Annotated in this window: 52 protein-coding genes and 2 pseudogenes (2 of these 54 only partly in view); 24 read left to right on the top strand and 30 right to left on the bottom strand. The window is 61.5% G+C overall.

What is annotated here, in order from left to right; genetic code table 11:
* The 9 genes from argS to PSH80_RS01740 all read left to right on the top strand — a co-directional run.
* On the top strand, positions 1 to 862 hold the 3' portion of the coding sequence (gene argS, locus PSH80_RS01780; RefSeq protein ID WP_120734391.1) for an arginine--tRNA ligase. The gene continues 875 nt to the left of window position 1, outside the view; the window shows 862 of its 1,737 coding nt (coding positions 876–1,737); the start codon falls outside the window, past its left edge; it ends in the stop codon at positions 860 to 862.
* 1 nt (position 863) lies between these two features.
* The gene (locus PSH80_RS01775; RefSeq protein ID WP_029296044.1) at positions 864 to 1,565 is read left to right on the top strand and encodes an SPOR domain-containing protein; all 702 of its coding nucleotides are present in this window, start codon (positions 864 to 866) and stop codon (positions 1,563 to 1,565) included.
* 255 nt (positions 1,566 to 1,820) lie between these two features.
* Positions 1,821 to 2,351 carry an ATP-dependent protease subunit HslV gene (gene hslV, locus PSH80_RS01770; RefSeq protein ID WP_017738857.1) on the top strand — a complete coding sequence of 177 codons (531 nt, stop codon included), beginning with the start codon at positions 1,821 to 1,823 and terminating at the stop codon, positions 2,349 to 2,351.
* Positions 2,352 to 2,389: 38 nt separating this feature from the next.
* A complete protein-coding gene (gene hslU, locus PSH80_RS01765; RefSeq protein ID WP_057437226.1) occupies positions 2,390 to 3,727 on the top strand; it encodes an ATP-dependent protease ATPase subunit HslU in 1,338 nt (445 codons plus the stop codon).
* Positions 3,728 to 3,889: 162 nt separating this feature from the next.
* Complete coding sequence (locus PSH80_RS01760) at positions 3,890 to 4,267, top strand: DUF971 domain-containing protein (RefSeq protein WP_305418939.1); 378 nt, start codon at positions 3,890 to 3,892, stop codon at positions 4,265 to 4,267.
* A gap of 250 nt (positions 4,268 to 4,517) precedes the next feature.
* Entirely contained in the window at positions 4,518 to 6,197 is a 1,680-nt protein-coding gene (gene phaC / locus PSH80_RS01755; RefSeq protein ID WP_057958071.1) for a class II poly(R)-hydroxyalkanoic acid synthase, read from the top strand.
* A gap of 156 nt (positions 6,198 to 6,353) precedes the next feature.
* The gene (gene phaZ, locus PSH80_RS01750; RefSeq protein WP_057437223.1) at positions 6,354 to 7,211 is read left to right on the top strand and encodes a poly(3-hydroxyalkanoate) depolymerase; all 858 of its coding nucleotides are present in this window, start codon (positions 6,354 to 6,356) and stop codon (positions 7,209 to 7,211) included.
* A gap of 102 nt (positions 7,212 to 7,313) precedes the next feature.
* Positions 7,314 to 8,996, top strand: coding sequence for a class II poly(R)-hydroxyalkanoic acid synthase (gene phaC, locus PSH80_RS01745; RefSeq protein WP_200659334.1), 1,683 nt, complete (start codon positions 7,314 to 7,316; stop codon positions 8,994 to 8,996).
* A gap of 27 nt (positions 8,997 to 9,023) precedes the next feature.
* A complete protein-coding gene (locus PSH80_RS01740) occupies positions 9,024 to 9,650 on the top strand; it encodes a TetR/AcrR family transcriptional regulator (protein ID WP_120731324.1) in 627 nt (208 codons plus the stop codon).
* A 98-nt stretch (positions 9,651 to 9,748) separates the two neighbouring features.
* Here the strand turns inward: PSH80_RS01740 and PSH80_RS01735 are convergent, their stop codons facing one another.
* The gene (locus tag PSH80_RS01735) at positions 9,749 to 10,108 is read right to left on the bottom strand and encodes a hypothetical protein (RefSeq protein ID WP_120731322.1); all 360 of its coding nucleotides are present in this window, start codon (positions 10,106 to 10,108) and stop codon (positions 9,749 to 9,751) included.
* A 42-nt stretch (positions 10,109 to 10,150) separates the two neighbouring features.
* Between PSH80_RS01735 and PSH80_RS01730 the strand changes: the two genes are divergently transcribed.
* Positions 10,151 to 11,047 (top strand): LysR family transcriptional regulator, encoded by an 897-nt coding sequence (locus PSH80_RS01730; protein ID WP_370693714.1) that lies wholly within the window; start codon positions 10,151 to 10,153, stop codon positions 11,045 to 11,047.
* 82 nt (positions 11,048 to 11,129) lie between these two features.
* Here PSH80_RS01730 and PSH80_RS01725 read toward each other — a convergent pair whose 3' ends face one another.
* From PSH80_RS01725 to PSH80_RS01715, 3 genes are all read right to left on the bottom strand, one after another.
* Positions 11,130 to 12,083: a phasin family protein gene (locus PSH80_RS01725; RefSeq protein WP_305418930.1), complete on the bottom strand. Its 954-nt coding sequence runs from the start codon at positions 12,081 to 12,083 to the stop codon at positions 11,130 to 11,132.
* An 11-nt stretch (positions 12,084 to 12,094) separates the two neighbouring features.
* Positions 12,095 to 12,517: a phasin family protein gene (locus tag PSH80_RS01720; RefSeq protein ID WP_057437211.1), complete on the bottom strand. Its 423-nt coding sequence runs from the start codon at positions 12,515 to 12,517 to the stop codon at positions 12,095 to 12,097.
* A gap of 138 nt (positions 12,518 to 12,655) precedes the next feature.
* On the bottom strand, positions 12,656 to 12,931 hold the full coding sequence (locus PSH80_RS01715) for a polyhydroxyalkanoic acid system family protein (protein WP_038445377.1): 276 nt from the start codon (positions 12,929 to 12,931) through the stop codon (positions 12,656 to 12,658).
* 155 nt (positions 12,932 to 13,086) lie between these two features.
* Between PSH80_RS01715 and ubiE the strand changes: the two genes are divergently transcribed.
* From ubiE to PSH80_RS01660, 12 genes and pseudogenes are all read left to right on the top strand, one after another.
* A complete protein-coding gene (gene ubiE / locus PSH80_RS01710) occupies positions 13,087 to 13,857 on the top strand; it encodes a bifunctional demethylmenaquinone methyltransferase/2-methoxy-6-polyprenyl-1,4-benzoquinol methylase UbiE (RefSeq protein WP_003209306.1) in 771 nt (256 codons plus the stop codon).
* Positions 13,857 to 14,480, top strand: a complete 624-nt coding sequence (locus PSH80_RS01705) for an SCP2 domain-containing protein (protein WP_057437209.1) — start codon at positions 13,857 to 13,859, stop codon at positions 14,478 to 14,480. The genes ubiE and PSH80_RS01705 overlap by 1 nt, the downstream gene beginning before the upstream one ends.
* Positions 14,477 to 16,081, top strand: coding sequence for a ubiquinone biosynthesis regulatory protein kinase UbiB (gene ubiB / locus PSH80_RS01700; RefSeq protein ID WP_057958067.1), 1,605 nt, complete (start codon positions 14,477 to 14,479; stop codon positions 16,079 to 16,081). Before PSH80_RS01705 ends, ubiB begins: the two co-directional genes overlap by 4 nt.
* A 64-nt stretch (positions 16,082 to 16,145) precedes the next feature.
* The gene (gene hisI / locus PSH80_RS01695) at positions 16,146 to 16,538 is read left to right on the top strand and encodes a phosphoribosyl-AMP cyclohydrolase (protein ID WP_029296001.1); all 393 of its coding nucleotides are present in this window, start codon (positions 16,146 to 16,148) and stop codon (positions 16,536 to 16,538) included.
* Between the two features lie 2 nt (positions 16,539 to 16,540).
* Positions 16,541 to 16,873, top strand: coding sequence for a phosphoribosyl-ATP diphosphatase (locus tag PSH80_RS01690; RefSeq protein WP_024072933.1), 333 nt, complete (start codon positions 16,541 to 16,543; stop codon positions 16,871 to 16,873).
* Positions 16,874 to 16,900: 27 nt separating this feature from the next.
* Positions 16,901 to 17,179, top strand: coding sequence for a twin-arginine translocase TatA/TatE family subunit (locus PSH80_RS01685; protein ID WP_038445371.1), 279 nt, complete (start codon positions 16,901 to 16,903; stop codon positions 17,177 to 17,179).
* Positions 17,180 to 17,189: 10 nt separating this feature from the next.
* Positions 17,190 to 17,597, top strand: a complete 408-nt coding sequence (gene tatB / locus PSH80_RS01680) for a Sec-independent protein translocase protein TatB (protein WP_057958066.1) — start codon at positions 17,190 to 17,192, stop codon at positions 17,595 to 17,597.
* Positions 17,594 to 18,385 carry a twin-arginine translocase subunit TatC gene (tatC, locus tag PSH80_RS01675; RefSeq protein WP_057958065.1) on the top strand — a complete coding sequence of 264 codons (792 nt, stop codon included), beginning with the start codon at positions 17,594 to 17,596 and terminating at the stop codon, positions 18,383 to 18,385. Before tatB ends, tatC begins: the two co-directional genes overlap by 4 nt.
* Positions 18,382 to 19,089, top strand: a complete 708-nt coding sequence (locus PSH80_RS01670; protein ID WP_120731318.1) for a 16S rRNA (uracil(1498)-N(3))-methyltransferase — start codon at positions 18,382 to 18,384, stop codon at positions 19,087 to 19,089. Before tatC ends, PSH80_RS01670 begins: the two co-directional genes overlap by 4 nt.
* Before the next feature lie 119 nt (positions 19,090 to 19,208).
* Positions 19,209 to 20,222: pseudogene (locus PSH80_RS27235) on the top strand (methyl-accepting chemotaxis protein); the annotation flags it as partial.
* Between the two features lie 30 nt (positions 20,223 to 20,252).
* Positions 20,253 to 21,125, top strand: a complete 873-nt coding sequence (locus PSH80_RS27230) for a methyl-accepting chemotaxis protein (protein ID WP_370693728.1) — start codon at positions 20,253 to 20,255, stop codon at positions 21,123 to 21,125.
* Between the two features lie 186 nt (positions 21,126 to 21,311).
* Positions 21,312 to 23,219, top strand: coding sequence for a methyl-accepting chemotaxis protein (locus PSH80_RS01660; protein WP_057437200.1), 1,908 nt, complete (start codon positions 21,312 to 21,314; stop codon positions 23,217 to 23,219).
* 15 nt (positions 23,220 to 23,234) lie between these two features.
* Here PSH80_RS01660 and PSH80_RS01655 read toward each other — a convergent pair whose 3' ends face one another.
* From PSH80_RS01655 to hutC, 21 genes and pseudogenes are all read right to left on the bottom strand, one after another.
* Positions 23,235 to 23,969, bottom strand: a complete 735-nt coding sequence (locus PSH80_RS01655; protein ID WP_057958061.1) for an amino acid ABC transporter ATP-binding protein — start codon at positions 23,967 to 23,969, stop codon at positions 23,235 to 23,237.
* Positions 23,962 to 24,921 (bottom strand): amino acid ABC transporter permease, encoded by a 960-nt coding sequence (locus PSH80_RS01650; protein ID WP_057958060.1) that lies wholly within the window; start codon positions 24,919 to 24,921, stop codon positions 23,962 to 23,964. Before PSH80_RS01650 ends, PSH80_RS01655 begins: the two co-directional genes overlap by 8 nt.
* A gap of 123 nt (positions 24,922 to 25,044) precedes the next feature.
* Entirely contained in the window at positions 25,045 to 25,842 is a 798-nt protein-coding gene (locus tag PSH80_RS01645) for a transporter substrate-binding domain-containing protein (RefSeq protein ID WP_057958059.1), read from the bottom strand.
* 221 nt (positions 25,843 to 26,063) lie between these two features.
* Positions 26,064 to 26,861, bottom strand: a complete 798-nt coding sequence (locus tag PSH80_RS01640) for a transporter substrate-binding domain-containing protein (RefSeq protein WP_057958058.1) — start codon at positions 26,859 to 26,861, stop codon at positions 26,064 to 26,066.
* A 229-nt stretch (positions 26,862 to 27,090) separates the two neighbouring features.
* Positions 27,091 to 29,661 carry a glucans biosynthesis glucosyltransferase MdoH gene (mdoH, locus tag PSH80_RS01635; RefSeq protein WP_057437190.1) on the bottom strand — a complete coding sequence of 857 codons (2,571 nt, stop codon included), beginning with the start codon at positions 29,659 to 29,661 and terminating at the stop codon, positions 27,091 to 27,093.
* A complete protein-coding gene (locus tag PSH80_RS01630) occupies positions 29,654 to 31,381 on the bottom strand; it encodes a glucan biosynthesis protein G (protein ID WP_057958074.1) in 1,728 nt (575 codons plus the stop codon). The genes mdoH and PSH80_RS01630 overlap by 8 nt, the downstream gene beginning before the upstream one ends.
* Positions 31,382 to 31,647: 266 nt before the next feature.
* Positions 31,648 to 32,085, bottom strand: a complete 438-nt coding sequence (gene dtd / locus PSH80_RS01625; protein WP_057958057.1) for a D-aminoacyl-tRNA deacylase — start codon at positions 32,083 to 32,085, stop codon at positions 31,648 to 31,650.
* Complete coding sequence (pip, locus tag PSH80_RS01620; RefSeq protein ID WP_220172651.1) at positions 32,082 to 33,053, bottom strand: prolyl aminopeptidase; 972 nt, start codon at positions 33,051 to 33,053, stop codon at positions 32,082 to 32,084. Before pip ends, dtd begins: the two co-directional genes overlap by 4 nt.
* A 716-nt stretch (positions 33,054 to 33,769) precedes the next feature.
* Entirely contained in the window at positions 33,770 to 34,246 is a 477-nt protein-coding gene (locus PSH80_RS01615; RefSeq protein WP_128593012.1) for a hypothetical protein, read from the bottom strand.
* 98 nt (positions 34,247 to 34,344) lie between these two features.
* On the bottom strand, positions 34,345 to 35,160 hold the full coding sequence (gene hutG / locus PSH80_RS01610; protein ID WP_057958054.1) for an N-formylglutamate deformylase: 816 nt from the start codon (positions 35,158 to 35,160) through the stop codon (positions 34,345 to 34,347).
* A gap of 29 nt (positions 35,161 to 35,189) precedes the next feature.
* The gene (gene hutI, locus PSH80_RS01605) at positions 35,190 to 36,395 is read right to left on the bottom strand and encodes an imidazolonepropionase (protein WP_305418916.1); all 1,206 of its coding nucleotides are present in this window, start codon (positions 36,393 to 36,395) and stop codon (positions 35,190 to 35,192) included.
* A gap of 15 nt (positions 36,396 to 36,410) precedes the next feature.
* Complete coding sequence (locus PSH80_RS01600; RefSeq protein WP_057437175.1) at positions 36,411 to 37,820, bottom strand: amino acid permease; 1,410 nt, start codon at positions 37,818 to 37,820, stop codon at positions 36,411 to 36,413.
* 92 nt (positions 37,821 to 37,912) lie between these two features.
* Positions 37,913 to 39,451, bottom strand: coding sequence for a histidine ammonia-lyase (hutH, locus tag PSH80_RS01595; RefSeq protein ID WP_115127187.1), 1,539 nt, complete (start codon positions 39,449 to 39,451; stop codon positions 37,913 to 37,915).
* A gap of 19 nt (positions 39,452 to 39,470) precedes the next feature.
* Positions 39,471 to 40,994 (bottom strand): histidine ammonia-lyase, encoded by a 1,524-nt coding sequence (hutH, locus tag PSH80_RS01590; protein ID WP_305418914.1) that lies wholly within the window; start codon positions 40,992 to 40,994, stop codon positions 39,471 to 39,473.
* 135 nt (positions 40,995 to 41,129) lie between these two features.
* Positions 41,130 to 41,954 (bottom strand): glycine betaine/L-proline ABC transporter ATP-binding protein, encoded by an 825-nt coding sequence (locus PSH80_RS01585; RefSeq protein ID WP_115127186.1) that lies wholly within the window; start codon positions 41,952 to 41,954, stop codon positions 41,130 to 41,132.
* Complete coding sequence (locus PSH80_RS01580) at positions 41,951 to 42,802, bottom strand: proline/glycine betaine ABC transporter permease (RefSeq protein WP_057958051.1); 852 nt, start codon at positions 42,800 to 42,802, stop codon at positions 41,951 to 41,953. The genes PSH80_RS01585 and PSH80_RS01580 overlap by 4 nt, the downstream gene beginning before the upstream one ends.
* Before the next feature lie 72 nt (positions 42,803 to 42,874).
* Complete coding sequence (locus tag PSH80_RS01575; protein ID WP_057437168.1) at positions 42,875 to 43,843, bottom strand: ABC transporter substrate-binding protein; 969 nt, start codon at positions 43,841 to 43,843, stop codon at positions 42,875 to 42,877.
* Between the two features lie 68 nt (positions 43,844 to 43,911).
* A pseudogene (locus PSH80_RS01570) lies at positions 43,912 to 45,383 on the bottom strand (cytosine permease).
* Positions 45,384 to 45,558: 175 nt separating this feature from the next.
* The gene (hutU, locus tag PSH80_RS01565) at positions 45,559 to 47,244 is read right to left on the bottom strand and encodes a urocanate hydratase (protein WP_216312174.1); all 1,686 of its coding nucleotides are present in this window, start codon (positions 47,242 to 47,244) and stop codon (positions 45,559 to 45,561) included.
* 392 nt (positions 47,245 to 47,636) lie between these two features.
* Positions 47,637 to 48,197, bottom strand: a complete 561-nt coding sequence (locus PSH80_RS01560) for a HutD family protein (RefSeq protein ID WP_057958049.1) — start codon at positions 48,195 to 48,197, stop codon at positions 47,637 to 47,639.
* On the bottom strand, positions 48,194 to 48,973 hold the full coding sequence (hutC, locus tag PSH80_RS01555; RefSeq protein ID WP_305418909.1) for a histidine utilization repressor: 780 nt from the start codon (positions 48,971 to 48,973) through the stop codon (positions 48,194 to 48,196). The genes PSH80_RS01560 and hutC overlap by 4 nt, the downstream gene beginning before the upstream one ends.
* A gap of 78 nt (positions 48,974 to 49,051) precedes the next feature.
* On the opposite strand from hutC, the gene PSH80_RS01550 reads away from it, so the two are divergent.
* A complete protein-coding gene (locus PSH80_RS01550) occupies positions 49,052 to 50,416 on the top strand; it encodes a formimidoylglutamate deiminase (RefSeq protein WP_305418907.1) in 1,365 nt (454 codons plus the stop codon).
* 338 nt (positions 50,417 to 50,754) lie between these two features.
* The gene (locus PSH80_RS01545) at positions 50,755 to 51,063 is read left to right on the top strand and encodes a hypothetical protein (RefSeq protein ID WP_057958046.1); all 309 of its coding nucleotides are present in this window, start codon (positions 50,755 to 50,757) and stop codon (positions 51,061 to 51,063) included.
* 48 nt (positions 51,064 to 51,111) lie between these two features.
* Here the strand turns inward: PSH80_RS01545 and PSH80_RS01540 are convergent, their stop codons facing one another.
* The 5 genes from PSH80_RS01540 to PSH80_RS01520 all read right to left on the bottom strand — a co-directional run.
* Entirely contained in the window at positions 51,112 to 51,681 is a 570-nt protein-coding gene (locus PSH80_RS01540; protein ID WP_032862264.1) for a lipocalin family protein, read from the bottom strand.
* Positions 51,682 to 51,711: 30 nt separating this feature from the next.
* A complete protein-coding gene (locus tag PSH80_RS01535; protein ID WP_038445326.1) occupies positions 51,712 to 51,966 on the bottom strand; it encodes a lipoprotein in 255 nt (84 codons plus the stop codon).
* 237 nt (positions 51,967 to 52,203) lie between these two features.
* Positions 52,204 to 53,214 carry a class 1 fructose-bisphosphatase gene (locus PSH80_RS01530; protein ID WP_186625116.1) on the bottom strand — a complete coding sequence of 337 codons (1,011 nt, stop codon included), beginning with the start codon at positions 53,212 to 53,214 and terminating at the stop codon, positions 52,204 to 52,206.
* Between the two features lie 111 nt (positions 53,215 to 53,325).
* Positions 53,326 to 54,663, bottom strand: coding sequence for a DUF3999 domain-containing protein (locus PSH80_RS01525; protein ID WP_128593036.1), 1,338 nt, complete (start codon positions 54,661 to 54,663; stop codon positions 53,326 to 53,328).
* Positions 54,663 to 57,671 carry the 3' portion of a DUF2339 domain-containing protein gene (locus tag PSH80_RS01520; protein WP_169989251.1) on the bottom strand. It continues 63 nt past the right edge of the window, so the window shows 3,009 of its 3,072 coding nt (coding positions 64–3,072); its start codon lies off the right edge, out of view — the gene reads right to left on this strand; its stop codon occupies positions 54,663 to 54,665. Before PSH80_RS01520 ends, PSH80_RS01525 begins: the two co-directional genes overlap by 1 nt.

Raw genomic sequence — 57,671 nt, 5'->3', positions numbered from 1 at the left:
AGAATTCAAGACCGCCGACGGCGAACCGCTGCCGGTGATCATCGTCAAGGCCGACGGCGGCTATCTGTACGCCACCACCGACCTGGCGGCCGTGCGCTACCGCAGCGGCGTGCTGAAAGCCGATCGCGCGCTGTACTTCGTCGACCAGCGCCAGGCCCTGCACTTCCAGCAAGTGTTCGAGGTGGCGCGCCGCGCCGGTTTCGTCACCCACCCGATGCACATGGAGCACATGGGCTTCGGCACCATGAACGGCGCCGATGGCCGCCCGTTCAAGACCCGCGACGGCGGCACCGTGAAGCTGATCGACCTGCTGAACGAAGCCCAGGAGCGTGCCTACAACCTGGTGAAGGAAAAGAACCCGGAACTGGCCGAAGCCGACCTGCGCAATATCGCCAAGGTAGTGGGTATTGGCGCGGTGAAATACGCCGACCTGTCCAAGCACCGCACCAGCGACTACAGCTTCAACTTCGAGCTGATGCTCAACTTTGAAGGCAACACCGCGCCGTACCTGCTGTATGCCTACACCCGTGTGGCGGGCGTGTTCCGCAAGCTGGGCAAGGATTTCAGCGAAGTCGAAGGGCAGATCGTGCTGGACGCGCCCCACGAGCAGGAACTGGCGGCCAAACTGGCGCAGTTCGGCGAAGTGCTCAACAGCGTGGGCGAGAAAGGTACGCCACACATTCTGTGCACCTACCTGTATGAAGTCGCCGGGTTGTTCTCCAGCTTCTACGAGAACTGCCCGATCCTGAGCGCCGACGACGAAACGCAAAAGCAAAGCCGCCTGCGCCTCGCCGCACTGGCTGGACGGACCCTCAAGCAAGGCCTGGAACTGTTGGGCCTGGAAACTCTGGAGCGTATGTAAGTTGGCAGCCAAGAAAAAACCTGCACCCAAGCGCGGCGCCAGCCGCTACCAGGCACCGGCAAAACAACCGATCCCGGGCTGGATGTGGCTGGCCATCGGCCTGTCGGTCGGTGCGTTTATCGTGTTCCTGATGAAGCTGGAGCCGGGCCAGGGCGAAGACGTGAAGCGGGTCAAGCAGGAGCAGCAGAAGGCCAGCAAGATCGCCGAAGCGAACAAGACACCGCCGAGCCCGACCGCGCCGGTGAAGCCGAAGTACGACTTCTACACGTTGCTGCCGGAATCGGAAGTGATCGTTCCGCAAGACGCCGTGCCGGAGAAAACCCTGCCGACCCCGCAAGTACCGACCACCCCGGTGACCCCGGCAGAAGCGGCGAAGATCGACACCGCACGGGCCCAGGCCGCACTGGCCGGGATTACCCCGCCACCGGCACCACCGGTCGCCACCACCAAGGCGGCGCCGGTGACCAAGTTCTTCCTGCAAGCGGGCTCGTTCCCCAAGCAGGCGGATGCGGACCGGGTGCGGGCGCAGATTATCCTGCTGGGGCAGACGGTAACGGTGGAATCCGGAACGGTGAAGGAAGCGACCTGGTATCGCGTGCTGGTGGGGCCGTTCAGCAACCGTGAACAGCTGACCGTGGCGCAGAAACAACTGGCGGGCGCGGGCTTTAGCAACCTGTTGTTACAACAACGCCAGAGCCGCTGAGCCACAGCCAACACGGATCAACTGTGGGAGCTGGCTTGCCGGCGATGACGGTGCATCAGTCAATATTTTCAGTGACGAGTGCACCGCTATCGCAGGCAAGCCAGTTCCCACATTGGTTTTATAGGGCTCTCGAGCCTGTGCCTGTGCGCTAGACACCACTCATCCGCGCACCCTTCCTACGGTTGAAATCTCCCCCGCCACCCCCATATGAGTTCCATCAGGGCATTTTCGCCCCGCAGCGTGGAGACTCTCCCCTTGACCACCATCGTTTCAGTTCGTCGCCACGGCAAAGTCGTCATGGGCGGCGACGGCCAGGTTTCCCTTGGCAATACCGTGATGAAAGGCAACGCGAAAAAAGTGCGTCGCCTGTACCACGGCCAGGTCCTTGCCGGTTTTGCAGGGGCCACCGCTGACGCCTTTACCCTGTTCGAGCGTTTTGAAGGCCAACTGGAAAAACACCAGGGCCATCTGGTGCGTGCCGCCGTCGAACTGGCCAAGGAGTGGCGCACCGACCGCTCCCTCAGCCGCCTCGAAGCCATGCTCGCCGTCGCCAACAAAGACGCGTCCCTGATCATCACCGGCAACGGTGACGTGGTTGAGCCCGAAAACGGCCTGATCGCCATGGGTTCCGGCGGGGGCTATGCCCAGGCCGCAGCCAGTGCTCTGCTGAAAAAAACCGACCTGTCGGCCCGGGAAATCGTCGAGACCGCCTTGGGTATCGCCGGCGATATCTGCGTGTTCACCAACCACAACCTGACCATTGAGGAGCAGGACCTCGCGGAATAAGCCGTCGGCTTTTTCCTGCTTGAGGACCACACACCACTATGTCCATGACTCCCCGCGAAATCGTCCATGAACTCAATCGCCATATCATCGGCCAGGACGATGCCAAGCGCGCCGTTGCCATCGCCCTGCGTAACCGCTGGCGCCGAATGCAACTGCCCGAAGAATTGCGCGTTGAAGTAACCCCCAAGAACATCCTGATGATCGGCCCGACCGGTGTCGGCAAGACCGAAATCGCCCGGCGCCTGGCCAAGCTGGCCAACGCACCGTTCATCAAGGTCGAAGCCACCAAGTTCACCGAAGTCGGCTACGTGGGCCGTGACGTCGAGTCGATCATCCGTGATCTGGCCGACGCCGCCCTGAAACTGTTGCGCGAACAGGAAATGACCAAGGTCAGCCATCGCGCCGAAGACGCTGCCGAAGAGCGCATCCTCGACGCCCTGCTGCCACCGGCACGCGCGGGCTTCAATGAAGACGCCGCTCCTGCCTCCGATTCCAACACGCGCCAGCTGTTCCGCAAGCGCCTGCGTGAAGGCCAGTTGGACGACAAGGAAATCGAGATCGAAGTCGCCGAAAGCGCTGGCGTCGATATCTCGGCGCCGCCTGGCATGGAAGAAATGACCAGCCAGTTGCAGAACCTGTTCGCCAACATGGGCAAGGGCAAGAAGAAAAGCCGCAAGCTCAAGGTCAAGGACGCGCTCAAGCTGGTGCGTGACGAAGAAGCCGGGCGCCTGGTCAACGAGGAAGAACTCAAGGCCAAGGCCCTGGAAGCCGTCGAGCAGCACGGCATCGTGTTTATCGACGAGATCGACAAGGTGGCCAAGCGCGGCAATTCCGGCGGCGTTGATGTCTCCCGCGAAGGCGTACAGCGCGACCTGCTGCCGCTGATCGAAGGCTGCACGGTGAATACCAAGCTGGGCATGGTCAAGACTGACCATATCCTGTTTATCGCATCCGGCGCGTTCCACCTGAGCAAGCCAAGCGACCTGGTGCCGGAGCTGCAAGGCCGCCTGCCGATTCGCGTGGAACTCAAGGCGCTGACCCCGGGCGACTTCGAACGCATCCTCAGCGAGCCACACGCTTCGCTGACCGAGCAATACCGCGAGCTGCTGAAAACCGAAGGCCTGGGGATCGAGTTCCTGCCAGACGGTATCAAGCGTTTGGCGGAAATTGCCTGGCAGGTCAACGAGAAGACCGAGAATATCGGTGCCCGTCGCCTGCACACCCTGCTTGAGCGCCTGCTGGAGGAAGTATCCTTCAGCGCCGGCGACATGGCGGGCGCGCAGAATGGCGTGGCGATCAGGATCGACGCCGACTACGTCAACAGCCACCTGGGCGAGTTGGCGCAGAACGAAGACCTGTCTCGTTATATCCTGTAAGGCTTACGCAGGAACCGCTCTGCTTTAATGTGGGAGCGGGCTTGCTCGCGAATGCGGTGGGTCAGTTTATGCAACTGTGACTGACCCACCGCATTCGCGAGCAAGCCCGCTCCCACATTTTAAAGCCGGTTCCTTCAGGATCATCCACGAGCGGTTCCCCCAATGTCTAAAATGCCCACCGCCATCAATCTGCACAAAGCCTCCAAGACCCTCTCGCTGACCTACGGCCCAGACGAGGTCTATCACCTGAGCGCCGAACTGCTGCGGGTGCACTCACCTTCCGCCGAGGTCCAGGGCCACGGCAAACCGATCCTGCAATTCGGCAAGCTGAATGTCGGCCTGACCAAGATCGAACCTGCCGGGCAGTACGCACTGAAATTGACCTTCGACGACGGTCATGACAGCGGACTGTTCACCTGGGACTACCTCTACCAACTCGCCGTACGTCAGGACGCGCTGTGGGCCGATTATCTTGCCGAGCTCAAGGCAGCCGGAAAAACCCGCGACCCGAGCCAGTCCCTCGTCAAGCTGATGCTCTAAATCAAGCCTCTTGCTCATTAGTGGGCATTTTCTAATTTCATCTGCTTGAATGCCCTGTGGTGTGACCAAAGATTGGTCCGCTTGCGCATTAAATAAAACTCGGGTAACCAATGGAGTTGGCAAGTTCCCTGCATTTTACGATGCGGTATCAACGGTCACCCGAGCAGCAGTACCAGGCTTGTGTTGTGCCTCGATAATTGGGTGCACAGCGGTACCCGGTACTCGTCTTTCGGACAATGGAGCGTCGTGGATGAGTAACAAGAATAACGATGACTTGAAACGCCAGGCCTCGGAAAACACCCTGGGGCTGAACCCGATCATCGCATTACGGAAAAAGGATTTACTGGCTTCTGCGCGCATGGTGCTGACCCAGGCCATCAAGCAACCCCTGCACAGCGTCAAGCACGTCGCCCACTTTGGCGTCGAATTGAAAAACGTGGTGTTCGGCAAGTCCGAGCTTGCCCCTGAAAGCGATGACCGTCGTTTCAACGACCCGGCCTGGAGCCAGAACCCGCTCTATAAGCGCTACCTGCAAACCTACCTGGCGTGGCGCAAGGAACTGCACGACTGGATCGGCGACAGCAACCTGTCGGAGCAGGACATCAGCCGTGGGCACTTCGTCATCAATCTCATGACCGAAGCCATGGCCCCCACCAACAGCGCCGCCAACCCGGCAGCGGTCAAACGCTTCTTTGAAACCGGCGGCAAGAGCCTGCTCGATGGCCTCTCGCACCTGGCCAAGGACCTGGTGCATAACGGCGGCATGCCGAGCCAGGTGAATATGGGTGCCTTTGAAGTGGGCAAGAGCCTGGGCACCAGCGAAGGCGCGGTAGTGTTTCGCAATGACGTGCTGGAGCTGATCCAGTACAAGCCGATCACCGAGCAGGTGTACGAGCGCCCACTGCTGGTGGTGCCGCCGCAGATCAACAAGTTTTATGTGTTCGACCTGAGCCCGGACAAGAGCCTGGCGCGTTTCTGCCTGCGCAATAACCAGCAGACCTTTATCGTCAGTTGGCGCAACCCCACCAAGGCCCAGCGCGAATGGGGCCTGTCGACCTATATCGAAGCGCTGAAAGAGGCGGTCGACGTGGTCACGGCGATTACCGGCAGCAAAGACATCAACATGCTCGGCGCCTGCTCGGGCGGCATCACCTGCACCGCGCTGCTGGGCCACTATGCGGCGCTGGGCGAGAAGAAGGTCAACGCCCTGACCTTGCTGGTCAGTGTGCTGGACACCACCCTCGACACCCAGGTAGCCCTGTTCGTCGATGAGCAGACCCTGGAGGCGGCCAAGCGCCATTCCTACCAGGCCGGCGTGCTGGAAGGCCGGGACATGGCCAAGGTGTTCGCCTGGATGCGCCCCAATGACCTGATCTGGAACTACTGGGTCAACAACTACCTGTTGGGCAATGAGCCACCGGTGTTCGACATCCTGTTCTGGAACAACGACACCACGCGCTTGCCGGCGGCCTTCCACGGCGACCTGATCGAACTGTTCAAGAACAACCCGCTGATACGGGCCAATGCCCTGGAAGTGTGCGGCACCCCGATTGACCTCAAGCAGGTGACGGCCGACATCTACTCGCTGGCGGGCACCAACGACCACATCACGCCCTGGCAGTCCTGCTACAAGTCGGCGCAACTGTTTGGCGGCAAGGTCGAGTTCGTGCTGTCCAGCAGCGGGCATATCCAGAGCATCCTCAACCCCCCCGGCAACCCCAAGGCGCGTTACCAGACCAGCGAAAGCATGGGCGAGAAGGCATTGGACTGGCAGGAAAACGCCACCAAGCATACCGACTCGTGGTGGCTGCACTGGCAGGGCTGGCTAGGGGAGCGTTCGGGCAAATTGAAGAAGTCGCCTGCGAACCTAGGCAATAAAGCCTACGCGGCGGCGGAGGCTGCACCAGGGACATACGTTCACGAGCGCTAAGGCCACACTTTTGTGTGATTGCAATGAGATCAAATGTGGGAGCTGGCTTGCCTGCGATAACGGTGGGTCAGCCAACACATGTACTGACTGACCCGCCGCTATCGCAGGCAAGCCAGCTCCCACATTGACCGCAGTAACACTTCACAGGGCTTGAGCATGCCGCAACCGTTCATCTTCCGTACCATCGACCTGGATGGCCAGACCATCCGCACGGCGGTACGACCGGGCAAGTCTCACTTGACGCCACTGCTGATTTTCAACGGCATCGGCGCCAACCTTGAGCTGGTGTTTCCGTTCGTCCAGGCCCTGGACCCGGACCTGGAAGTGATTGCCTTTGATGTACCCGGAGTGGGCGGGTCATCGACACCCAGTCGCCCCTATCGCTTTCCCGGCCTGGCCAAACTCACCGCGCGCATGCTCGACTACCTGGACTACGGCCAGGTCAATGCCGTCGGGGTTTCCTGGGGCGGCGCCCTGGCACAGCAATTTGCCTACGACTACCCGGAGCGCTGCAAGAAGCTGATCCTGGCCGCCACCGCCGCCGGTGCCTTTATGGTGCCCGGCAAACCGAAGGTGTTATGGCTGATGGCCAGCCCGCGGCGCTATATCCAACCGTCCCATGTGGTGCGCATCGCGCCGATGATTTACGGCGGCTCGTTCCGCCGGGATTCAAAACTGGCCGCCGAACACGCAAGCAAAGTGCGCTCGGCCGGCAAGCTGGGCTACTACTGGCAGCTGTTTGCGGGCCTGGGCTGGACCAGCATTCACTGGCTGCACAAGATCAAGCAGCCGACCCTGGTGCTGGCCGGCGACGACGACCCGCTGATCCCCTTGGTCAATATGCGCATGCTGGCCTGGCGCATCCCTAATGCGCAGTTACACATCATCGACGACGGCCATCTATTCCTGATTACCCGGGCCGAAGCGGTGGCACCGATCATCATGAAGTTTCTCCAGGAGGAGCGCTTGCGCGCGGTGATCCATCCGCAGCCGGCGCCCCATAGCCACACCTGAGCGGTATCGGGTCAGGACGACCCCTACGCGCAACTTGGCCAGAACCGACTATGGTTCTGAATTGGCGTGCTTGTTGGCGAATTGACGAAGGAGTGTTGACCCATGCGTGACCGACCCGTAAACGTCCCGGCGCCTACACCCGCCGCGTTCATCAATGCACAAAGTGCAATCACCGGCCTGCGCGGCCGGGATCTGCTATCGACCCTGCGCACTGTCGCCGCCCACGGGTTGCGCAACCCGTTGCACAGCGCCCGGCATGCGTTGGCATTGGGTGGGCAACTGGGCCGGGTGCTGCTGGGTGAGACCGTGCATGAACCCAACCCCCACGACAGTCGTTTCGCCGACCCTACCTGGGCCCTCAACCCCCTGTACCGGCGCAGCCTGCAAGCGTATTTGAGCTGGCAGAAACAAACCCGGCACTGGATCGACGACAGCAGCCTGAGCGACGACGACCGCGCACGGGCGCACTTTGCCTTCTCGTTGCTCAACGATGCAGTGTCACCGTCCAACACCCTGCTCAACCCGCTGGCGATCAAAGAGCTGCTCAATTCCGGCGGCCACAGCATGGTGCGCGGCGTAAGCAACCTGTTCGATGACCTGCTGCACAACAATGGCCTGCCACGCCAGGTCACCAAGCAGGCGTTCGAGGTGGGCAAGACGGTAGCGACCACGCCCGGTTCGGTGGTGTTTCGCAATGAGCTGCTGGAGCTGATCCAGTACAAGCCCATGAGCGAAAAACAGTACGCCAAGCCACTGCTGGTGGTGCCGCCGCAAATCAACAAGTACTACATTTTCGATTTAAGCCCAGCCAACAGCTTCGTGCAGTACGCCCTGAAAAACGGCCTGCAAGTGTTTATGGTCAGTTGGCGCAACCCGGACGTGCGCCATCGCGAATGGGGCCTGTCGACCTATGTGGCGGCGCTGGAGGAAGCATTGAATATCTGCCGGGCGATCAGCGGCGCCCGCGAAGTGAACCTGATGGGTGCCTGCGCCGGCGGCCTGACCATCGCCGCCCTGCAAGGCCACCTGCAGGCCAAGCGCCAACAACGGCGGGTCGCCAGTGCCACTTACCTGGTAAGCCTGCTGGACAGCCAGATCGACAGCCCCGCCACGCTGTTTGCCGACGAACAGACCCTGGAAGCGGCCAAGCGCCGTTCCTACCAGGAAGGGGTGCTGGATGGCCGGGACATGGCCAAGGTCTTTGCATGGATGCGCCCCAATGACCTGATCTGGAACTACTGGATCAACAATTACCTGCTGGGCAAGGAGCCGCCGGCGTTCGACATTCTGTACTGGAACAACGACAACACCCGCTTGCCGGCGGCCTTGCACGGCGATCTGCTGGATTTCTTCAAGCACAACCCCTTGAGCCATCCCGGTGGCCTGGAAGTCTGCGGCACGCCCATCGACTTGCAGAAGGTTAACGTCGACAGCTTCAGCGTGGCCGGGATCAACGATCACATCACCCCGTGGGACGCGGTCTACCGCTCGACCTTGCTGCTGGGCGGCGACAAACGTTTTGTGCTTTCCAACAGCGGGCATATCCAGAGCATCCTCAACCCGCCGGGCAACCCCAAGGCGAACTTCGTCGAGAACCTCAAGCTGAGCAGCGATCCACGCGCCTGGTACTACGACGCCAGCCACATCGAGGGCAGTTGGTGGCCGCAGTGGCTTGAGTGGATCCAGCAACGCTCCGGGGTGCAGCGCGAAACCCTGACGGCCCTGGGCAACCAGAACTACCCACCGATGGAAGCAGCACCGGGCACCTATGTGCGGGTGCGCTGAGCTCAACGATCAGATTAAGAAGACTGGATGAAAACCCGCGACCGGATCCTTGAATGTGCCCTGCAGTTGTTCAACCACAAGGGCGAGCCAAATGTTTCAACCATGGAGGTGGCCAATGAAATGGGGATCAGCCCCGGCAACCTCTACTACCACTTCCATGGCAAGGAGCCCCTGGTACTGGGGCTGTTCGAGCGCTTTCAGGGGGAGTTGGCGCCGCTGCTCGACCCGCCGCCGGATGTGCAGTTGGCGCCCGAGGATTACTGGCTGTTCCTGCACCTGATCGTCGAGCGCATGGCGCACTATCGGTTCCTGTTCCAGGACCTGTCGAACCTGGCCGGACGCTTGCCCAAATTGGCCAAGGGGATTCGTAACCTGCTGACCGCGCTCAAGCGCACACTGGCCTCACTGCTGGCACGGCTCAAGGCACAAGGGCAGTTGGTCAGCGAGACCCAGGCACTGGGGCAGTTGGTGGAGCAGATCACCATGACCCTGCTGTTCTCCCTGGACTACCAGCGGATCCTGGACCGCGAGGCCGAGGTGCGGGTGGCGGTGTATCAAGTGATGATGCTGGTGGCACCGCACCTGTTGATGCCGGCGCGGTTGGCCACCGAGCGTTTTGCACTACGCTACCTGGACGACACACAGCCCTTGTAGGCTGGCGACTTACAAGTCTGCAACCAAGGTTGACGGAGTTACATCGTCATCTATTGCTGTTGCAACTTTCCGCTATTGCTTTTCCCACTTGGCAATTATCACAGGCGCCAATGTATTACGCCGGCAGCCTCTTTGAAGTAACCATCACCGAAAACCCTGATCGACGAATAGCGCATAACGATATGGGTAACTTTGAATACGATCGCAAACACACTCTTGAGCACTGCGTTCACCGGCGCTTTCTTTTCCTTCTCAAGAGCCCCCGAGCCCCACGCCACCTGATGCAGACGGCCAGGGCAGCGAACCACGGGTGGAATTTCAAATTCGTGCAAATACCTAACCAAACCGATAGGTGGCATCATCAAGCTCTGTAACATGATAGGTAACACGAAAGATTGACCGTATGTAACATGCCCGAGTTTTATAATGACGATTAAAGAGTAACGACGTAGCATCATTATAAAAAACGTATTACATATCTCTCAGCGAAAGGGATTCTTGTGGATATCAGATTTCTCGAAAGTTTGATTGCCGTCATCGAGACCGGCTCAATCGCCGCAGCGGCGCGCAGGGAAAACCTTACCGCCCCGGCGATCAGCCAGCGTATCCAGGCGCTTGAACGCTCTCTTTCCTGCGAATTGCTCAACCGAGCGGCCCATTCTGTCGGTCCTTCCGAGCAGTGCCTTGTACTCTTGCCGAGCATTCGCGCCCTGATACAGGGCTGTGCACAACTACATGACGAACTGGATGCGGGCGGGCTGTCCGGCGACCTGCGGCTGGGAGCCGTGTCCACGGCATTGACCGGTATCCTGCCGCAGGTCATGGAACAACTACTGGTCGCGGCACCACGCTTGCGCCTGCGGATCACCCCGGGCGATTCGCGCAACCTTTATGAACAGGTCGTCGCCGGCGAGTTGGACGCTGGCATCATGGTGCGACCGCCCTTTGCGTTGCCTAAAGCCCTGACCCTGGAAGTGTTGCGGCGCGAGTCATTGATGATTCTTACAAAAGCGCCTGTCGAACCCGGTGAAATTGCCTCGACCATTCTCTCCCACCCGCTGATCAGCTATGACACCAATGCCTGGGGCGGCCAGATCGCCCAGCAGTACCTTCAAGACCACCAATTACAGCCAGATGTGCTGTGCAATCTGGATGCCTTGGAGGCGATATCCCTGATGGTCGCCAAGGGCATGGGCGTATCCCTGGTGCCGGCATGGGCCGGGTTGAAGACCGACGATGTGTACGCAACACCAACAAGCCACACGAATGCCTACCAGCGGGAGATCGTTCTGCTCCACCGATCAACCCCGAGGCGGCCCCAGGCATTGAAGGTACTCAACAACCTGCTGATGCAAACCTGCCGCGAATCCGAGACCCCAGGCGAGCCCGACCGTTAGACGTGTATCACTGTCGGTGTTCCACCCGCCAAAAAAAACGCCCGACCTTTAAGGCCGGGCGTTTTTACACGTCCCCCGAAAATCAGGACTGACTGGATGGCGTCGGGGTTGCCGGCGTTACAGTCGGGGTCGCCGCGGCCGGCGTCGGCGCAGTGGCCGAGTTGGTCGCAGGTGCCGGGGTTGCAGGCTTGGCCGCGACAGCTGGCTTGGGCGCTGCAGGCTTCTTGGCTACGGCGGGTTTCTTCGCCGCGGGCTTTGCAGCAGGTTTCGCGGCCGGTTTGGCAGCGGGTTTGGCTGCAACTGGCTTGGTCGCCGGCTTGGCGGCAGCGGTTTTGGCCACTGGCTTGGCGGCAGGTTTGGCGGCAGGTTTGGCTGCCGGCTTGGCCGCTGGTTTTGCCGCAGCTTTGGCCGCTACCGGTTTCTTGGCTGCTGGTTTGGCTGCTGCCGTTTTCGCCGCGGGCTTGGCTACTGCCTTGGCCGCAGGTTTAGCTGCTGGCTTGGCTGCAGGTTTGGCAGCGGCCTTGGCCAATGGCTTGGCCACGGTTTTCGCTGCTGGTTTGGCCGCAGCCGTTTTCGCGGCCGGCTTGGCAGCAGGCTTGGCCGCCGCTTTGACTGGAGCGACTTTAGCACCGGTCAGCTTTTCGATTTGCTTGGTCAGGGTATCGACCTTGCTGTGCAGCGCCTTGACTTCATTGCGGCTAGGCACACCCAGGCGCGAAATAGCACTGTTCAGGCGCTTGTCGAGTGCGCCTTCGAGTTCGCCCCAAGTACCCAGTACCTGTTTTTTTGCATCACTGATACGGGACTTGGCAGAGCTCGCGCTCGCCTTGGCCGCATCGACTTGCTTGCCCACTGTGCTCTTGGTCAACTTCTCGGCCTTCTCGCCGTCTTTAACCAAAGTCTCGAAGAGTTTGCTACCGTCACTGTCGATCTTCGAGTACACGCCTAAACCAGCCAGCCAGATCTTGCGGGAGTATTCTTCAACTTTCCCGACCCAAGAGCTGCCTTCTTTCTGAGTAGTCTTTTTAACAGCCATCCGATGTCTCCTTAGTGTTTACGCGCGACACGTTCGAGCAATGCCGTTAGCTCATCGAGCTTAGCAGAGAGTGTCTCCACGTCATGTTTAGACGCAATGCCGATTCGATTCAAGGCACTTGCAACACGCTCGTCAAAAGCCTTCTCGACTTTATCCAGTTGCACTTCGACGCGACCTTTGACGCTGGAGACATTGCTCTTAACGTAATCAATCTGACTGTTGGCGGCATCAAGTTGTTCATTCACAACTTTTTTGCCTTTACTTTCAACATGTTGACCCGTCTTAACGAGCTCCTTGAAGTACTCGCTGCCTTCGCTGCCGACCTTCGCGTAAGCCCCCAAACCCGCCAACCAGATCTTGCGAGCATAGATTTTAACGTCGCTCAGGGCGCTGATTTGGGTGTCGATTTTTTTCTTCAAAATAACTTTGGCCATGGTGCACCTCACGCATAAAAGGGTGGAGGAACTGCCCACAGGAGTTGAGGGCTGAGTACAAAGTAGGGAGAAAAATTAGAATCGGCACCCTAAGAACGGCGCAATCGACCGGCACCCAATGCGGCGCGCGGTCGCAGATCAGGCCAGGGCCTTATCCAGGGCCTTCTCGATTTCGGACTTGATAGTGCCACTCATGGCCGACATCAACAGACCCAGTTCCACGTCGATCCGTAACGAATCCTCGGCCACTTTCAGTGTGCCTTTGACGCCGGAACGCTTGAGGTTCAACGTGTCGCCAGACCAAGACGGCTCCAGGCCATATTGCTCCTTGAGTTTATGTGCCAACTTCTCGGCTTTCGCCCTGGCAGCTTCCTTACCCAGTGCGTGGGCACGTTCAATCTGAATGCGGGCCATTTGAATGACTCCTCGTTATAAAGACGTATTGAGCACCCTACTCACCCGCCATGCGGCAAAAGGTCTCGGTGGCCACCCATCTTACCTTCAGCCTTGCCAAGACAAAGCATGCCTTGGGGATTAGAATGCCCCCATTCTCTTTTGGTGACAGCGATATGACTGATCAGCGCAAAGGCAGCGATGCCGAACCCACCACTCACTTCGGCTTCAAGAACGTCCCGGAAAGCCAGAAAGCGGAAAAAGTCGCTGAGGTGTTCCACTCCGTGGCCGCCAAGTACGACCTGATGAACGACGTGCTGTCGGGCGGCATGCACCGCCTGTGGAAACGCTTCACCATCGAATTGTCGGGCGTGCGCACCGGCAATCGGGTGCTGGATATCGCCGGCGGCACCGGCGACCTGGCGGCCAAGTTCTCCAAGCTGGTTGGCCCCACCGGCCAGGTGGTATTGGCCGACATCAACGGCTCGATGCTCAAGGTCGGCCGCGACCGCCTGCTGGACAAGGGCGTGGCGGGCAATATCGAGTTCGTCCAGGCCGACGCAGAAAAGCTGCCGTTCCCCGACAACCATTTCGACTGCGTGACCATTGCCTTCGGTCTGCGCAACGTGACCCACAAGGAAGACGCCCTGCGCTCGATGCTGCGGGTGCTCAAGCCGGGCGGGCGCCTGCTGGTGCTGGAGTTCTCCAAGCCGACCAACGCGCTGATGTCCAAGGTCTACGACACTTACTCATTCGCCTTTATGCCGCTGATGGGCAAGCTGATCACCAATGACGCCGAGAGCTATCGCTACCTGGCCGAGTCGATCCGCATGCACCCCAACCAGGAAACCCTGAAGTCGATGATGGTCGAGGCCGGTTTCGACCGCGTGACCTATCACAACATGACCTCGGGCATCGTTGCCCTGCATCGCGGCATCAAGCCCTGATGTTGTTCACCGGCCTTCTCGCCAGCGTCGAACACGGCCTCAACCGTGTCCTGCGCCTGGACAGCACCGCCCTGGCGCGGCTGGCGCACTTGAACGGCAAGATCATTGCCGTCGATTGCAGCAGCCCGGCCTTGCAGCTGTTTATCCTGCCCAGCGATGAAGGCCTGATGCTCGCCGCGCACTGGGCCGCCGATGCCGACTGCACCCTGCGTGCGCCAGCGGCGAGCCTGCTGCGCCTGGCTTTGAGCCGCGACAAGACTGCAATCCTGCACGGCCCCGATGTGACCCTTGAAGGCGACAGCGCGGTGCTGATGGACCTCGCCGCGGTACTGCAAGACCTCGATCTGGACTGGGAATACGAGCTGTCGCGCTGGCTCGGCCCGGTGGCCACCCAGTTGATCGGCGGGCACCTGCGCAGCCGTTCGCGCTGGTACCAGCAGGGTTTCGCCAGCCTCAATCAGAACCTTGCCGAATACCTGAGCGAAGAATCGCGCACCCTCGTCGGACAACGGGAAGCCGAAGCGCGCTTTCGTGAACTCGACCAGGCCAAACTCGACCTGGAACGGCTTGAGGCGCGCTTCGAGCGCCTGAGCCGCTCCCTTGATCCAAGCGATAACGCATGAAGCTGCTCGCCGTCCGCCGTTTGTTCCGAATCCAACGCGTCGTCATTCGCTATCGCCTCGATGACCTGCTGTTCGCCCTGCCGCTGCCGTGGTTCCTGCTGGCGGTGCGCTATGTGCTGCCGTGGCGCTGGTTCCCGCGCAAGACCCTGGACCTGAGCCGTGGCGCGCGCCTGCGCCTGGCACTGCAGGACCTGGGGCCGATCTTCATCAAGTTCGGGCAGATTCTGTCGACCCGCCGCGACCTGTTGCCCGAAGACATCGCCGACGAGCTGATGCTGTTGCAGGACCGCGTGCCACCGTTCGACTCCCAGCAGTCGATGAAGCTGATCGAAGAACAGCTGGGCAAGAAAATCAGCGAAGTGTTCAGCCGTTTCGACGTTGAGCCTTTGGCCTCGGCCTCGGTCGCCCAGGTGCACGCCGCACAGCTGAAAACCGGCGAAGAAGTGGTGGTCAAGGTGATCCGCCCCGGCCTCAAGCCGATCATCGGCCAGGACCTGGCGTGGCTGTTCATTCTGGCCCGCGCCGCCGAGCGTTTCTCTGCCGATGCACGCCTGCTGCACCCGGTGGACGTGGTCGCCGACTACGAAAAAACCATCTACGACGAACTCGACCTGTTGCGCGAAGCGGCCAACGCCAGCCAGCTCAAGCGCAACTTCGAAGGCTCGACGATGCTGTATGTGCCGCAGGTCTATTGGGACTGGTGCCGGCCAAAGGTGCTGGTGATGGAGCGCATCTACGGCGTGCAAGTCACCGACCTGGCGACCCTGGCCGACCAGCGTACCGATATGAAGATGCTCGCCGAGCGTGGTGTGGAAATCTTCTTCACCCAGGTGTTCCGCGACAGCTTCTTCCACGCCGACATGCACCCCGGCAATATCTTCGTCAGCACGGTGAACCCGTGGAGCCCGCAGTACATCGCGATCGACTGCGGCATCGTCGGCAGCCTCACGCCCGAGGACCAGGACTACCTGGCGCGCAACCTGTTTGCCTTCTTCAAGCGTGATTACCGGCGCGTGGCGCAGTTGCACATCGACTCGGGCTGGGTGCCGGCCGAGACCAAGCTCAATGAATTCGAAGCGGCGATCCGCACCGTGTGCGAGCCGATCTTCGAAAAACCGTTAAAAGATATTTCATTCGGCCAGGTGCTGATGCGTCTGTTCCAGACTGCGCGGCGCTTCAATATGGAAGTGCAGCCGCAGTTGGTGCTGCTGCAAAAGACCTTGCTCAATATTGAAGGCCTGGGCCGCCAGCTGTACCCGGACCTGGACCTGTGGAACACCGCGCAACCGTTCCTCGAACGCTGGATGCGCGAGCGGGTCAGCCCGAAAACCCTGCTGGGCAACCTGCAAAGCCAGGTCGAGCAACTGCCGCACCTGGCCAACATGACCCGCGACCTGCTGGAGCGCATGTCCCAGCCCCACGCCAAGGACCCGGCGCCGCCGTGGCACCAGCGCAAGGACGACTGGTTCCTGCGCCTGCTCGGCGCGGCGCACCTGGGCGGTGGCGCGGTGCTTGCCGCCGGTGGACCGTTGAACGAGCTGGGCCATTGGCCGGCCGGGATCATGGTCGCCGTGGGCCTTTATCTGGTCGTGCGTCGATAGGTCGACCGGTTATACACTGTTGCACATTGCCGGGGCGGGTCGCGCACGGCTGTCGGAGTCGAAGATGAAAGACTGGCTGGACGAGATCAAATGGGACAGTGATGGCCTGGTGCCAGCCATTGCCCAGGACCACAAGACCGGGCGCATCCTGATGATGGCCTGGATGAACCGCGAGGCCCTGAGCCTGACTGCCGCCGAGCAGCGTGCCATCTACTGGTCACGTTCCCGTGGCAAACTATGGCGCAAGGGCGAAGAGTCCGGGCATGTGCAAAAACTGCACGAAATGCGCCTGGACTGCGACGCCGACGTGATCGTGCTGATGGTCGAGCAGATCGGCGACATCGCCTGTCATACCGGCCGCCACAGCTGCTTCTACCGGGTGTTCGAGAACGGCGCGTGGAAAACCGTCGAGCCCGTACTCAAAGACCCGCACGCCATTTACTCGGCAGGACATTGAACATGAGCGATACCCTGAACCGTGTGGCCCAGGTGCTGGAGGACCGCAAAGGTGCGGACGCCGACAGCTCCTATGTCGCCAGCCTGTACCACAAGGGCCTGAACAAGATTCTGGAAAAACTCGGCGAGGAATCCGTCGAGACCATCATCGCCGCCAAGGATGCCGAGATCAGCGGCGATTGCAGCGATGTCATCTATGAGACTGCCGACTTGTGGTTCCATAGCCTGGTCATGCTCGCCCAACTGGGGCAGCATCCACAGGCCGTGCTGGATGAACTGGACCGTCGCTTCGGCTTGTCCGGGCACGCCGAAAAGGCCTCGCGCCCGTCCGCCTGAATAACTTTCTGACTGAGGAATTGCAGCATGGGCATTTTTGACTGGAAACACTGGATCGTTATTCTCGTGGTAGTCGTCCTGGTGTTCGGTACCAAGAAACTGAAGAACCTGGGCACCGACGTCGGCGAGTCCATCAAGGGCTTTCGCAAGGCCATGAACGACGACGAAAAACCGGCCGATACCGGCGCCAACCCGGTCCCGCCGGCGCAGCCTGTACACCCCCAGGCAGCCCAGCCGATCACCGAGCGCCGTACCTTCGACGTGCAGGCCGAGAAAGTCGAAGAGCCGTCCCGCAAAGACTCGTGAGCACTGACTAATGTTTGGTATCAGCTTCTCTGAACTGCTGCTCGTCGGCCTTGTTGCCCTGTTGGTGCTGGGGCCTGAACGCCTGCCCGGCGCCGCACGCACGGCCGGCCTGTGGGTCGGGCGCCTGAAACGCAGTTTCAACGCCATCAAACAGGAAGTTGAACGGGAAATCGGCGCCGATGAGATTCGTCGGCAGCTGCACAACGAACATATTCTGTCCCTGGAGCAGGAGGCGCGCAAAATTCTCACGCCCCAGCAACAGGCGCCGACACCGGTTGAACCGGTGGCCGAGCAGAGCATTGCGCCGGTGGCCGAGACGGCCCCGATCGCCACGCCCGCTCCTCCAGCAGAGCCCGCGCCGACGCCCGCCGCGTCGCCCGCTCCCCACGACCCTACATTGCCGCCGCGAGCCCCATGAGCGCTGATAAACCGGAAAACGACCAGCATATGCCGCTGGTCTCGCACCTCACCGAGTTGCGCACCCGCTTGCTGCGGTGTGTGGCGGCGATCTTTGTGATCTTTGCCGGGCTGTTTGCCTTTACCCAGCAGATCTACACCTTCGTCTCGACACCGCTGCGCGATTACCTGCCGGTGGGCGCGACGATGATCGCCACCGACGTGTCCTCGCCGTTCCTCACGCCGCTCAAGCTGACGATGATGGTGTCGCTGTTCCTGGCGATCCCGGTGATCCTGCACCAGATCTGGGGGTTTATCGCGCCCGGCCTGTACAAGCATGAAAAGCGTATTGCCGTGCCACTGCTGGTGTCGAGCATCATGCTGTTCTACACCGGCATGGCGTTCGCCTACTTCCTGGTGTTCCCGCTGATCTTCAAATTCTTCGCCGCCGCCACCCCGGCCGGCGTGGAAATGATGACCGACATCAGCAGCTACCTCGACTTCGTGATGACGCTGTTCTTCGCCTTTGGCGTGGCCTTCGAGATCCCGGTAGCGGTGGTGTTGCTGGTGTGGATCGGCGTGGTCGACGTCAAATACCTGCGCAAGATCCGCCCGTACGTGATCATCGGCTGCTTCGTGGTCGGCATGATCCTGACCCCACCGGATATCTTCTCGCAGACCTTGCTGGCCGTGCCGATGTGGATGCTGTTTGAAGTGGGCATCCTGTTTGGCAGCCTGGTGAGCAAGCGTGGCGAACACCCGGATGACCAACCTGCCGATGACGACCAGCCGCCAGCGACCCAACCGTGAACCTGTTGCTGCTGGAAGAGGCCGACTTTATCGCGGCCGACCGGGTGATCCTGCGGGATCGGCGCCTGGTGCATATGCAGGAGGTGCATCGTGCGGCGGTTGGCGACAGCCTGCGCGTCGGACGCATTGGCGGGCTGATGGGCAATGCCGAGCTACTGCGCCTGGAGGCGGGTGAAGCCGAGCTGCAAATCAGCCTCGACCAGCCGCCACCGGCCAAGTTGCCACTGACCCTGCTGCTGGCCCTGCCCCGCCCGAAAATGCTGCGTCGGGTCTTGCAGACCGTGGCGTCCATGGGGGTGCCACGGGTGGTCCTGGTCAACAGTTATCGGGTCGAGAAAAGCTTCTGGCAAACCCCATTCCTGGAGCCAGAAGCCGTACGCGAACAACTGATCCTCGGCCTGGAACAGGCGCGGGATACCGTGCTGCCCGAGATCATCATCGAAAAGCGCTTCAAACCCTTCGTCGAAGACCGTCTGCCGGCCCTGGCCCAGGGCACTCTCGGCCTGGTCGGGCATCCCGGCGACTACCCGTCCTGCCCACGCGGGCTGGATCAGCCGGTGACCCTGGCCATCGGCCCCGAAGGTGGCTGGATTCCCTACGAGGTGGACTTGCTGGCCAAGGCCGGCTTGCAGCCAGTGCAACTGGGCGCGCGGATCCTGCGTGTGGAAACTGCCGTTACCGCGCTGCTCGCTCGCCTCTTCTGATTCCGCCCCTCCAAACACCACAAAGCCAGCTACCACAGGGCTTTGTGTCGCTACAGAATCGCGTTTGCATGCCGATATCCTCAGGATAAGTCCAAGCCTTGTTCAGGGGAGTCCACCGCATGTACCGTTGGTTAGCTGAAAAACTGGGGAATGTAAGCGTCAATCGTAAACTGAGCGTGGGGTTTGGCCTGGTATTGCTTCTCACCCTTCTAATCACCTTCACCGGCTGGACAGGCCTGAGTGGCGTGATCAGCCGTGGCGATAAGCTGGGCTTTATTTCCAGCCTCAATGAGCTGACCAAAGACCTGCGCCAGGCGCGCCTGGACTATGAAATGCGCCGTGGCGAGCAAGGCCCGGAGCGGGTCAATGAGTTGATGGAGAAACTCGACAGCGGCCTGAAAACCGCCCGCAGCCAGATCGAGCAACCGGCAGACGACGCCTTGATCGACGAGCAACTGGCCGCGGTTGCCAAGTATCGGCAATCCTTCAGCGCCATGGTCCAGGCCGGAGCCCAACGCGAAGATGCCCGCAGCAAACTCGGCGCTACCGCCGACAACGCCGTCGCACGCATCGCGGAGATCGAAAAAGTCTTGCTGCAAGGTGACAGCGTCACCCAGTTCAACAGCGTGATCGAGCTGAGCAAGCTGATTCAGCAAGCGCGCTTCCAAGTGCGTGGCTACACCTACAGCGCCAAGGTCGAAGCTGAGCAGCCGGCACTGGAGGCCATCGCCAATGCCCTGAAGAGCGCCGACAGCCTGCGCAGCCAACTGCCTGAGCAGTACGGCGCCAACCTGCAAGAGGCCAGCAACTCCCTCAAGGCCTATCTCGCCGCCGTCAGCCAGTTCCGCGACTCCCAGGTCGCCAGCACCGCAGCGCTCAAGGCCATGGCTGAGCAAGGCGACCTGCTGTTTGATCGCAGCAAGAAACTGACTGCTTCACAAACCGTGATCCGCGACAACGATGCCGCACAGGCCAAGTTCCTGTTGATGCTGGCCGCAGCCCTGGCACTGTTCTGTGGCATCGTCGCGGCCTGGACGATTACCCGGCAGATCGTGATCCCACTGGGCCAGACCCTCAAGGTCGCCGAGCGCGTCGCCGCCGGCGACCTGACCCACGACCTGGTTTCGCAACGCCAGGACGAACTGGGCCAACTGCAACGCGCCATGCAAAGCATGACCATGGGCCTGCGCGATCTGATCGGCGGGATCAGTGATGGCGTGACGCAAATCGCCAGCGCCGCCGAGCAGCTATCGGCCGTTACCGAGCAGACCAGCGCCGGGGTCAACAATCAGAAGATCGAGACTGACCAGGTCGCCACTGCGATGAACGAAATGGCCGCCACCGTGCAGGAAGTGGCGCGCAATGCCGAGGAAGCCTCGGAAGCCGCCGTCGCCGCCGACCAGCAGGCCCGCGAAGGTGACAGGGTCGTCGGTGAAGCCATCGCCCAGATCGAGCGCCTGGCCGGCGAAGTCGGAAACTCCACCGAGGCCATGGGCCACCTCAAGCGCGAAAGCGACAAGATCGGCAGCGTACTGGACGTGATCAAGTCCGTGGCCCAGCAAACCAACCTGCTGGCCCTTAACGCGGCCATTGAAGCCGCACGCGCCGGGGAAGCCGGCCGTGGCTTCGCGGTGGTGGCCGATGAGGTGCGCAGCCTGGCGCAACGCACCCAGAAGTCCACCGAGGAAATCGAAGAGCTGATCGTCGGCCTGCAAAGTGGCACCCAACAGGTGGCGACCATCATGGACAGCAGCCGCAGCCTCACCGACAGCAGCGTCGAGCTGACACGCCGGGCTGGCAATGCCCTGGAAAACATCACCCGCACGGTCTCGGCCATCCAGGCCATGAACCAGCAGATCGCCACTGCTGCCGAGCAACAGAGCGCCGTGGCCGAAGAGATCAACCGCAGCGTGCTGAATGTACGCGATGTGTCCGAACAGACCGCAGCGGCCAGCGAAGAAACCGCCGCCTCCAGTACCGAACTGGCGCGCCTGGGTTCCCATCTGCAGGCGTTGGTCGGGCGCTTCCGGGTCTGACACCTCCCCTTCGCGGCGACCCGTCCGGGTCGCCGCATGCAACTTGTGAAATTTCCTACATGTTTTTCAGGCCCTGATCGGTACGCCTGGCGCCCAAGGGAACTAGCGTTCAATGGGTTCACTGTGTCCACGCCCCTCGGCGTCCCGGCACGTTGATTTCCTTTGTGCACTTGCCGGAGGTTGGCCATGCTTCGTCGAATGACTCAACTGCTGGGTAACGCCAGCGTCACCCTCAAACTGGTCCTGGGTTTTGCCTTGGTGTTGGCCCTGAGCCTTGTGATTGCCCTGACTGGCTGGCAGGCCCTCGCCGCCTCGCTCTACCGCTCACAGACTCTGACCGTTCTCGCCCAACTGGCGGTCGCCGGCGAGGAGCTAAGGGCCGACCGCATCGTCTACCGCACCCTGGACGACGAGGCCAGCCTTGGCAAACTGAGCCAGTCCATGGAGAAGATCGACGGATATCTGGCCGAGCTTGCACAACGTCTGAAAGCGCCGAAACCCCAGCAGTATTTGCAAAGCATGGGGAACCTCTCCGAGCATTTCAAAACGACGCTCAAGGATGTCCCCGCGCGGGTCAAACAACGGGAAACCGCCCGTGAGCAGCTCAAACAGAGCTCGGTGCGCACCAGTGACGTCCTCGCGCAATTGGCCAGCGACCTGCCGGACCAGGAAGACGAAAAAGCCCTCGATGCCGTCGAAAGCCTGCGCCTGGCCATCGAACAGGCCGAAGACCGCGCCCTGAGCCCGGCCTGGGCCGCCAGCAGCCTGGATGTCTATACCCAGGAGGTCAACGACGCAGAACGCAGCCTCGAACTCGCCCAGTCGGCCGTGGAGAGGCTACCCGTGGACAGCAGCGCATTGAAAAATGCCGTACTCAACATTCGCACGCACCTGACACGCCTGCGGGACACCCAACTGACGACCGAAACCGCGCAAAACCAGCTCGAGCAGCAGTTGGACCAGCTACTGGCACAAAGCGACCTGCTTACTCAGGACCAGACTCAGCGCCGTGACCGGGAAGCCGAACAAGCCCGCACCCAGACCCTGGCCATTACCGGGGCGGCCCTGCTGTTCGGCGCCCTCGCCGCCTGGATAATCTCCGGGCAGATCGTCAAACCATTGCGCAGGGCGCTCACAGTGGCCAATCGCATTGCCGAGGGCGACTTGAGCCACGATGTGCAGACCCAGCGCCGTGATGAACTGGGCCAGTTGCAATGCAGCATGGCGCGAATGACCCTGAACCTGCGGGGGCTGATTGGCAGCATCAGCGACAATGCCCGGCAAATCGCCAGCGCCGCCGAGGAGCTTTCGGCCGTTACCGAGCAAACCCGGGCCGGCGTCAGCAATCAGCGCGACGAAACCGAGCAGGTGGCGACCGCCATGAACCAGATGCTCGCCACTGCCCAGGAGGTCGCCCGGCACGCCGAACAGGCCTCGATCGCCGCCACCCAGGCCAATCAGCAGACCGAACTGGGCGACCAGGTGGTGGCCGATGCGGTGGCACACATAGAACACCTCGCCCACGAAATGGCACGCTCAAGCCAGGCCATGCTGGGCCTGCAGCGGGAAAGTCAGAAGATCGGCAGTGTGCTGGAGGTGATCAAGTCGGTGTCCCAGCAGACCAACCTGCTGGCGCTCAATGCGGCAATCGAGGCCGCACGTGCCGGTGAGGCCGGCCAAGGGTTTGCGGTGGTGGCCGACGAAGTACGCAGCCTCGCCCAGCGTACCCAGCAGTCCGCTGAGGAAATCGAAGAGCTGATTGGCGGATTGCACAGCGGCACGCAACAGGTCGCCGATATCATGGACAACAGCCGCACCTTGACCGACCGCAGCGTCGGCCTGACCCGCAACGCCGGCGACGCCCTGACGGAAATCGCGCGCACCGTGCTGGTCATCCAGGAAATGAATCCACAGATCGCCGCCGCTGCCGAACAGCAAAGTGCGGTGGCCGAGGAGATTAACCGCAGCGTGTTGAAAGTCCGGGATGTGTCGGAGCAAACCGCCGCTGCCAGTGAACAGACAGCGGCGGCGAGTATCGAATTGGCACGCCTGGGCACGGACCTTCAGCAGTACGTGGGCAAGTTCAAGGTATGAGCATGCCCCTGGGCTTTACAGAACCTGGCGCAAGAACGCTTGTGCCCGTGGGTCCTTCGGCGCATCGAAGAACTGCGCGGGCGCAGCATCTTCCAACAGTTTGCCGTGATCAAAAAACAGCACACGGTCCGCCACTTCCCGGGCAAAGCCCATTTCGTGGGTCACGCAGACCATGGTCATGCCTTCCAGGGCCAGGGTCTTCATGACGTCCAGCACTTCGCCGACCATTTCCGGGTCCAGCGCCGAGGTGGGCTCGTCAAACAGCATGACCTTGGGCTCCATGGCCAACGCCCGGGCAATCGCCACACGCTGTTGCTGGCCGCCGGAGAGCCGTGAAGGAAACTCGTTGGCTTTCTGCGCAATGCCGACCTTTTCCAACAAGGCCAGGGCCTTGGCCTCGCGCTCTTGCTTGCCGCGCTTGCGCACGACTTTCTGCGCCAGGCACAGGTTTTCCAGCACGGTCATGTGCGGGAACAGGTTGAAGTGCTGGAACACCATGCCGACTTCCCGGCGATAGGCGTTCACATCGGTCTTGGGGTCGGCCAGTTGCAGGCCGTCGATGCTCACCGAGCCCGAGTCGAACTCCTCCAGGCCGTTGAGGCAGCGCAGGAACGTCGATTTGCCGGAACCGGATGGACCGATCACCACCAGCACTTCGCCCTTGGCCACCTGGGTGGTGACGTGATCCACCGCGCGCACCACGTGCCCACGGGTGTCGAAGACTTTTACCAGATCGCGGACTTCAATCACTTTGGGCGAGCCTCCGCTCAAGCCGGCTGGCCATTTTCGACAGCGGCAGGTTGATCAGCAGGTACAGGCCTGCGACACAGAACAGGATTTCAAACGGCGAAAACGAGGTGGTGATGACTTCGCGGCCGCTTTTGAGCAGCTCGGTGATAGCGATCACCGACACCAGCGAGGTGTCCTTGACCAGGCTGATAAATTGCCCGGCCAACGGCGGCAGCACGCGCTTGAAGGCTTGCGGCAATACCACGTGGCGCATCGACTGGCTGGCACTCAGCCCCAGGGAACGGGCCGCTTCGCCCTGGCCACGGGCAATCGACTGCACGCCCGCGCGCACGATTTCCGCCACGTAGGCGCCGGTAAACAGCGACAGCGCGGCGATACCGGCGAACTCACGCGACAGGTTCAGCACCGTGCCGATAAAGAAGTAGAAAATGAAGATCTGTACCAATAGCGGCGTGCCTCGCACCAGTTCGACGTAGATCGTCGACAGATCGCGCAAGGTCGGGTTATTCGACAACCGACACAAACCGGTCGCCAGGCCGATGAACAGGCCCAATACCCCCGAAACCAAGGACAGCCACAGGGTGGTCCACAAGCCCCACATCAACGGGCCCAACGCCCAATGCCGGGTCACACCGATCACATCGCCTTCGGCCACATCGTCGCCACGGGCTACTTGCAGGCTGTTTTCGGCCACCGTCAGGTGCTGCTCGGCACCTGCGTCGTTACGCAGGGTGACTTCAGCCACGTCGCCCTTGCGCACCAACTCGACCACCGTGGAAATATCCGCCGCGCGCTTGGACTCTTCGGCCTGGTAGGCAAAGTATTGCGGCACACGGTTCCAGCGCCATTCGTAGGACATCAGCGAGGTGGCGTAGTACAACGCGCCGGCCATGCCGACCAGCACCAGCACGGTCAGCAGGTGCCAGGGCCATTGGGCTTTTTTCTGTTTCATTGCGAGTTCCGGGAGGTGTATCGGCTGTCAGGCCGCCATCGCGGGCAAGCCCGCTCCCACCTTGGAATGCACTCCAACTGTGGGGGCGGGCTTGCCCGCGATGGGCGCGACGCGGTTGCTAGCTTATTCCATGTCCTTGAGCCACTCGGAGCTCTTGAACCACTTGTCATGGATGCGATCGTAGGTGCCGTCGTGCTTGATCTGGTGCAGGAAGTTGTTGATGAAGTTGATGCTGTCGTAGTCGCCCTTCTTCAAGCCGAATGCCAGAGGCTCATAGGTGAAGGGTTCTTCGAGGTATACCAACTTGCCGTTGCCGACTTTTTTCTCGGCCACCACGTTGTACGGCGCGTCGTAGACAAAGGCATCGGCCTTGCCGTTGACCACGTCAAGCACACCTTCCTGCTCGTTGTCGTAGCCGTGGTACTTGGCCTTGGAGATCAGCTTCTTGGCCACCATCTCGCCGGTGGTGCCGAGCTTGGAGGTCAGACGGTACTTCTCGTCGTTCAGGTCTTTGTAGGACTTGATAGTGCCTTCCAGTTCCTTGCGGATCAGCAGGGTCTGGCCCACCACGATGAACGGTTCGCTGAAGTTCAGGCGCAGGTTGCGCTCCTGGGTCAGGGTCATGCCGCTGCCGATCATGTCGAACTTGCCGGTCAGGAACGCCGGGATGATCCCGTCGTAACCGGTGGAGACCAGTTCCAGCTTGACCCCCATGGACTTGGCCATTGCCTTGAGCAGGTCGACTTCAAAACCAATGATTTCGCCGCGTTTGTTGGTCATCTCGAACGGCATGTAGGTCGGATCCATGCCGACTTTCAAGGTGCCGCGCTTGACCGCTTCGTCAATCGCCCCGGCCTGGGCCGTATTGACCGCCAGCAGGGCCGTCACGCCGAGCATCAGCATCGAAAGATACTTTTTCATCACCAAGTCCCCTGACTCATTTTATTTTGATGCGAGCCCCAGCAGGGCTGCACTATTTCTTCGGGGAGCGATGCTAACCCACTCGCCCACTGGCACAAAGGTCTAGCCGGGATTTGTTGGCTGATATGACAGAAAAACCCTACAAAAACCCGGAGAAAGCGCAGTTAGAGGGCTTGCCCTACTGGGCGCCTCCCATGTGAGTATGTAAGCAGTTGTGACCGTCATTCGATCTCCGACAGCCAGTCCGTGTCCCGGAACCACTTGTCATGCAGCCGATCGTAGGTGCCGTCCTGGGCAATCTGATTAAGGAAGTGATTGATCCAGTTCAGGCTGTCGTAGTCGCCCTTCTTCAGCCCAAACGCCAGGGGCTCGTAGGTGAAGGGTTGCTCCAGGGCCAGCAGTTTGCGGTTTTGCGGCTTGGCCAGGGCGATCAGGTTATAGGGCGCATCATGGATAAACGCATCAACCTCACCGCTGACCACCTGGCGGACGCCTTCCTCCGCCGTGGCAACACTCTGCAGCTGTGCAGCCCCCAGGAAGCGCCGCGCCGCCACTTCGCCCGTGGTGCCATCCGCCGCCGCAATCCGGTAGCCGGCTTCGTTCAAGTCTTCAATGCTGCTGACTTTGCCGGCCAGGCGCGGGTGAAGCAGCACGGTCTGGCCGACAATGATGAATGAATCACTGAAGTTGAGTTTGAGGTTGCGCTCCTGGGTCACGGTCATGCCACTGCCGATCAGGTCGAACCGGCCGGCCAGCAGGCCCGGGATCAGTTCGGTATAAGCCACCGGAACCCATTCCAGGGTCACCCCCAGGGCTTTGCCCATTTCTTCGAGCAGGTCTGCTTCGAAGCCGATGACCCGCCCCTGTTTGTCAGTCATTTCGAAAGGCACATAGTTGGGATCCGTCCCCACCTTCAAGACCCCGCGCCGCACGGCCTCATCAATCGCGCCTGCGTGTGCCATCTGCAGCTGTACCAACGCGACAATGCCCAGCAGCATCGACCAGTAACCCTTGATCATGAAAAGCCCCTTTTTCATTACACAGCCGCACACCGGGCATTGCGGGTTTAGCGCAAACCAGAGGCGGTCGATTCAGATTTGGGGGGCGATCCTAACCCACCGGCAGGCAGGGCAATACGCCTTGAACCAGGGTCTTTTGTATCGAAGTTAGAAGGGTGAAGCAGAAGCGACAAGCGCTGTAGGAGAGGCGTATCAAGCGCCCCCGAGACAGGTCTCGGGGGCGTCTGAATCAGGCAGGTTGCGCCTGGGATGACAGCGGTTGCAGCGGCAGCAACGGCGCATGGGGGTCGGCCTTGACCGACTCGCGCCAGGCACCCAGCCATTCGGCATGCCCCTCGCTCCAGACTTGCTCATGCAGGCGAGCCAGGGCCACCGGGTCGCTGAGCAACGCCACGCGCTCGTTGTTGTTCAGGCCGGCAGGGCCGACTTTCAACGCATGCCGCACACGCTCGATACGCAGCCACTCGATCGGCTCTGCCTGACCATGTCGGGACGTTGCCAGGGCACAGGCCAGGGCATTCTGTTGCGGATCGACCACTGCCCGGATAAACCCGTCATTGAGTGCATGCCAACGGTTTTCGTGGGTATAGCGGTCGGTCGACAGCAGCGCCTGCGGCGGATTGTATTCCTCAGGGATCAGGAACAGGCTTTCGTCGCGGGACTTGAGGCCCAGATTGACCCGGCTGGAGATCACCGACACCGGGATCGACAGCATCAGCGAACCGACAATCGGCACCAGCCACCACAGGAAACTGGGGTTCAACCACACCACCAGCAGCGCCCAGAAGAAGCCCAGCAAGGTCTGCGGACCGTGGCGCTTGACCGCCTCGCTCCAGGGCGTGGAGTCGTCGTCACGTTGCGGCGAGTTCCAGGTCGCGGCCCAGCCGAGGAACGCAGCGAGCACGAAACGGGTGTGGAAAATCATCCGTACCGGCGCCAGCAGCATGGAGAACAACATCTCCAGGAGCATCGACAAGGTCACCTTGAACTTGCCACCGAACTCTTTCGCGCCCTTGGCCCAGATCAGGATGATGCTCAGCAATTTAGGCAGGAACAGCAGCACGATGGTGGTGGAGAACAGCGCCACCGCCTTGTCCGGATGCCATTGTGGCCACAGCGGGTACAACTGGCGCGGCGCCATGAAGTACTGCGGCTCCATCAGCGTGTTGACCGCCAGCAGGGCCGTGGACAGCACCAGGAACAGGAACCACAACGGTGCCGACAGGTACGACATCACGCCGGTGAGGAACACCGCACGGTGCACCGGGTGCATGCCCTTGACCAGGAACAGGCGGAAGTTCATCAGGTTACCGTGGCACCAGCGACGGTCACGCTTGAGCTCGTCCAGCAGGTTGGGCGGCAGTTCTTCGTAGCTGCCCGGCAAGTCGTAGGCAATCCACACGCCCCAGCCGGCACGGCGCATCAGCGCAGCTTCAACGAAGTCGTGGGAAAGAATCGAACCGGCGAACGCACCTTTGCCGGGCAACGGCGCCAGGGCGCAGTGCTCGATAAACGGCTTCATGCGGATGATCGCGTTGTGGCCCCAGTAGTGGGATTCGCCCAACTGCCAGAAGTGCAGGCCGGCGGTGAACAGCGGGCCGTAGACGCGAGTGGCGAACTGCTGCATGCGTGCATACAGGGTGTCCATGCCCGAGGCACGTGGCGCGGTCTGGATGATCCCGGCGTCCGGCGTGGCTTCCATCAGGCGCACCAGGCTGGTCAGGCATTCGCCGCTCATCACGCTGTCGGCGTCGAGGACCACCATGTACTTGTAGTCACCGCCCCAGCGACGGCAGAAGTCGTCGAGGTTGCCGCTCTTGCGTTTGACGCGACGGCGACGGCGGCGATAGAAGATCTTGCCAAAGCCACCGGCTTCGCGGCACACGTCGAGCCAGGCTTGCTGTTCGGCGATGCAGATATCGGCGTCGTTACTGTCACTGAGCACGAAGAAATCGAAGCGGTCCAGATCGCCAGTGGCAGCGACCGACTCAAAGGTCGCACGCAAGCCGGCAAACACCCGGGGCACGTCTTCGTTGCAGATCGGCATCACCAGCGCGGTACGGGCCTCTTTCGGGATCGGCTCGTCGCCGGCGCTTTTGCCGGAGATCCGGTACTTGTCGTGACCGGTAAGCAGTTCAAGGAAGCCCATCAGCGCGGTCCAGAAACCTGCCGAAACCCAGCAGAACAGAATCCCGAACATGATCAGGATGCTGGTTTGCAGGGCGTAGGGCAGGACCTGGGTAGCGGTTTGCAGCAGGGTCTGGTTGCGCACCTCGTCAAAGTCGACGAAGGACCAGCCCTGGTAAGGCATGATGCCTTTCATGTACCAGCCGGCCACAATCGTCTGGCCGAGCATCAGCACCAGCAGGATATAGCGGCGGATCGAACCGACCGTGCGCCAGCGCGCAGCCGGCAGCACGCGCTCGTCTTTCGGCGGCGCAGGAGGGTTGCTGCGGCCGGTCAACCGGCGCCAGCCACGCACCAGAATATTGGTGCGCCAAGGCTCGGGCACCACTTTGGTACGGCGGATCGGCGGCGTGGCCTTGAGGCAAACCCGACCGCTGGCGTCGAGCACCAGCATTTCGGCTTCCTCTAGCTCCTCGGCAGTGTTGAGGGTCAGCCGGCGGCCAACCGACGCCTGCGCGGCGTCCACCGGTGCGTCAAAGGTCGACGACGACAGGCGCTCGTGCAGTTCGGAGAAGGACTTGCAGCCCGCCAGTTCGGCGCGCTGCTCGTCGGTCATCGGAAGATGCGCCAGGTACTCGGCAAGAGTCTCTGGCTGGACTTGAGAATTACTCATCGGCAGGCAACTGATTGCTCCAGGTTTCGGTCAGGACTTGTTCTGTCTTGACTGGCTCCGGGGTGGCTGGGGCAGCTTCTGGCTGCTTGTCCTTGGCGTCTTTCTTGGCCTGTTTCTCGTGTTGCTTGGCCAAGACTTTGTCAGCCTTCAGGACTTGGGTGGAAGCCTGCTCTGGCTCAGGCTTGACGATATCCTGGACCAGGGCCGCACGCATTTCGGTCGGTTTGCCTGCATCCTTGATCTTCAAGCGCAGGGTCAGGCGCCAGCCTTTGGTGTGCGGGTTGTAGCGCACGCTGTTTTCCACGACTTCGCCGTTTTCGCCGACGCTGACCTGGCTGCGCACTGCTGCATCGGGCTTCAGGGCCTTGAGGGACGGGCCTTCGAAGTCCACCAGATAGGCCACGCTGCCGTCTGGCTGACGGATCAGGTTGGACTGTTTCACATCACCGGTAGAACGCAGGGTCTGCTTGACCCAGGCACTGTCCGGCGAGTGGAACGGTGCATCGTTGAGAGTCCAGTGCAGGCGGTAGGCGATATCCAGCGGCTCGCCGGGCTTAGGCAGTTCGGCCGGGCTCCAGAAGGCAACGATGTTGTCGTTGGTTTCATCGGCGGTCGGAATCTCTACCAGATCCACGGAACCCTTGCCCCAGTCGCCTTGCGGCTCGATCCAGGCGCTTGGGCGCTTGTCGTAGTTGTCGTCGAGGTCTTCGTACTGGCTGAAGTTGCGACCACGCTGCAACAGGCCGAAACCACGCGGGTTTTCTACCGAGAAGTTGCTGACCGACAGGTGTTTTGGGTTGTTCAGCGGGCGCCAGATCCACTCGCCGTTACCGGCATGGATCGACAGGCCGCTGGAGTCGTGCAGTTCGCGACGGTAATTGAGCACTTTGGACGGCTGGTTGGCGCCGAACAGGAACATGCTGGTCAGCGGGGCAACGCCCAGCTTGCTGACATTGTCACGCAGGAACATCTGCGACTTGACGTCGACAATGGTGTCGGTGCCCGGACGCAGGATCAGGCGGTAGGCGCCGGTGGCCCGTGGCGAATCCAGCAAGGCGAAGATCACCAGGTGCTTGTCGCCCGGCTTTGGACGCTCGATCCAGAACTCGGTGAAACGCGGGAACTCTTCGCCGGACGGCAGCGCGGTATCAATCGCCATGCCACGGGCCGACAGGCCATAGACCTGGTCCTTGCCCACGACGCGGAAATAGCTGGCGCCGAGCATGGTCATGATTTCGTCTTGCTTGTCGTCCTTGTTGATCGGGTACAGCACGCGAAAGCCGGCATAACCCAGCTGATCGGTGGCTTTAGGATCAAACTTGACGTCGCCGAAATCGAAACGAGTCGGGTCGTACTTGATTTCCTGGACGTCGGTCGCGGTGACTTCGTTGATTTTCACCGGCGTGTCGAAGTGCATGCCCTGGTGATAGAAGGACAGCTTGAACGGGGTTTTCTGCTCGGCCCACTCGGCTTTTTCATTGCGGAAACGAATTTTCTGGTAATCAGCGAACTTCATTTCGCGGAATTCGTTCGGCAGATTGCTGCGTGGGGCTTCGTATTTCTGCCCGGCCAACTCTTTTGCCTTGGCCGACACATCGTCCAGACTGAATGCCCACAGTTGACCCGCGCCGAACAGGCAAAACAGGGCGGAGCCCGTCACCAGTGCGTTTCGTAACCGTTTGGCAGACAATTTTGGTGCATTACAGGGACTAACAATCACGAGCAACCCTCGCCGAAAACAGATCAAAAAACCAACGGCCAGCTATCTATATGCCAGGTTGGCGAGCATTGTTCCGACTCCGATGGGGCTAAATGATTCCCCAAGGGCGACCGGACAAGTCTCTACCTAAATCAAAACTGGACCAATTTACGCTGGTCCCCGTAGCGCGCGATTATCTAGTAGCCCGTGAGATAACGCAGCAGGGGCAACCAAGTATTTGTAGCGAAAACTTGCGTTTTGCGCATTAAAAGTCGTTTTTCATACAATCAGGTCTGTAACAGGAAGGTGACCGGCCCGTCATTGACCAAATGCACCTGCATATCCGCGCCAAAACGCCCCGACGCCACCGTGCCATGCAATTGTTGCGCTTGTGACAACAAGTGCTCGAAAAGCGCCTCGCCCAACGCCGGTGGCGCCGCTTTGGAGAAGCTCGGACGCAGGCCACTCTTGGTGTCGGCCGCCAGGGTGAACTGGGACACCAGCAGCAAACCACCGCCAATGTCCTTCAACGACAGGTTCATCTTGCCCTCGTCGTCACTGAACACCCGGTAGTTAAGCAGCTTATGCAACAACTTGTCGGCACTGGCGGCGGTATCTGAAGGTTCAACGGCCACCAGTACCAGCAAACCCTGGTCTATCGCACCCACCACCTGCCCCGCCACCTCGACCCGGGCGCCACGCACCCGCTGCAAAAGGCCCTTCATGCTTCTTCAGGGGGCAGATCAAGCAGGCGTCGTGCCATCTGGCCCGCCGCACGCACCAGCGCATCGGTGATACCCGGCTCGGACGCCGCGTGGCCCGCCTCGCGGATCACCTGCAACTCACTGTTCGGCCAGGCCTGGTGCAGCTCCCAGGCATTATCCAGCGGGCAGATCATATCGTAGCGGCCATGCACGATGATCCCCGGCAGATGGGCGATCTTGTGCATATCGCGAATCAGTTGGTTGGGCTCCAGGAACGAGTTATTGGTGAAGTAGTGGCACTCGATACGCGCAATCGACAAGGCGCGCTGGGGCTCGGAGAAGCGCTCGATCAGCTGCGGGCTGGGGCACAGGCCGAGCATGCGGCCTTCCCAGGTGGACCATGTCTTGGCGGCATGCATCTGGGCGATCTGGTCATTGCCGGTCAGGCGCTTGTGGTAGGCGCTGATCATGTCGTGGCGCTCTTCCACCGGGATTGGCGCGATGTAATCCTGCCAGTAGTCCGGGAACAGGCGGCTCGCGCCGGCCTGGTAGAACCACTGGATATCCTGCGGGCGGGCCAGGAAGATGCCGCGCACAATAAGGCCATGTACGCGATCAGGGTGGGTTTGCGCATAGGCCAGGGCCAGGGTCGAGCCCCAGGAGCCACCGAACAGCACCCATTTTTCAATGCCCAGGTGCTCGCGGATCCGCTCAAGGTCGGCGACCAGGTCCCAGGTGGTGTTGTTTTCCAGGCTGGCCCGCGGAGTGGAGCGCCCGCAGCCGCGCTGGTCAAAGGTGACGATGCGGTACAGGTTCGGATCGAAATAGCAGCGACTGTTGGCATCGCAGCCGGCGCCGGGACCGCCATGGATGAAGACCACGGGCAAACCTTGCGGGGAACCACTTTCGTCGACATACAGCGTGTGGGTTTCATCGACGGCCAGATCGTGCCGGGCGTAGGGTTTGATCTGCGGGTACAAAGTCTGCATTGCGCGCTCCGTAAGGGGTCGGGTCCATCCCTGGGGGGACGTCTATTATTTTTGCCGTCTGGCATCATAAACCCGAATTGTGCAATGAGCATGTCCTTGAGGACTTAGACCTGTGTCAGTGATCAGCCAGGAAGGTTCGCGCACCACCTGTGGGAGCGGGCTTGCTCGCGATAGCGGCGGATCAGTCGACATATTTGTGAACTGACAGACCGCCATCGCGGCGATGCGGCGATCCGACCAGCCCGCTCCCACATTTCGCCCCCATTGTTTGATCTGGCGCTTACGACGTGAGGACGCCGCTGCATCCTGGAACGGTTGTGGATCCTTTGCGTCGTGTTATCAACACATCCTATTGAACAGCCGCTTTATGCCTCGCCACTGAGTACGCTTGAGGTTTTCATCCAGAAGCCGACAAACCCACAGCAAGAACTGGTGGTTGTTACAACCGAAGTAATGCTCTGAAAAACACAACTCATAATCAAACGGTGCTGCATTGCGCAGGTCCACCAGGTGTCAGGTTATTACGCAGGTAGCCGTGAATTTCCCGCTTGAGTAGCAGGACACTGAGGCGGGAATGGGCGTCAACATAGCCTTGCACAATAGCCGGCAAGGAAAGAGGCACAATCGCAGGTTCTCCTTCCCTGCGCCACGCACCGACTTTCTCACCCACTTCGCTATACATGAAACCCGTTAAACGCTGATAAGCCATAACCGCCTCAGATAATCGGAAAGGCGGTCAGCACATAATTAAGCCTCATCCTGCCACCCTGAAAGGATGAGACTCGAAAAGCCGCGTAGAGGCTGGCGGTGGATAACGGCACGGCAAACTCACCAGCTAAACCAATCACCTGCCCTGTTGCAGGTGAGGCTCCCAAGCCAGCGGCTATCGCCTGACCGGATCTATAGGCGTACGACGCAGTTGTCTCGCCGCTGAGCAGTTGTGCGGTACCGGCAGCCAACTGATCAGAGGCGTGTACCCCCATGGCAACACAGCCCATCTTGCTGATCATCGTCGGCTCAGGTAATGCGCACAAAACACCTGCGCCCGCCAACTCGATGATCCCACCAACGACACGCAAACCGCCAAAAATTCGATTTGAGGCGATTTCAGCAGCGCTCAGGGATTGGTGTTCCAAAATCGCTGCCATCTGCGCATAACTTAAAACAACTCGAAATTCCTCTTCCTGAGACACCACCGTTGGCCCTTCCTGATCGCAGAGGCCCGCAGACTAACCAAACAACATAGATGTACTAAGGGTGGTAACCACATTAAGGAAATAACCTACTCAAGTTACGGAATAGGCCTTGAAGACAACTGCTTCTGGCCCCACGCCAAGAACCCTTCCAGCAACTGCCTCAACACCACCCGCGTCGGCTCGGCCAGATCCTGTCGATACCTGAACGGCTCAAACTCCTCCATATACGTGCACTGCCCCAACTCCAACTGCACCGCATGAATATCCTGCGCCGGGTTGCCGTAGTGCCGGGTGATATGCCCGCCCTTGAAACGCCCGTTCAGCACATGGCTGTAGTGCGGATGCGCCGCGCAGATGGCTTCCAACTGGCTGGCCAACTCGGGGTCGCAGGCGGCGCCATTGAAGGTGCCGAGGTTGAAGTCCGGCAGCTTGCCGTCGAACAGGTGTGGGATCACCGAGCGGATCGAGTGGGCGTCGAACAGCAGCGCGTAGCCGAATTCGGCCTTGAGCCGCGCCAGTTCCTGTTGCAGGGTCTGGTGATAAGGCGTCCAGATCTGCTCCAGATAGGTCGCCCGCTCCGCCTTCGACGGCTCCTTGCCTTCAATAAACAACGGCACGCCATCAAACAGCGTCGCGGGAAACAGGCCGGTGGTCGCCCCGGCATACAGCGGCTTGTCGTCCGACGGCCGGTTCAAGTCGATGACAAACCGCGAATACTCGGCCGCCAGGGTGCTGGCCCCCAGCTCTGCAGCAAAATCGTACAGCGTAGGGATATGCCAGTCGGTATCCGGCAGGCTTTGCGCCTCGGGGATCAGGCCCGCTGCAACCGCAGGCGTCAGGCGCAGGCCGGCGTGGGGCATGCTGATCAGCAGCGGTGTGCGGCCTTGTTTGAAGTTCAGAACCTTATCCACAGCAGTACTCCTTACTCACAAAGGCAACCTTACACATCGACGTCGACGCCATGGCGCACGACGCGTTTATCCAACTCGCCACCCAGCCAGTAGGCCAGGTCGGCGGGGCGGTCGATCTGCCAGGCGACAAAATCCGCGACCTTGCCCACTTCCAGCGAGCCATGGGTGTCGCCCATGCCCAACGCCGTGGCGGCATGCCGGGTAACACCGGCCAGGGCTTCTTCCGGGGTCATGCGGAACAAGGTGCAGGCCATGTTCAGCATCAGCCGCACGGACAAGGCCGGCGAGGTGCCGGGGTTGAGGTCGCTGGCAATGGCGATCTTCACCCCGTGCTTGCGCAAGGCGTCCATCGGCGGCAACTGGGTTTCGCGCAAAAAGAAAAACGCGCCCGGTAGCAACACGGCGACGGTGCCGGCGGCGGCCATGGCGATGGCGTCTTCTTCGGTCATGAACTCCAGGTGATCCGCCGACAGCGCCTGATACCGCGCCGCCAGGCTGGAGCCGTGCAGCGACGACAGTTGCTCGGCGTGCAACTTTACCGGCAACCCCAAGCGCTGCGCGACCTTGAACACGCGCTCTACCTGCTCGGTGGAAAACGCCAGGTATTCGCAGAACGCATCCACCGCATCCACCAACCCTTCTGCTGCCAGGGTCGGCAGCATCTCGTTGCAGATGTGCTCGATGTAGTCGTCGGCGCGATCCTTGTACTCCGGCGGCAACGCATGGGCCGCCAGGCACGTGGCACGCACGCTGACCGGCAGCTCCTGGCCCAGGCGCCGGGCCACCCGCAGCATCTTGCGCTCGTTGGCCAGGTCCAGACCGTAGCCGGACTTGATCTCCACCGTGGTCACGCCATCGCGCAGCAAACTGCGCAGGCGCTTGCGGCTGCTGTCGAACAGCTCGTCCTCGGTCGCCGCACGCGTGGCGCGTACGGTGCTGGCAATGCCGCCGCCGGCCGCCGCGATCTCGGCGTAGCTCACGCCTTGCAGGCGCTGCTCGAATTCGCCGCTGCGGTTGCCGCCAAATACCGTGTGGGTATGGCAGTCGATCAGCCCCGGCGTGACCCACGCCCCTTGCAAGTCATGGGTCTGCGCGTAGTCGCCAGGCGGCAGCTCGGCACGGGGGCCGATCCACTCGATCAGCGAACCGGCCGTGACCATGGCGCCATCCTCGATGATCGAGTACTCGCCCCGGGCCATGGTTGCGATGTGGCAGTGTTGCCAAAGCGTTTTCATCAACGCCTCCCTAAGTTATCGGTGAGACAAAGCCGGGTCGTAATTGACCTTGGCCGCTTGCCCGGCTGCGGGCTTGACCCACAGCAGGTAGGCGAGGACCAGCAACACGATCCATACGGCGCCCACCAGCAGCGCGGCCTGGGTGTCCGGGAAGTAGCCCAGCACACCAAAAATAAACAGCATGAACACAATGGCCGCCGCCGGCGCATAGGGCCAGAACGGTACCGGGAATTTCAGTTCGGCGATCTGCGCCTTGGTCATCGAGCGGCGCATCGCCACCTGCGTGACCAGGATCATCAGCCACACCCACACGGTAGCGAAGGTGGCAATCGAGGCAATCACCAGGAATACGTTTTCCGGGATCAGGTAGTTCAACACCACGCCGCCCAGCAGCGCTGCGCCCATCACCACCACGGTCATCCACGGCACACCGTGGCGCGACAGTTGCGCAAAGCCCTTGGGCGCCTGCCCTTGCTGGGCCAGGCCGTACATCATGCGGCCGGCGCCGAAGATGTCACTGTTGATGGCCGAGACGGCCGCCGAGATCACCACGATATTGAGGATGGTCGCCGCCGAGCCAATCCCCAGGTTGCTGAAGATCTGCACGAATGGGCTGCCCTGGCTGCCGATCTGCGGCCATGGGTAGATGGCCATCAGCACAAACAGGGTCAGCACGTAGAACAGCAGGATGCGCAGCGGTACCGCGTTGATCGCCTTGGGGATCACCCGTTGCGGGTCCTTGGCTTCACCGGCAGTGATGCCGATGATCTCGATGCCGCCAAAGGCAAACATCACCACCGCAAACGAGGCGATCAGGCCGCCCAGGCCATTGGGCATGAAGCCACCATGGGCCCACAGGTTGCTCAACCCGCTGGCCGGTGCGTCAGCCGCCGAATGCACGCCAAACAGCATGATGCCGAACCCACCAAGGATCATCGCGACAATCGCGCCGACCTTGAGCAACGACAGCCAGAACTCCATTTCGCCGAACACCTTGACGTTGCACAGGTTCAGCCCGCCGATCAGTAGGACGATGCCGAGCACCCAGACCCAGCGTGCGACCTCGGGAAACCAGAAGCCCATGTAGATGCCGAAGGCGGTGACGTCCGCCAGGCAGACGATGATCATTTCAAAAGCGTAGGTCCAACCGAGGATAAAACCGGCCATCGGGCCCAGGTAAGTGCTGGCGTACTGGCCGAACGAGCCGGACACCGGATTGTGCACGGCCATTTCGCCGAGGGCGCGCATCACCATAAATACGGCGGCGCCGCCGATCAGGTAGGCCAGCAACACCGCCGGGCCGGCCATTTGGATCGCCGAGGCAGAACCGTAGAACAGCCCGGTGCCGATCGCCGACCCCAGTGCCATGAAGCGAATATGGCGGGCGGTCAGTCCGCGTTTGAGACCTTGTGCTTGCTGGTGCATTTCTCGTCCCTAATTATTGTTATCCAGAGAGAATCCGAACCTATGGGCGACCCCATGCGGGAGCCAACTCCCACACAGGATCGGTGTGCTGCTTACAGGCTTGGCAGCAGCTTGGCCGGCACCAACTCGTTCAGGCAGCGGCTGGCCAACAGTTCGCTGGCGGCGTTGATATCCGGGGCGAAGAAGCGGTCCTTGTCGTAGAACCCCACTTTGGCGCGCAGGATCCCACGGGCCTTTTCCAGCTTGGGCGAGGTTTTCAGGCCATCGCGCAGGTCCAGGCCCTGGCAGGCGGCCAGCCATTCCACTGCGAGCACCCCCCGGGTATTTTCAGCCATTTCCCACAGGCGCTTGCCGGCAGCCGGCGCCATCGACACGTGGTCTTCCTGGTTGGCCGACGTCGGCAGGCTGTCGACGCTATGGGGATGGGACAACGCCTTGTTCTCGCTGGCCAACGCCGCTGCCGTCACCTGGGCAATCATGAAACCGGAGTTGACCCCGCCATTGCCCACCAGGAACGGCGGCAATTGCGACATGTGCTTGTCCATCATCAACGAGATACGGCGCTCGCTCAGGGAGCCGATTTCAGCAATGGCCAGGGCCATGTTGTCGGCGGCCATCGCCACCGGTTCGGCGTGGAAGTTACCGCCGGAGATCACATCGCCTTCGGCGGCGAATACCAGCGGGTTATCCGATACCGCGTTGGCTTCGACCACCAACACTTCGGCCGCCTGGCGGAACTGGGTCAGGCAGGCGCCCATGACTTGCGGCTGGCAGCGCAGGGAGTACGGGTCTTGCACTTTGTCGCAGTTCTGGTGGGACTGGGACACCTGGCTGCTTTCACCGAGCAGGTCGCGATAGGCGGCGGCCGAGTCGATCTGCCCACGCTGGCCACGGGCCGCATGGATGCGCGCGTCGAACGGCGAGCGCGAGCCCAGCACCGCTTCCACGGTCAGGCCGCCACAGGCGATGGCGGCGGCGAACAGGTCTTCGCCTTCGAACAAGCCACGCAGGGCGTAGGCCGTGGAGACCTGGGTGCCATTGAGCAGCGCCAGGCCTTCCTTGGCAGCCAGGGTCAGCGGCGTGAGGCCGGCGACTTTCAGCGCTTCGGTCGCCTCCAGCCACTCACCTTTGTAACGGGCCTTGCCTTCGCCCAACAGCACCAGGGACATATGGGCCAGCGGCGCCAAGTCACCGGACGCGCCCACCGAGCCCTTGAGCGGGATATGCGGGTAGACCTCGGCGTTGATCAGGGCGATCAGCGCGTCGATCACCTGGCGGCGAATCCCGGAGAAACCGCGGCTCAGGCTGTTGACCTTGAGCACCATCACCAAACGCACCAGCGCATCGCTGATCGGCTCGCCGACGCCGGCCGCGTGGGACAACACCAGGGAACGCTGGAGGTTTTCCAGGTCTTCGCTGGCGATACGGGTCGAGGCCAGCAGGCCGAAACCGGTGTTGATGCCATAGGCGGTGCGGTTCTCGGCGAGAATCTGCTCGACACAGGCCACACTGGCTTCGATCTGCGCCGAGGCGCTGTCATCCAGGCTGAGGGTTACCGGCTGCTGGTAGATGGCCCGCAGTTGGGCAAGGGTCAGTTGGCCTGGAATCAGATTTAGCGCAGTCACATTCATGCTCCTTTTGAAATAGGGTTCAGTGCAAATTCGGTAAAGCGTGGTTCAACAAATCGGTGTCCTTGAGCAGCGCCGCCGTGGTCGCGATGTCCGGCGCCAACCAACGGTCCTGTTCATAGGCCGGGACGTGCTCGCGCAGCAGGCGCCAGGCGGTGTGGGTGCCGGCGCCGAAGCCTTGCGCCTTGAGGAACTCAAAGGCCTGGGCCGCCAACAGGTATTCGATGGCGAGGATCTGGGTGAGGTTTGCCAACACTGAGTGCAGCTTGAGCGCGGCGTTGGTGCCCATGCTCAGGTGGTCTTCCTGCAGGCCCGAGGTGACGAAGTTGTCGAGCACGGCCGGCTGCGCCAGTTGGCGATTCTGCCCACAGAGGGAAGCGGCGACGTACTGCACGATCATCATCCCCGAGTTGACCCCCGGGTTGCTCACCAGGAATGCCGGCAAGCCGCTAACGTGGGGGTTGATCAGGCGGTCCAGGCGGCGCTCGGCGATGGAGCCGATTTCCGCCATGGCGATGGCCAGCATATCCGCCGCCAGCGCCACGGACTGGCCGTGGGGGTTGGCCTGGGACACCACGCGGTAGTTGTCCGGCGTGCCCAGCAGCAGTGGGTTGTCGGTGGCACCGTTGAGTTCGGTTTCGATCTGCCGGGTGGCGTGCTCCAGTTGATCGCGGGCGGCGCCGTGGACCTGGGGGATCGAACGGATGCTCAGCGCGTCCTGGGTACGAATGCCACGGCTGGCGGCAATCACCTCGCTGCCCTCGAGCAAGGCCCGCAGGTTACTGCCGACCTGCTGCATGCCGGGGTGTGGCTTGAGGGCGATGATCTGCTCATCGAAGGCATCGATCTGCCCGCGTTGTGCTTCAAAACTCATGGCGCCGATCACATCGGCCCATTGCAGCAAGTGGTGGGCATCGGCCAGGGCCAGGCAGCTCAGGCCACTCATGCATGGTGTGCCATTGACCAGGCACAGGCCGTCCTTGGCGCCGAGCACCACCGGCTGCAAGCCTTCGGCGGCCAGCGCCGCCTCGGCCGTCACAATCTGGCCGCGATAGCTGACATTTCCCACTCCCAGCAGGGCAATGCCGATATGGGCCATGTGGGTCAGGTAGCCCACCGAGCCCTGGGACGGCACGTGCGGGGTGATGCCATGGTTGAGCAGCGCCAGCAGCGAATGCACCACCTGCGGATGCAGGCCGGACTTGCCCTGGCTGAAGTTGATGATGGCCGCGCAGATGATCGCGCGGGTCTGTTCATCACTCAGCGGCGCTCCCACACCACAGGCGTGGCTGAGCAAGGTGTTGCGCGACAGTTGACTCAGTTGCTCGCCCTTGAGCGACACATTGCACAAGGCGCCCAGGCCGGTGTTGACGCCATAGGCCCGCTCGCCGCTGGTGACGATGCGTTGCACGATGGCCTGGGCATTGTCGATCCGCGCCCAGGCCGGGCCCGACAGCTCCAGCTCGGCGCCGAAGCGCGCGACGGCAACCACGTCCTGCCAGTGCAGGGGGGTGTCGGCGATGACGACTTTTTTAGCCTGGGACATCTTCATACCTTCTTCAAATTTTTGCGGCCTTGCCGGCCTCATCGCGGGCAAGCCCGCTCCCACACTTGGAATGCGTTCCCCTGTGGGAGCGGGCTTGCTCGCGAAGAGGCCAGCCGACTCACCACAAACCCCGGCTCAGACCACCGCCGCCCGCCGCTGAACAAACCGGTCCACATACTCATCCGCCGGCGAATGCAAGATCTCCCGCGGCGTGCCGACCTGGATCAGCTTGCCGTCCTTGAGGATCGCGATGCGGTTACCGATGCGCACGGCCTCATCCAGGTCGTGGGTGATAAACACGATGGTCTTGTGCAGGGTCTTTTGCAGCTCCAGCAACTGGTCCTGCATCTCGGCGCGGATCAGTGGGTCAAGGGCGCTGAACGCCTCGTCCATCAGGATGATGTCGGTGTCGGCCGCCAGGGCCCGGGCCAGGCCCACGCGCTGGCGCATGCCGCCCGACAACTGGTGCGGGTATTTGCTTTCGTAGCCCTTCAGGCCCACGGTTTCGATCCAGTGCAATGCACGCTCGGTGCACACTTGCTTGGTTTCACCGCGCACTTTCAGGCCATAGGCGACGTTGTCCAGCACGCTCTTGTGGGGCAGCAGGCCGAAGCTCTGGAACACCATGCTGATCTTGTGCCGGCGGAACTGGCGCAGGGCTTCCATATCCAGTTGCAGGATGTCTTCGCCGTCCACCAGGATCGCGCCGCTGGTGGGGTCGATCAGGCGGTTGAAGTGGCGCACCAGGGTGGACTTGCCGGAACCCGACAGACCCATGATCACAAAGATCTCGCCGGTGCCGATGCTCAGGGACAGGTCATTCACGCCCACCACACAACCGGTCTGTGCCAGCACCTGGTCCTTGGTCTGGCCTTGGCCAATAAGCGCCAGGGCTTCCTGCTCACGCGCACCGAAAATCTTGAATACGTTTTTCACTTCGATCTTGCTGACAGTAGTCATTTGCTCGCCTCATGCCGTGGACGACCATAGGCCTGGGTAATGCGGTCGATGACCACTGCGAGAATCACAATCGCCAGGCCAGCCTCCAGGCCGCGCCCGACGTTAAGGGTCTGGATGCCCACCAATACGTCCTCACCCAAGCCACGGGCGCCGATCATCGAGGCGATCACCACCATCGACAGGGCCATCATGGTGGTCTGGTTGATCCCGGCCATGATGCTCGGCAGGGCCAGCGGCAGTTGCACGCCAAACAGTTGCTGCCAGCGGTTGGCGCCGAAGGCATTGATGGCTTCCATCACTTCCCGGTCCACCTGGCGAATGCCCAGGTCGGTCAGGCGAATCAGTGGCGGCGCGGCGTAGATCACCGTGGCGAAAATCGCCGGCACCTTGCCCAGGCCAAACAGCATCAATACCGGGATCAGGTACACGAAGCTGGGCATGGTCTGCATGATGTCCAGCAGCGGCATCAACACCGAGCGCAGGCGATTGCTGCGCGCCGAGAGAATGCCCAGGGGAATGCCGATCAGCACCGAGATCACCGTGGCCACCATCATCAGCGCCAGGGTCTGCATCAGCTTGTCCCACAGGCCGACCGCTCCCACCAGGAACAACAGGCCGACGATCACCGCCGTGGTCAGCACCTTGCGGGTGGCGTGCCAGGCAATGCCGCCGACTATCGCCAGCATCAGCCACCAGGGTGCCGCGCGTAGCAGGCCCTCCAGGTTGACGATGGCCCACAGCAAGGTGTCGGAGATCTGCCGGAACACATCGCCGTAATTGGTCACCAGTGCATCGACCCAACCGTTGACCCAGTCGGCGATGGAAAACGTAAAACTCTCAGGAAACATAACGTGCTCTCGATCCAGTGGAGTGTGGCCGGGTGCCCGGCTGCCTGTTCAGGGTAGCCGGGGGCACTGGGCCTACAAGGCCGCGTCGATTTTCTTGGCTGCGTCTTCACTGACCCAGGCGTGCCAAACCTGCGGGTGCTCCTTGAGGAAGATCTTCGCCAGCTTCGCCGAGTCAATGCGCTCTTTGCTCATGCGCGCCAGGTTCTGGTTGAGCAGGTCTATGGGCAGGTTGACCTTCTCCAGCACCGCCACCAGTTCCGGGGCCTGCTCGTAGAAAGTCTTGGACAGGCCGACCTTGATGGTCACGCGTTTATCCACACCGGGTTTTTCGTCGAGTTTGACCAGGTCCACCTGGCCCATCAGCGGCGTCGGCGACCAGTAGTAGAACAGGATCGGCTCGCCACGCTTGTAGCTCGACAGCACCGCCGCATCGAGCGCCGGGCCAGTGCCAGGGCGGAAGTTGGTGTAGGAACTTTCCAGGCCATAGCTCTTGAGCATTTCGCTGTTGTCCAGCTCGCAGGTCCAGCCGGCCGGGCAGTTGTAGAAGCGGCCTTTGGCGGGCTCTTCCTGGTCCTTGAACACCGCAGAATACTTGGCCAGGTCGGCGATGTTTTTCAGGTCCGGGGCCTTGGCTTCGAGTTTGCGCTTGGCGTCGCCTTCGATCACATAGCGCGGCACGTACCAGCCTTCAACCGCACCGACCACAGGGGCGCCGACACCCACGACCTTGCCGGCCTTCTCGGCCTTGTTCCACACTTCGCTACGGCCAACCCACTCTTCGGCGAAGATCTGGATATCGTTGCTGCCCAGGGCGTTTTCCATGGTGATGGAATTGCCCGGCAGGCTATCGGTTTTGCAGTCGTAGCCTTTTTCCAGGACCACTTGCAGGACGTCGGTCAGCAACATGCCGCTTTCCCAGTTAAGGCCGGCGAACTTCACCGGTTTGCCCGACTCGCACCAGCCGGCCGCCTGGGTGGCGCCAGCACTGGCCAGCAGGCCGGCGGCGAGCAATGGGGTCAGCAGGGTCTTATGCATTCTCATTATGTGACGCTCCCAATCATGAAATGGATTACGGCAGTCAAAAGGCATCCTGCCTTGTCCACGTCCCATCAGGCTTGTGTAATCAGCCCGTTGTTTTTAGGGGTAGCTATAGCTGTAGCGCCCTGCTCTATCGGCAAAATCAGTCGTTCAGGCATTGCGCCGTGCCATTTTTTTGCACACACGTAATACAGGGCCGCGGGCAGTACCAGGCCGATGATCCAGGAAATATCCACCCCGCCCAGGCTGGCCACCAGGGGCCCGGTGTAGAACTTGGTGGCGATGAACGGCAACTGCACCAGCACTCCGAACACATAGACGCTGATACCCAGCAGGTTCCAGCGGCCGTAGCGACCGTTCGGATCGGCCAGTGCCGGCACGTCATAGCGGTCGCGGGTGATGCAGTAGTAGTCCACCAGGTTGATCGCGCTCCAGGGCGTAAAGAACGCCAGCAAAAACAGGATGAAGGACTTGAACGCACTGAGGAACGAGTGCTGGCCGAGCAACGCGATCAGGGTCGCCGCGCCGACAAATCAGCAGCACGAAAACCAGGCGCTGCAGGCGCGTGACCTCCATGCGCCCACGAAAGCCACTGACGATGGTCGCAATGCACATAAAGCTGCCGTAGGAGTTCAGCGTGGAGATGGTGACCTTGCCGAATGCGATGCTGAAGTACAGCAATGCCGCCGTGGCCCCCGTGCCGCCCAGACCTACGATGTAGGCCACTTCGTTACCGGCAAATTGCCCGTTGGACATCGCAGCGGCAAACACGCCGAGGATCATCGCCACTTGGGCGCCAAATGACCGAACCTGCGCCTGCGGCCAGAAAGGTTTTCACCGAGGACGTGTTGCGCGGCAGGTAGCGGGAATAGTCAGCCACATAAGGCCCAAAGGCGATTTGCCAGGAGGCCGCGAGCGACACCGCGAGCAGGAAGCTGCTCCAGCTGAAGTGGCGGATTTGCAGGAGCGCGCCAACGTCGGTCTGGCTCATCAGGCGGCTGAACAGGTACACAAAAGCAATCACGCCAATGACGCTGGCGACACGGCCGATGAAATGGATCACCCGGTAACCGAGCACCGTGACCAGCACGATGACACTGGCGAAAATCAGAATGCCGACACTGTCGCTGACCCCAAACAACTGGCCCAGCGCCTGACCGGACAGCACGGTCCCGGTGGCGGTGAAACCGAGGTACATCAAACACACCAGCACAATCGGGATGGCTGCGCCATACACACCGAACTGCACCCGGCTGGAAATCATCTGCGGCAGCCCAAGCCTGGGCCCTTGCGCCGCATGCAACGCCATCACGCCGCCGCCCAGCAGTTGACCGATCAACAGACCGATCAACGACCAGAACACATCACCGCCCAGCACCACGGCCAGGGCCCCGGTGACAATCGCGGTGATTTGCAGGTTGGCGCCCATCCACAGGGTGAACTGGCTCAATAGACGACCGTGTCTTTCCGCTTCCGGGATGTAGTCGATCGAACGCCTTTCGATCAACGGGGTGGAGCTTGCACGCGCGTCTTTTGCAGCCATGGGTGTTCAACCTCTAATGGATTGTTTTCGGTGGTGCGGCTCAAACATGTTTCAAATACACAGCAGGTCAAATGTGGGAGCTGGCTTGCCTGCGATTGCATCACCGTGGTCTGCCTGACAGACCCAGTCGCCCGCATCGCAGGCAAGCCAGCTCCCACAAGAACCGAGCCAGGCGTTACTTGATCATCGGGAGATTGAGACCCTGCTCCTTGGCGCAATCAATCGCGACCTGATAACCCGCATCAGCATGACGCATCACCCCGGTGGCCGGGTCGTTGTGCAGCACGCGGGCAATACGCTCGGCGGCTTCGTCGGTACCGTCGCAGACGATGACCATGCCGGAGTGCTGGGAGAAGCCCATGCCCACGCCGCCACCGTGGTGCAGCGAAACCCAGGTCGCGCCGCTGGCGGTGTTGAGCAGGGCGTTGAGCAGCGGCCAGTCGGACACGGCATCAGAACCGTCCTGCATGGATTCGGTTTCGCGGTTGGGGCTGGCCACCGAGCCGGAGTCCAGGTGGTCGCGGCCGATCACCACCGGCGCCGACAGTTCGCCGCTGCGTACCATTTCGTTGAATGCCAGGCCGAGCTTGGCACGTTGGCCCAGGCCAACCCAGCAGATGCGCGCCGGCAGGCCCTGGAAGCTGATGCGCTCGCGGGCCATGTCCAGCCAGTTGTGCAGGTGGGCGTCGTCGGGGATCAGCTCTTTGACCTTGGCGTCGGTCTTGTAGATGTCCTGCGGGTCGCCCGACAGTGCCGCCCAACGGAACGGGCCGATGCCACGGCAGAACAGCGGGCGGATGTAGGCCGGTACAAAGCCTGGGAAGTCGAAGGCATTTTCCACGCCTTCTTCCTGCGCCATCTGACGGATGTTGTTGCCGTAGTCGAAGGTCGGTACGCCCATCTTCTGGAAGTCCAGCATCGCCTTGACGTGTACGGCCATCGACTGCTTGGCGGCCTTGATCACGGCAGCCGGCTCGGTCTTGGCACGGGCGCGGTACTGCTCCCAGGTCCAGCCGGCAGGCAGGTAACCATTGAGTGGGTCGTGGGCGCTGGTCTGGTCGGTGACCATGTCCGGGCGCACGCCGCGCTTGACCAGTTCCGGGAGGATTTCGGCAGCGTTGCCCAGCAGGGCGATGGAGATGGCCTTGCCTTCCTTGGTGTACTTGGCGATGCGCGCCAGGGCGTCGTCGAGGTCGCTGGCTTGTTCGTCGACATAACGGCTGTTCAAGCGGAAGTCGATACTGACCTGCTGGCATTCAATGTTCAGCGAGCACGCGCCTGCCAGGGTCGCGGCCAGCGGTTGGGCGCCGCCCATGCCGCCGAGGCCGGCAGTGAGCACCCAACGGCCTTTGAGGTTGCTGTCGTAATGTTGGCGACCGGCCTCAACGAAGGTTTCGTAGGTGCCCTGGACGATGCCCTGGCTGCCGATGTAGATCCAGCTGCCGGCAGTCATCTGGCCGTACATGGCCAGGCCCTTGGCATCCAGTTCGTTGAAATGCTCCCAACTGGCCCAGTGCGGCACCAGGTTGGAGTTGGCGATCAGTACACGCGGGGCATTGCTGTGGGTCTTGAACACGCCGACCGGCTTGCCGGATTGCACCAGCAGGGTTTCGTCGTCGTTCAGGTTGGTCAGGCTTTCGACGATCTGGTCGTAGCATTCCCAGTTACGCGCCGCACGGCCGATACCGCCGTACACCACCAACTCTTTCGGGTTCTCGGCCACTTGCGGGTCGAGGTTGTTCATCAGCATGCGCAGCGGCGCTTCAGTCAGCCAGCTTTTGGCGGTGAGCGTGTTGCCACGGGCGGCGCGGACTTCAACGTCGCGGTACTTGGTAGGCTTGTTCTGGGAAAAGTCAGTCACAAAAAACTCCTCAGCAATCGATGCGCGAACACGATGGTGCGAAGAGGATGTTTAGCGACTCTTATGCACACACCTTTACTTGTACATACAAGCATATGCAATCTGACTGCCAACTTGGGAAGTCCGTGCTGAAGATTTATTGCCGAGGCGCGTGTAAGCCTTGGAAATAAAGGCTTGAAGGCTTTATGAAATTTCTGAAAGGGGTGACTTGAACCGCTGGAGGATTGCTACAAAGGCAGGGCATTGCGCCATGCTGGGGCATTCGGTAACAACTTGGTGCGGGCCTGGAAACAGATTGTGCAGCCTCTCCATAACCCATGTGGGAGCTGGCTTGCCTGCGATAGCCACTTGTCTGACACACCGCAATCGCAGGCAAGCCAGCTCCCACAGGTTTAATCGCGTGCGGTCAGTTCGATCAGGCAGCAGCGGCCTGTCACGCTGATATCCAGCAAGTCACTGTTACCGTCCACCTGCAAACAATCATGATGACCCAGCACTTCGCCCAGCACCTTCACCTCATCAGCCACACTGAACACCAGCACGGTGTGCGCGGTACTGAAAAACTGCTGCACCCCATCCACCCACTGCAAACGTGCGTGGTAACGCTGGGGCGAGTAGATCAGGTTGAAGTCGCGAATCGGCCCGGTGATCAGGCGGCACACCACCTGGCTTTCACCCTTGAAGGCGAACGGTTGCAGCGGTAACAATCCGCGCTGCTCTTCACCGTCCACGGTCAGCACCATGCCCGCACCCTGAATCACGGTGATGACCCGTTGATACCCGGCAAACGTGGAAAAGCCGCCCGACTCCCCGATATCGGCAATCGACAGGCGCCAGCCAAAACCTTCCAGGCCGTGGCCGGCATCACGGGTGATTTCTTCGGTGCTGCCGCCGCCGTTTTTCCACGGCATGCGTACGTAATCGGCAGCACGCCAGACCTTGACTGCACTCATTTGCTGAAACGTCCTTCGAGGCTATGGCGGGAACCGGGGTGGATCAGGCGTGCGGCAGTCACCGGCTGGCGCCCGGACCAGGTACGCCGGCGAATCAGCAAGCACGGCTCGCCGGTCTCGATCTGCAGCAGCTTGCATTCCTGCGGGTCGGCCAGGATCGCCTCCACCACATGCTCGCCCTCGGTCAGCGGCGCCACCTGGTTGAGATAGGCGTAAGGGGTTTGCTGGGTGAAATCCTGTTGCAGGTATTCCGGTGCCACCAACGCGTTGACGAAACGGTCTTCGATTTGCACCGGGATATCGTTTTCGTAGTGCACGATCAGCGAGTGGAACACCCGCCCGCCTTCACGCATTTCCAGGGCCACGGCGCGCTCGGAACCGGCGGCTTCTTCGCCCAGGGTAATCACCTTGCAGGTGTGGCTATGGCCACGGGAGGCGATCTCATCGGCGATGTTATGCACCTCGAACAGCGCCGACTGGCTCTTGGGCTCGGCGACAAAAGTGCCGACGCCTTGCATGCGCACCAGCAGACCTTCGGCGGTCAGCTCCCGCAGGGCCCGGTTGATGGTCATGCGGCTAAAGCCCAGTTGGTTGACCAACTCGCTTTCCGACGGCACGCGATAGTGCGGCGGCCAGTTGCCGTTGAGAATCTGCTGGCTGATCATCTGCTTGACGCGGGCATACAAGGGCGCCGGACTTTCGTCCATGTGGGCAGCCAGCGGGGACTTGGCGGGCGGAGTCGGCACGGGGAATCCTTGCAGGGGGAAAAGATGCATAGATTGCCGGAGTTTACCGAGCAGGCAAACGTCTGTATATGTATATACAAATAAACACACGACCGGGGTGCCTTGATCATGTCCGCTTTCTTTGCCGAACGCGCGCTGCTGCCTAATGGATGGGCCACTGATGTACGCCTTGAAGTCAGCGCCGATGGCCTGCTGACCAACGTGACGGCCAATGCCAGTGCAGACGGCGCCGAGCGGCTGAGAGGCCCGTTGTTACCGGGCATGCCGAACCTGCATTCCCACGCGTTTCAACGGGCCATGGCGGGGCTGGCGGAGGTCGCCGGCAACCCCAATGACAGTTTCTGGACCTGGCGCGACCTGATGTACCGCATGGTCGGCCAGATCAGCCCCGAGCAATTGCAGGTCATCGCCCGCCAGCTGTATATCGAGATGCTCAAGGCCGGCTACACCTCGGTCGCCGAGTTCCACTATGTGCATCACGACATCAGCGGCCAGCCTTACGCCGACCCCACCGAACTGTCGCGCCAGATCAGCCAGGCGGCGGCCAGCAGCGGGATCGGCCTGACCTTGCTGCCAGTGCTCTACAGCCACTCGGGCTTTGGCGGCCAGGCGCCGAACGACGGCCAGCGCCGCTTTATCAACAGCACCGATAACTACCTGAAGCTGCAAGCGCGCCTGCAGCCGATCCTGGCCGCGCAACCAGCGCAGCAACTGGGCCTGTGTTTCCACTCATTGCGCGCAGTCACCCCGCAACAGATCAGCGCGGTATTGGCCGCCAGCGATAAGAGCTGCCCGGTGCATATCCACATCGCCGAACAGCAAAAGGAAGTCGATGACTGCCTGGCCTGGAGTGGCAAACGCCCGCTGCAATGGCTGTATGACAATGTGAACGTCGACCAGCGCTGGTGCCTGGTGCACGCCACCCACGCCAACTCCGACGAAGTGACATTGATGGCCAACAGCCGGGCGATTGCCGGGCTGTGCCTGACCACTGAGGCCAACCTGGGCGACGGGATTTTCCCGGCGGTGGATTTCCTGGCCCAGGGCGGGCGCATGGGGATTGGTTCGGACAGCCATGTGTCATTGAGCGTGGTCGAAGAACTGCGTTGGCTGGAATACGGCCAGCGCCTGCGCGACCAGCGGCGCAACCGCCTGTATCGCAGCGATCAACCGATGGTCGGCCGCACCCTGTATGACGCAGCCCTCGACGGCGGCGCCCAGGCGCTGGGGCAACCGATTGGTCGCCTGGAAGTCGGCAAGCGTGCGGACTGGCTGGTGCTGGACGGCAATGATCCGTACCTGGCGACGGCCAGTGCAGACGGGATTCTCAACCGCTGGCTGTTTGCCGGGGGTGATCGGCAGGTGCGTGATGTGTTGGTCAACGGCCAGTGGGTGGTGCGCGATGGGCATCATGCGGGCGAGGAAGAGAGCAGCCGGGCCTTCGCGCAAGTCCTGAGAGACTTGTTGTCTTAAGAACAACCCATAACCCATGTGGGAGTGTTGGTCATGGTTTGTAAAGGGCCAGCAAGGCGTGTCCCTTTAAATTGCAGGACGTTTCCGAGACAATCCCTGCCGCCTTGTGCCTGTTGGATTCGATGGCTAGCCTGCGGCCTGTCACTGCTCATCAGTGATCGGGTTTAGTCGCCCGGCACATCACAAGGCGCATGGTCACATGAAGTTTTATGGCGGCTGTGCGCAGGGCACCCTCGGGTGCGCCGGATTCCTTGTGGCCGGTCGACTAACCTGCGTACAGCCGCCACCCTTCGTTTAGTCGCGACGGACCGGCTCCGACTCTCACAAGGAGCTTCACCATGCATAAAATTGTCCCCGACCCACCCAGCGACCCCGCCAAAGACCGCGCCGCCTTCAACCGCGCCATCGACCACTACCTGCCGACCCAAGATGCTCACAGTGCCCGCGACGATTTGAGCTTCGAAGACGCCCTGCTCTACACCGCCAGCCTGCTGGACAGTGCGTCAGCGACGGCGCTCGATTGTGGAGAGATGCTGCAAAGCCCCGAACGGGCAAAGGTGTTGGCGGTGTGGCATTTACTGGAGATCGCCAAGACCACGGTTGATCGATCCATTGCACACCTGCACCCCGCCACGGCCAGAACCTGAGGGCAAAAAAAGGGCGGGTTTATTAAAAAACCCGCCCTTTGTTTCGCATTACTGCGAGGTCTTGGCCATCTGCTTGTCCGACGTACGCCAGATCAAACGTGTGGTGTCGTAACCCTGCTGGCGCGCCCTGCTCAGCAAGTCTTCGCGGGTGTCGGCACTGACGGTCGGCGTGCGTGACAACAGCCACATATAGCGCCGGCTCGGGCTGCCGACGATGGCGGTCTTGTAGTCATCGCTGACGTACAACACCCAGTAATCGCCCTTGGCCACGCCCGGTAGCAACGCGGTGAACCAGTTATTGAATTCGACCCACAACTTGTCGGTCTTGCCCGGGACCTGCGGCGTGGCCGTGCCCTTGGCTTCTTCCCACTTCCACTCGGTGGTCAGGCAGCGATTGAACACTGACATGTCGCCATCGGGTAGCAGGGAGTAACGGGCCTCGGATTGCGCGCAGTTGCGCTGGAAGTACATGGGCAGGCGGGCCAGTTCGTACCAGGTGCCCTGGTAACGCTTGAGGTTGACGCTGCCGACAGTCTTGGGTTGCAGATCATCGCCAGAATGGCTGGCGCAGCCTGCCAAAAACAGGCTGGCGCAAAGGTATAAAACAAAACGCATCATTCTTCTTCTCCCGCAGGCTTGCGCCCCGGTTTACTTCAGGCCTTGCCCGGAAAACATCAGAACTTTGTCACCGGCGTACTGCACGCTGATAAAGCTGTTTTTGTCGCCCCAGGTGCAACTGGACATGCCCAGTGCGCCAGAACAATCGGTGGGCTTACCCAACAGCGACTCCACCTCGGCCTTGGCCATGCCAGCCGAGAGCTTCTGGTAATTTTCCTGGGTGACCTTGCTGCAAGCGGCCAACAGCACGCAAAAGCACAAGAGGGCGAGACGGCGTAACGACATGGTAGAGCTCCTGGAGGGACACGCAGCAGTGGGGGTCTGCCAGAAGCTTAGAAGGGAAAAGGGGGGTCTGGTTCCCGCAAGGCAAAAACAAAAAAAGCCCCGAATCGCTGAAACGTTTCGGGGCCTTGGTCTGGCGCATGATTCATTGTAAAAGCGAGCTGGCTCGCGAAAAACATCCAGCCAACGCAGCGCTGCGCCGGGAATACTTCGCGAGCAAGCCTGCTCCTACAGAAGGCCTTAGGCCTTGTGGTAACCCGTCACACGCGCCACTTCTTCCTTGGACCCCAGGAACACCGCCACACGCTGGTGCAGGCCTTCAGGCTGGATGTCGAGGATGCGCTGGTGGCCGTCAGTCGACGCACCGCCCGCCTGCTCAACCAGGAACGACATCGGGTTGGCTTCGTACATCAGGCGCAGTTTGCCCGGCTTGGACGGCTCGCGGCTGTCGCGTGGGTACATGAACAGACCGCCACGGGTCAGGATGCGGTGTACGTCGGCAACCATCGCGGCCACCCAGCGCATGTTGAAGTTTTTCTTCAGCGGGCCTTCTTCGCCTTCCATCAACTCGTTGACGTAGCGCTTGACCGGTTCTTCCCAGTGGCGCTGGTTGGACATGTTGATCGCGAATTCCTGGGTCGAGGCAGGAATGGAGATGTCTTCGTGAGTCAGCACAAAGCTGCCCATTTCACGGTCCAGGGTAAAGCCCTTGACGCCATCACCCAGGGTCAGCACCAGCATGGTCTGTGGGCCGTAGATCGCATAGCCGGCAGCAACCTGCTCGGTGCCTGGCTGCAGGAAGGCGTTTTCGTTCAGCGCTTCGTTCTGGCTCAGGTATTCGTTAGGGCAACGCAGTACCGAGAAGATGGTACCGACTGGCGCGTTGATGTCGATGTTCGACGAGCCGTCCAGCGGGTCGAATACCAGCAGGTACGCGCCTTTAGGGTATTTGCCCGGGATCTGGTAGGCATTGTCCATTTCTTCGGAGGCCATGCCGGCCAGGTGACCGCCCCATTCGTTGGCTTCGAGCAGGATTTCGTTGGAAATCACGTCGAGTTTCTTCTGCACTTCGCCTTGCACGTTTTCAGTGCCCATGCTGCCCAGGACGCCGCCCAGCGCGCCTTTGGACACGGCGTGGCTGATTTCCTTGCAAGCACGCGCCACCACTTCGATCAGGAAGCGCAGATCGGCAGGGGTGTTGTTGCTGCGGGTCTGCTCAATCAAATAGCGACTCAGGGTAACGCGGGACATGGACGGCTCCGGAGAATGGGGGGCTAAAAACCCGCGCAGTTTAGCGCGAGTCGGGGCGCATTTCCTCCTATCAGACGAGATAACCCTGACAGAGTTCATGTAGGCCCCGGCTCAGGGCCTGGTAGGCGGCTTGCGCAACAGGTTGTAGGCCATCGCCCCAAGTGCCGCTACGCCCAGCAGCAATACGGCCCACAGGCCGATTGTCTGCCAGTTGATACCTGCGACATTTGGCGCGGCTGGCGGGTTGGCGTGCCATTCGCCATCGACCCGAGCCTGGCCCAGAGCCGCGAGGCGCTGGGGTTGGTAGTCGGGAATCAGGGTCGTCAACGGCAGGTTCGCAGCCTTGGCCGACGGGTTGCCCAGCGCCAGGGTAAACGGCTGTTCGCCCCGCGCCAGGAACACCACTTGCGTGGCCCGCACAGCAAAACTCAACGCCGGCGCCTGCGCGCCCAGGCCACCGCCCCGCTCGTCTACGTCCAGCTTGAGTTGCCGCACCGGGTAACCCGGCAACTGCAATTGATCCTGGGTGACTTCTTGCCCGCCCTGCGTCAACCGATAGAGCAAACCACGGCTCAATGGCTGCCATGCCTGCTTGCTGTCCTGCCGCCCTTGCAGACCCACCGGCGCCAGGCTGTTGGGCTGGCGCAACTCAACGCGCACCCGCTCGACACTTAACACGCCAGGCAACTGCCAGCTGTACTGCCCAGGCTCCAGGGTGCTGCCGGCCAATGGCTCGGACCACACCAGCGACAACGGCAGGCTGCTGGTGCTCTGCACTTCAATGGAGGTCAACTCGGGCGCGGCCTGGCCTTGCCATAGCAGGCGCAGGTAGCGCGCCGGCTGCCCTGGCAAGGCGACTTCACGCTGCTCCACCCGTTCATCGGCAAATGCCAGGCGCGCCACCTGCCCGCCGCCCCAGGAGCGCCAGTGCTGCAAATCGTCACTGGCTTCGATACTGAAACGCTGGAAGCCATCATGCTCGGCAGCCCAATCGAGGATCAGCTTTTGCAACGGCGCCTTGATTGCACTGGCATCCAGCAGCCAGCCGCGTCGCACCTGCGCGCCGGCCGGCGCCTCGCTGGACGGCTGCACCTGCACCAGGGTTCCCGTGGCGCTGGATTGCACGCGCACGCTGGGCACACTGTCGCTGGCGTTGTCGGCGGCATACAGCGGGAAGCCCTTCAGCCGGGCCAGGTTGTTTGCGCTTGCGGGCGACTGCCGCACTAATGCATATGCCTGGGGCTCGCCCGCCGCGTTGAACACCCGCAGGTCACTGAGATCGGCCTGACGGGCGCTCAATTGCACCGCCAGCGGCAACTCCAGGCGATACCAGGGGCCTTCGCCGCTGACCGTCAGCGGCACTTTGGCGGTGAAGTCTGCGGGGCCTTCTGCGGCCGACGCCGATAACGCGGCGCACAGGCCCACCAGTGCAATGCTCAGTTTGCCGATCAAGAGGACGCTCCTTGGGTTTGAATCTCAGGTTCGCTGCGTTTGGGCGGCAGCGGAGCGAAATAACCCACCACCAGCAACAGCCCGCCCACGCCGATAAACGACACGATCCGCTCCAGCCCGCCACGGTTGCTCAGCTCGACGAGGAACAACTTGGCGACCACCACGCCGATCAGCACCGCGCCGACCAGCCACACTTCCCGGCGATTGCGCAGGTGCCCGCCGATCATCAGGCCCAGGGCAATCAGGGTCCAGACAATCGACAGCCCGGCCTGCACCAGCATCGAGTCAAGCAACGCATCCAGATCAAACGGCACGCCGCCCCAATGGTGCGCCGCGCGCATCACCAGTGCGGTGAAGAAGGCAAACAGCGAGACCCCGGCAACGCCCTGGGCAATCCACGGGGTGCGGCCGCCCAGTTGCGGCGCCGCGCTGCGCGCCCACAGGTACACGCCCAGCAGCGCAAACAGCAGGCCAAGATCCAAGGGGTTGAGCAACGGCACATACGGTAATGGCCTGGCCGTGCCGTCGCTGAACATATTCGCCAACCAGAACCACACCAGCATCAGCGCGGCCAACGGCAGCGCGGCCAGCAGGCGATATTCGCGTGGATAAGCCGATAGCGGCCACGGCCACTGGCGCGGCGCAGCAATGGCTATCAGGTACAGGCTTGGGAAAATCGCCCAGCCCAGCCAGCGCCAGGCGTTGTATTGCACCGAAAGCACCAACAGGCCGTAGCGCAATTCCAGGGCCAGCATGCCGATCAGCATCCAGCAGCCCAGCACGTGGGCGACGCTCAAGGCTTTTGCCGCCGCCAGGTCGGCCAAATAACGCAGCGCGATGAAATGCACGGCGAACACCGCGAGCCAGGCCAGCCAGCCCCATTCGGCCGCCGGGTGGTAATAGCGATGCAACGATACCAATACCACCAGCGCCACCGCCGGCATCAGCAACAGGCAGAGGGTGCCCAGCGCGGCCCAGCGCAAGCGCAACGCCAACAACATCCACAACGCTGCACTGGCCGCAGCCGCCGCCAACAGGAAGGTGGCTTGCAACTCTGGCGGGGTGAAGCGCAGCACTTCGTGGTTCAGCGCCAATACCCACCACGCCGCGCCCCAGGCCAGCAGGCCGTTGGATACATGGGGCAACTTGAGTCGTCGATCACTGCCCCGCAAGCGCCAGGCGCCGACAAATGCGGCCAACCCGACCAGCATCGGCGCCCAGAAACCGATATGCCGGAACGCCGGCAGTTCACCGCCGCCCCAGGATGTCAGCGCGACCAAAGCCCCCGCCAGCACTTGCACGCCGAGCGCGCAGAACAGGAAGGTGCGCGAAGCGATAGACACGCCGACAAACACCGTCACCAGTCCCGCCAGCGCCCAGCTGATCGCGGTGCCCTGCTCGGCCACCAGCAACGGCGCCAGCAGGTACACAAAGCCCAGGCCAAGGCCGGCCAGGACCGGCAAGCCCTGGCGCTCCCACTTCGAGGTCTGCTCCAGCGCGGCCGTGCGCAGTTGCTGGAAGCTGAACAGCAACGCCACGCCGAGCAACAAGGCGCCCAGCGCCGCGCCGTCCAGCAGCGTGTGTTCGCCCACGTCCAGCTCACTGAGAAACGCCAGCGCCGAGCCCAACTGCAACAGCAGGCCAAACGCCCGCGCCAACGAGCGTTGCTGACGCAGACCGAGCCAAAGGATGCCGGCGCCTTCCACCGCCCAGGCCGCCGCGGTCCAGCGCGCGTCCAGGCCCAGCGGGATCGCCAGGCTGGCAAAGATCACACCCAGGGCCAGGCAGGTTTCTGCCAGCAACACGGTGCGCCCACCGCTAAGCACCCGCGCCAGGACCATATAGATGATGCCCAATGCCAACGCACTGAAGGCCGGGGCGAAGGCCAGGTGCTGCACCAGGGTGAACTGCAAGCCAAATGCCACAAGCGGCGGGCCGAACAGCAGGCCGCCATCCACATAATCGCCCTTGGCTGCCGACCAGCGCAGCAGCGCGGCACGGCTGTCATCGGCCGGGGCATCGGCCGTTTCCAGGAGTTTGCGTCGCGCAAACAGCAAGCCGATGGCCAGGTACATCAGGAAAAACAGAATCAGGAACGGCTCGGTACTCCACAGCAGTTCCGGTGTGTAAGAGCGAATACCCCAGGCAAACCCGATACCGAAGGTGCCGGCAAAGCCAATCACATTGAGCAAGCGCCAGGCCTTGAACCAGGCGATGGCGAGGATCCCGGCGTTGAGCAGGGCGAAGTAGCTGAACAACGCCACATGGTTGCCCTCGCCGGTGGACGCGAGGATTGGCGCGGCAAACCCGCCGAGCGCGGCGGCGCAGGCCAGGCCGATGGCGTCCTGGGTAATCGCCAGGATCGCCGAAAACACCGTCACCGCCACCAACAGGCCCAGTGCCGCGCTCGGATCGAGCAATGGGTGCAGGCGCATGGCGGCGAACACCGTCAGGTACAACACGGCGATGCCCGCGCCTTGCAGGATCAGCGCATAACTGCCCCGGCGCAGGCGCAGCCACCACCCCAGGCCCAGCAAGCCCAGGGCACAGGCAGCGACACCGGCGTAGCGCAGCTCGATGGGCACCACCATGCCTTCGGTGGCATAACGCAGCAAAAATGCCAGGCCGAGGAACAACAGCACCACGCCGACCCGCAGCACGGTATTGCCGCCCAGCAGCCAGTTGCGCGCGGCGCCGATGGCACGTTCGATCAGGGTGGGGCTACGGGGGATTTCGGGTTCAGCTTCGCGGGCAACGGCGGCCGGTTTCCACAGGTCGTCCGGCAGCGGCGGGCTCGGTTCGGGAGCCGGGGTGGATTGCAGTTCGGCGGGCAACTCCCAGACCAGCTCCGGGGCGGGCGCGGGTTCGGCCATGGACGGTTCGACCTGAGGCGGCTTTTCCAGCAGCGCGAGGCGTTGCTCCAGCGCCTTCAGGGCACTGCCAAGGTGCGACAGGCGAATGGCCTGGCCAATCCCCAAACCCAGCAGTGCACCGAAGCCTGCATC

Origin of the sequence: Pseudomonas sp. FP818, assembly GCF_030687335.1 — a bacterium.
Classification (GTDB): Bacteria; Pseudomonadota; Gammaproteobacteria; order Pseudomonadales; family Pseudomonadaceae; genus Aquipseudomonas; species Aquipseudomonas shahriarae.
Note: the sequence above shows the minus strand (reverse complement) of the source record. Positions and strands in the feature narration are given on the sequence as shown.

Excerpts from the sequence above, each read along its gene's own strand:
- hslU (WP_057437226.1), top strand. The coding sequence starts at position 2,390 with ATGTCCATGACTCCCCGCGAAATCGTCCATGAACTCAATCGCCATATC.
- PSH80_RS01760 (WP_305418939.1), top strand. The coding sequence starts at position 3,890 with ATGTCTAAAATGCCCACCGCCATCAATCTGCACAAAGCCTCCAAGACC.
- phaC (WP_057958071.1), top strand. The coding sequence starts at position 4,518 with ATGAGTAACAAGAATAACGATGACTTGAAACGCCAGGCCTCGGAAAAC.
- phaZ (WP_057437223.1), top strand. The coding sequence starts at position 6,354 with ATGCCGCAACCGTTCATCTTCCGTACCATCGACCTGGATGGCCAGACC.
- phaC (WP_200659334.1), top strand. The coding sequence starts at position 7,314 with ATGCGTGACCGACCCGTAAACGTCCCGGCGCCTACACCCGCCGCGTTC.
- PSH80_RS01740 (WP_120731324.1), top strand. The coding sequence starts at position 9,024 with ATGAAAACCCGCGACCGGATCCTTGAATGTGCCCTGCAGTTGTTCAAC.
- PSH80_RS01735 (WP_120731322.1), bottom strand. The coding sequence starts at position 10,108 with ATGATGCTACGTCGTTACTCTTTAATCGTCATTATAAAACTCGGGCAT.
- PSH80_RS01725 (WP_305418930.1), bottom strand. The coding sequence starts at position 12,083 with ATGGCTGTTAAAAAGACTACTCAGAAAGAAGGCAGCTCTTGGGTCGGG.
- PSH80_RS01720 (WP_057437211.1), bottom strand. The coding sequence starts at position 12,517 with ATGGCCAAAGTTATTTTGAAGAAAAAAATCGACACCCAAATCAGCGCC.
- PSH80_RS01715 (WP_038445377.1), bottom strand. The coding sequence starts at position 12,931 with ATGGCCCGCATTCAGATTGAACGTGCCCACGCACTGGGTAAGGAAGCT.
- ubiE (WP_003209306.1), top strand. The coding sequence starts at position 13,087 with ATGACTGATCAGCGCAAAGGCAGCGATGCCGAACCCACCACTCACTTC.
- PSH80_RS01705 (WP_057437209.1), top strand. The coding sequence starts at position 13,857 with ATGTTGTTCACCGGCCTTCTCGCCAGCGTCGAACACGGCCTCAACCGT.
- ubiB (WP_057958067.1), top strand. The coding sequence starts at position 14,477 with ATGAAGCTGCTCGCCGTCCGCCGTTTGTTCCGAATCCAACGCGTCGTC.
- hisI (WP_029296001.1), top strand. The coding sequence starts at position 16,146 with ATGAAAGACTGGCTGGACGAGATCAAATGGGACAGTGATGGCCTGGTG.
- PSH80_RS01690 (WP_024072933.1), top strand. The coding sequence starts at position 16,541 with ATGAGCGATACCCTGAACCGTGTGGCCCAGGTGCTGGAGGACCGCAAA.
- PSH80_RS01685 (WP_038445371.1), top strand. The coding sequence starts at position 16,901 with ATGGGCATTTTTGACTGGAAACACTGGATCGTTATTCTCGTGGTAGTC.
- tatB (WP_057958066.1), top strand. The coding sequence starts at position 17,190 with ATGTTTGGTATCAGCTTCTCTGAACTGCTGCTCGTCGGCCTTGTTGCC.
- tatC (WP_057958065.1), top strand. The coding sequence starts at position 17,594 with ATGAGCGCTGATAAACCGGAAAACGACCAGCATATGCCGCTGGTCTCG.
- PSH80_RS27230 (WP_370693728.1), top strand. The coding sequence starts at position 20,253 with ATGCAAAGCATGACCATGGGCCTGCGCGATCTGATCGGCGGGATCAGT.
- PSH80_RS01660 (WP_057437200.1), top strand. The coding sequence starts at position 21,312 with ATGCTTCGTCGAATGACTCAACTGCTGGGTAACGCCAGCGTCACCCTC.
- PSH80_RS01650 (WP_057958060.1), bottom strand. The coding sequence starts at position 24,921 with ATGAAACAGAAAAAAGCCCAATGGCCCTGGCACCTGCTGACCGTGCTG.
- PSH80_RS01645 (WP_057958059.1), bottom strand. The coding sequence starts at position 25,842 with ATGAAAAAGTATCTTTCGATGCTGATGCTCGGCGTGACGGCCCTGCTG.
- PSH80_RS01640 (WP_057958058.1), bottom strand. The coding sequence starts at position 26,861 with ATGATCAAGGGTTACTGGTCGATGCTGCTGGGCATTGTCGCGTTGGTA.
- mdoH (WP_057437190.1), bottom strand. The coding sequence starts at position 29,661 with ATGAGTAATTCTCAAGTCCAGCCAGAGACTCTTGCCGAGTACCTGGCG.
- dtd (WP_057958057.1), bottom strand. The coding sequence starts at position 32,085 with ATGAAGGGCCTTTTGCAGCGGGTGCGTGGCGCCCGGGTCGAGGTGGCG.
- pip (WP_220172651.1), bottom strand. The coding sequence starts at position 33,053 with ATGCAGACTTTGTACCCGCAGATCAAACCCTACGCCCGGCACGATCTG.
- hutI (WP_305418916.1), bottom strand. The coding sequence starts at position 36,395 with ATGAAAACGCTTTGGCAACACTGCCACATCGCAACCATGGCCCGGGGC.
- PSH80_RS01600 (WP_057437175.1), bottom strand. The coding sequence starts at position 37,820 with ATGCACCAGCAAGCACAAGGTCTCAAACGCGGACTGACCGCCCGCCAT.
- hutH (WP_115127187.1), bottom strand. The coding sequence starts at position 39,451 with ATGAATGTGACTGCGCTAAATCTGATTCCAGGCCAACTGACCCTTGCC.
- hutH (WP_305418914.1), bottom strand. The coding sequence starts at position 40,994 with ATGTCCCAGGCTAAAAAAGTCGTCATCGCCGACACCCCCCTGCACTGG.
- PSH80_RS01585 (WP_115127186.1), bottom strand. The coding sequence starts at position 41,954 with ATGACTACTGTCAGCAAGATCGAAGTGAAAAACGTATTCAAGATTTTC.
- PSH80_RS01580 (WP_057958051.1), bottom strand. The coding sequence starts at position 42,802 with ATGTTTCCTGAGAGTTTTACGTTTTCCATCGCCGACTGGGTCAACGGT.
- PSH80_RS01575 (WP_057437168.1), bottom strand. The coding sequence starts at position 43,843 with ATGAGAATGCATAAGACCCTGCTGACCCCATTGCTCGCCGCCGGCCTG.
- PSH80_RS01560 (WP_057958049.1), bottom strand. The coding sequence starts at position 48,197 with ATGAGTGCAGTCAAGGTCTGGCGTGCTGCCGATTACGTACGCATGCCG.
- hutC (WP_305418909.1), bottom strand. The coding sequence starts at position 48,973 with ATGCATCTTTTCCCCCTGCAAGGATTCCCCGTGCCGACTCCGCCCGCC.
- PSH80_RS01550 (WP_305418907.1), top strand. The coding sequence starts at position 49,052 with ATGTCCGCTTTCTTTGCCGAACGCGCGCTGCTGCCTAATGGATGGGCC.
- PSH80_RS01545 (WP_057958046.1), top strand. The coding sequence starts at position 50,755 with ATGCATAAAATTGTCCCCGACCCACCCAGCGACCCCGCCAAAGACCGC.
- PSH80_RS01540 (WP_032862264.1), bottom strand. The coding sequence starts at position 51,681 with ATGATGCGTTTTGTTTTATACCTTTGCGCCAGCCTGTTTTTGGCAGGC.
- PSH80_RS01535 (WP_038445326.1), bottom strand. The coding sequence starts at position 51,966 with ATGTCGTTACGCCGTCTCGCCCTCTTGTGCTTTTGCGTGCTGTTGGCC.
- PSH80_RS01530 (WP_186625116.1), bottom strand. The coding sequence starts at position 53,214 with ATGTCCCGCGTTACCCTGAGTCGCTATTTGATTGAGCAGACCCGCAGC.